We start from the raw sequence: 57,348 nt of genomic DNA, 5'->3' as shown, positions 1-57,348 counted from the left end.
CCAGAAGTCCCCCCGCTGCACGTGGGACGGCACCGGTCACCCCATAGGCCCGATCGGGGCCAAGACCGGCTCTGCTACTCTGTGGGATCGGATGATGACCTGACAAAGTTAGCGTTCCGTTTCCAAATTGCCCAGGATTTGCGCCAATTGGCGGTAGCCGTCCGCGAGTGATGCATTTTCGTCCTTGCGCTGGCGCAGGAAGGCCTCGAGCGGCTCGTGCAGGCGGATCGCCTCGTCGACCTCGGGGCTGGAGCCGGCCCGGTAGGCGCCGAGACGGATCAATTCCTCCATGTCGGCATAGGTCGCCATCACCTGGCGCGCCCGCTGGATGACGGGCCAGAACTGCGGATCGGCCGATTTCGGCATCGTGCGCGAGACGGATTTGAGGATGTTGATCGCGGGGTAGCGGCCACGCTCGGCGATCGAGCGCTGCATCACGATGTGACCGTCGAGGATGCCGCGGACGGCATCGGCGATCGGTTCATTATGGTCGTCGCCGTCGACCAGCACCGTGAAGATCGCGGTGATGGCGCCCTCCCCCAAACCCGGCCCGGCACGCTCCAAGAGCTTCGGCAGCTCCGTGAAAACGGTCGGCGTGTAGCCCTTGGCGGTGGGCGGCTCGCCGGCGGACAGGCCGATCTCGCGCTGGGCCATGGCAAAGCGCGTCACCGAGTCCATCAGGCAGAGCACGTCCTTGTCCTCGTCGCGAAAATACTCGGCGACCGCGAGCGTGAGATACGCCGCCTGGCGGCGCATCAGCGCGGGCTCGTCGGAGGTCGCGACCACCACGACCGAACGCGCCAGGCCCTCCTCGCCGAGGTCGTCCTGCAGGAATTCCTGCACCTCGCGGCCGCGTTCGCCGATCAGCCCGATGACGCTGACGGCGGCATCGACGTTGCGCGCCAGCATCGACAGCAGCACCGATTTGCCGACGCCGGAGCCTGCGAAGATGCCCATGCGCTGGCCCCGGCAGCAGGTGAGGAAGGTGTTCATCGCGCGCACGCCGAGATCGAGCGGCGCGCCGACGCGCTTGCGCGAATGCGCGGGCGGCGGCGTATTGCGGAACGGCATCGGCGAAGAGCCCTGCGGCAGCGGGCCCTTGCCGTCGATCGGCTCGCCCAGCGCGTTGACGACGCGGCCGAGCCAGGCTGCAGACGGCCGCACCTGATTGGCGGCATTGGCAATGACCGCCTTGCAGCCGCGGCGCACGCCGTCGAGGCCGGCGAACGGCATCACGACGGCATTGTTGCCGGAGAAGCCGATCACCTCACAGGGAATGGTGCGGTTGGCGCCGGTCTCGATCACGAGCCGCGCCCCGACCGACATCGCGTGAATCGGACCGGCCACCTCGACCATCAGGCCGCGCACGCCGACCACGCGGCCATAAATGTTGATGCCGTCGATGTCGCCGATCTGTTCGGCAAGAGCCTTCATCGGTGAGCCTTCATAAAGCGGCGCGCCTAGGTCATCCCCAGGGTCGCCCTTTGCGATCCCCGGGACTTCACGGTGAAACTCTTAAGTTTCGCCATATTTCTGAACGGCGCTTAACTTCGTGTTTACCCGCATCATTAATCATTGCGTCACTGTCTTTGTGACTGAGCGTGACTCCCCTTCAGAAGAAGGCTGAGTCGCGGGAGTCGGTTAGGCCCGTCTCTTAAAGTGGAGCTTGAACGGAATCGGGTAACGAAAGCTGCTTCGCGCGCAAGACCTTAGGGCGATTCGACAAAAATTGCACCGGGGGGACTTGCGTTCCAGAATCAGAGTTTGTTAACCATCTGTTGTCAGGATCCGAATCAGTTGTTCAAAGGCGTTTTGTTGAGTGCCGCGAATGCGGCCGACCTGACGCCCAGGAGCGGCGACTATGGGGAACTGGCATGCGCGTTTTGCTGATTGAAGATGACAGCGCCGTCGCGCAGTCGATCGAGCTGATGCTGAAGTCGGAGAGCTTCAACGTCTACACGACCGATTTGGGGGAAGAAGGCGTCGATCTCGGTAAACTATACGATTACGACATTATTCTCCTCGACCTCAACCTGCCCGACATGTCCGGCTACGACGTGCTCAAGCAGCTCCGGGTCTCCAAGATCAAGACACCTATCCTGATCCTCTCCGGCCTCGCCGGTATCGAGGACAAGGTCAAGGGTCTCGGCGTCGGCGCCGACGACTACATGACCAAGCCCTTCCACAAGGATGAGCTGGTTGCCCGCATCCACGCGATCGTGCGCCGCTCCAAGGGCCATGCCCAGTCGGTCATCCAGACCGGCGACCTCGTCGTCAACCTCGACACCAAGACGGTGGAAGTCGGCGGCCAGCGCGTGCATCTGACCGGCAAGGAATATCAGATGCTGGAGCTGCTCAGCTTGCGCAAGGGCACGACCCTCACCAAGGAAATGTTCCTCAACCATCTCTATGGCGGCATGGACGAGCCGGAGCTGAAGATCATCGACGTCTTCATCTGCAAGCTCCGCAAGAAGCTCGCCAACGCTTCCGAGGGCCGCAACTTCATCGAGACCGTGTGGGGCCGCGGCTACGTGCTGCGCGAGCCGCACGAGGCCGACGAGCGCATCCCCGCCTGACCCCTGGGTTTACGTCGCGAGCCTAATCAGGCTCGCTCCTCCCAGCCTGGACCCCGCCGCAAATGGCGGGGTTTTCGTTTTTGAGGGGACGCTTCATCCGAAGCTTAACCTTTGAACCACTACCCTTCCCCTGCCGACGAATGGTCGCTGCACGATGGGGGAATGATGATCCTGCAATCACTCGCCGGCCTGCCCGCCTTCCTGGTCTATTTCTGCACCGGACTGATCGCGATCGTGGCCTATCTGTTCGTCTACACTCGCATCACGGCCCATAACGAATTCCAACTCATCCGGGATAACGAGCCGGCCGCGGCAATCGCGCTCGGGCTCAGCCTGCTCGGCTTCGTGGCGCCGCTGGTCAGCGCCATCGCACATTCGGCCAATGTACTGGACTGCCTGATCTGGGCGACGATCGCACTGGTCGTGCAGGTCATCGTGTTCTTCCTCGTCAAGGTCCCGGTCCCCAATCTGTCAGAGCGGATCTCCTCCGGCGAGCTTGCGCCGGCGATCTGGCTCGGCCTGTCCTCGCTCGCGGCGGGGCTGCTCAACGCCGCCAGCATGATCTACTGACATGGCTGACAAGCCCTCCAAAAAGGAGTTCGGCAAGCGCCGGCCGGTGGCCGAGCCGCTGGCGCGTCCGCCGGTGAAGCGCTCCGGCCACGTCGCGCTGCTGGTGATGGGCACGATCGCAGTCGGCACCACCGCCTATACCTTGATGCCGCGGCAGACCTGCGAGCCCACTCCCGGAGCCGTGCCGGGGCAGACGACCACGACCTGTACCAGCAGCAGCAGTTCGTCAGGCGGCAGCAGCTCGCGCTGGTCGTCGCGATCGAGCTTCTTCAGCAGCGATTCCTCGAGCCATTCCTCGTCGGGCACGTCGTCCGATTCCGGCCACAGCAGCGTGAGCCGTGGCGGCTTCGGCTCGTTCGGCCACGGCTTCTCGGGCGGTGGCTGATCCATGCAGCGCATTACCTGTCTCGAGCGCGACGATTGGCGAGAGACCGCAGCGCAATGCGGCTTCGTCTTCCACACCATCGACGGCGAGCGCTATTGGGACGAGCGCGCCTATTACGGCTTCACGCTGGACGAGATCGAGCGCGGCATCGAGACGCCGACCGGCGAGATCGACGCGATGTGCCTGGAGCTTGCCGGTCGCGTCATCGGCGACGAGCACTCCTTGCGGCGCTTGAAGATTCCGGAAGCGTTCTGGGGCCTGATCGCCGAGAGCTGGGAGCGCGACGACCACAGCCTCTATGGCCGGCTCGATTTGAAGTTCGACGGCAAAGGTCCGGCAAAGTTGCTCGAATACAATGCGGACACGCCGACCTCGATCTTCGAGGCCGCGGTGTTTCAATGGACCTGGCTCGAACAGGCGATCGAACGCCGCATGATCCCGTCGCGTGCCGATCAGTTCAACTCGATCCATGAGCGGCTGATCGCGGCGTGGAGGGAGATCGGTGCCGGCCGCCACGTCCATCTCACCGGCATTACTGCCAACGAGGAAGATGCCGGCACGCTCGCTTATCTCGAAGATACCGCACGCCAGGCCGGACTCTCGACCAGGCTGCTCGATATCGAGGAGATCGGCTGGCTCGACGAGCCTGGCGGCTTCGTCGATCTCGACGATGCCGACATCACGCTCGCCTTCAAGCTCTATCCCTGGGAGTGGATGTTCCACGACGCTTTCGGCGCAAAGCTCAAGGACGCACCGACGCGCTGGATCGAGCCGCCATGGAAGGCGGTGCTGTCGAACAAGGGCATTCTGCCACTGCTCTGGGAGATGTTTCCGAACCATCCCAACCTGCTGCCCGCCTTCTTCGAGGACGATCCGCGCGCTGCCGAGCTCGGCAGCTCCTATGTACGCAAACCACTGCTGTCGCGCGAAGGCGCCAATGTCACGCTGGTGTCGGGCGGAATGCCGCTCGACGAGCAGGCGGGTCCCTATGGCGCCGAAGGTTTCGTGCGCCAGGCCTTATCATCCCTGCCGAACTTTTCGGGCTTCTATCCGGTCATCGGAAGCTGGCTGGTGAACCACGAACCCTGCGGCCTGTCGATCCGCGAGGACGAGAGCCCGATCACCGGCAATCGCTCGCGGTTTCTGCCGCATGCAATTTTGTGAGGGCTTCTCCCTCTCCCGTTCTTGCGGGGAGAGAGTTGGGGTGAGGGGCTGCTTCCGCAAAAATGCTGACAGATTGACTCGCGGAGAGCACCCTCACCCGGATTGCATCTTCGATGCAATCCGACCTCTCCGCAAGCGGGGCGACGTAAAGAGATCACCTCGCAGCTGCGATCTTCAACGACGGCGGCATCAGTCCGCCCATCGCCCGGCCGGAGCGCGCGGGGTTGAGCTGATAGAGACCGCGGCGCTCCGTGATGGGGCGGAACGCGTCGGTAATGCCGACGACGGATTCGGCGGCCCCTAACAGCAGCGTGCCGTCGGCTTCCATCGCTTTCGCCAGGCGCTCGAAGATCACGGCCTTGGTATCCTGATCGAAATAGATCAGCACGTTGCGGCAGAAGATCACGTCGAACGTGCCGAGATGCGAGAAATCCTGCAACAGATTGAGCTGGCGGAACTGCACCATGGCACGAATGTCGGCGTTGAGCTGCCAGAGCTCGCCGACTTGCGTGAAGTATTTCACCAGGTGCTGGATCGGCAGGCCGCGCTGCACCTCGAACTGGCTGTAGACACCGGCCTTGGATTTCTCCAGCACCTCCTGCGACAGATCGGTGGCGACGATCTCGATGCGCCAGCCGGCCAGGACTGCGCTCATCTCCTTCACGCACATCGCGATCGAATAGGGCTCCTGCCCCGTCGAGGAGGCGGCCGACCAGATGCGAATCGACTTGCGCGCGGCGCGTGCCTGGATCAGGCCAGGCAAAATCGTCTCGCGCAGATGGTCGAATGGAATCTTGTCGCGGTAGAAGAAGGTCTCATTGGTGGTCATGGCTTCGACCACGTCGGTCGCAAGCCGGCCGTCGCCGTTCCTGATCCTGAGAACGAGATCGGGGATGCCGGGCAGGCTTGCCTTGCGCGCCAGCGGCACCAGCCGGCTCTCGACCAGATACTGCTTGTCGGGCGATCGAGGCCCGAACGCTCTTTCAGGAACTTGCGCAGATAATCGTAGTCCGTCGGGGTCACGAGCGGTCTCCCGCGAACAAGCGGTTGACCTTGGTGCCGATCTGGTTGAGCGGCAGGATCGCCGCGCAGATGCCGGCATTGGCCGCGGCTCCCGGCATGCCCCAGACCACGCTGGAGGCTTCGTCCTGCGCGATCACGCTACCACCGGCGGCAACGATGTCCTTGCCGCCGCGCATCCCGTCCGAGCCCATGCCCGTCAGGATCACCGACAGGATGGCTCCGCGCCAGACGTCGATGGCGGAAGTGAAGAGCGGATCGACCGCAGGCTTGCAGAAATTGACGGCGGGGCCGTCGTCGAGCGCGATCACGACGTCCGCGCCGCTGCGCGCCACACGCATGTGCTTGCCGCCGGGCGCAAGATAGATCCGTCCCGGCTTCACCGGCTCGCCGTCGACCGCCTCGGCTGCCGGCCGGCGGCTCGAACGCGCCAGATGCTCGGCCAGGATCGTGGTGAAGGTCGGTGGCATGTGCTGGGTGATCAGCACCGGGAAGCGGTCGATCACGGGCCCAAGCTCGGTGACGAGCGACATCAGCGCCTGGGGACCACCGGTCGAGGAGCCGATCAGCAGCACCTTCGGCGCCTGGGTTGAGAACGGACGCGTCGACAGCGATCCTGACGAGGGAGCATGCACGGCCGGAGCGGGCGCAGGCGCGGCAGGCCGCGCAACAGGACCGCGCGCGGGCGGAGCCGGGCTCGCGGGCGCCAGCGGTGGGCTCGCAACCGCGGGCTTGCGACGCAACCGCGCACCGAGATGGCGGATCTTCTGGATCAGGTCGTGATGAAAAATGTCCGCAGCCGCCGCCTCGCGCGTCGACTCCGGCTTGGGGATGTAATCGGCCGCGCCCAGCGACAGCGCCTTGAAGCTGACCTCCGCGTTGCGGCGGGTCAGTGTCGAGGCCATGATGATGACGAGATCGCGCTTCTTCGCCAGCAATTTCGGCAGTGCCGAGAGGCCATCGAGCTCAGGCATCTCGATGTCGAGCACGGCGACATCGGGGTTGATGCGTTCCAGCTGGTTGACCGCCTCGAGCCCGGTGCGCAGCGAGGCCGCGACCTCCATGTCGTGCTCGGCGCCGATCCAGCGCGAGATCAGACCGCGAATGACGACGGAGTCGTCGACGATCATCACCCGCAGCGGTCCGGCTTCGCGCGACGTGCTCGTAGTCGAATTACCTGCGAACGCAACACTCATTACTCACCAACTCAGACTGAAACGGTTCAGTTGAAAACAAGCGCCGAAGGATCCGTTCAGCCTCCGGGCGATCGTTCAGATCAGGCCGACTTCCTGGAACTTCGCCGTCACAATGTCCTTATCGAACGGCTTCATGATGTACTCGTTAGCGCCGGCGTGCAGCGCGCGCGCAATATGCGCGACGTCGTTCTCGGTGGTGCAGAACACCACCTTGGGCTGGTCGCCGCCAGGCATGCGGCGGAGATGGCCAAGAAACTCGTAGCCATCCATGACCGGCATGTTCCAATCGAGCAGCACCGCATCGGGCAGACCGCGCTTGCAGGCCTCCAGCGCCTTCTCACCGTCCTCGGCTTCGAGGATCTGGAAGTCGAGGCCCTCCAGGATCCGGCGCGCAACCTTGCGGATGACGCTGGAATCATCAACGACGAGACAAGTTCGCATGTGAACCTCTGCTTCCTCCCCTTTGCGGGGACACTTCCAATTGCGGATCCGCTCTGGCAGCGCCGCCGTATCAGGCCGCCATCATTTCGGGCGCGAGCTCGAGGACGCGATCGACGTCGAGGACGACCATGAGCTGGCCGTCGAGGCGGTGGACACCGCCGGCGAGCTTGGCCATGCGCGGGTCGAGGTTGACGGGGTTCTCCTCCTTGCCATCCTCGGGCAGGCGCAGCACCTCGCCGATCTGGTCGATCAGGAGGCCATAGGATTCGCCGCGCAGGTCGACGCCGACCGCCATCGCCGTCTTGCCGTCCTCAGGTCTCGGCAGGCCGAGACGGGCGCGCATGTCGACCACGGTGACGATGCGGCCGCGCAGGTTCAATACGCCCGCGATCTCGCGCGAGGACAAGGGCACGCGGGTGACGCGCTCGGGCATGAACACGTCCTGGACGCGGGAGATCGGCAGGCCGAACAGCTGGCCGCCGATCATCGCGGTGACGTATTCGACCATGGCGCCTTCGCTGGATTGGGTCTTGCTGCTCATAAGCGTGTCTCCTGATCCCGTTGGTTACGCCGCCGCCCGGCTCAGCTCGGAGGCGCCGGCGGCGCCCGCGGTCTGCTCCTTCAGCGCCGCGATCAGACCGGGACGGTCGAACTTGGCGACATAATCGTGGAAACCGGCCTGCCGGCCGCGCTCGATCGCCGCCGGCGACACCAGCGCCGAGAGGCCGATGATTGGGGTTGCGGCCAGGTTGTTGTCGGCGCGGATCACTTCCGCGAACTCGAACCCGTTCATGTCGGGCATCTCGATGTCGGTCAGGATCACGTCAAAGCTTTGCGCGCGCAGCGCGGCGAGGCCCTCCTGCGCGCCTCCCGCGGTGCGGACGCGGTAGCCGGCCGCTTTCAGCACCGGCGCCAGCATGTTGCGGAAGAAGGCGCTATCGTCGACCAGGAGCACCGACTGCGAGTGCAGCGACGGCTTCATCTCCTTGCGGGTGAACCAGTCGGCAAACGCCATCGGCAGGAAGTGGCCGACGTCGATCACCTCGGTGGCCTGGCCCTTGATCACCGCCGAGCCGAGAATGCCCGACCCGGAGCCGCCGACCTCGATGTTGAGGCGTTCCTCGACGATGTCGATGATCTCGTCGACGACGAGGCCCATGGAGCGGCCGTCGTCGGCGAACACCAGGATCGGCTGGGCGCCTTGGCTGGCAATGCTGACGCCGTCCATGGCGACCAGCGGCATCAGCTGCTCGCGGTACTGCACCATGTAGCGGCCGTTCGAGAACTCGATCTTGTCGGCCGGCAGCTCCTCCAGGCGGGTGACCAGCCCGAGCGGGACCGCCTTGGGCTGCGACGAGCCGGCGCGGAACACGAGCAGCGAGGTGGTCTGCTCGCCCGAGCCGATGTGATGGCCGGCGGCGTCATCGGCCATGTCATGGGCCGAGGAGCCGGCGGCGCCGAGCGCCTTGGCAATGCCGTTGGGATCGATGATCATGATCACCGCGCCATCGCCCAAGATGGTGTTGCCGGAGAACATGTCGATGTGACGCAGCTTGGTCGACATCGGCTTGACCACGATCTCCTCGGTGTGGAACACGCCATCGACGACGATGCCGAAGGTCTGGCTGCCGACCTGCGTCACCACGATGAAGCCGTTCTCGGGATCGCTTGCGGCGCCGTCGTCGATCTTGAGGAGCTTCTTCAGGTGGATCAGCGGCAGCAGCTTGTTGCGCAGGCGCAGCACTGCCGTGTCCTTGATGCGCTCGATGCGGTGCTCGCTGTTGGCACGGGCGCGGACCAGCTCGACCACCGAGAGCTGGGGAATGGCAAAGCGATCGCCGCCGGCCTCGACGATCAGCGCCGAGACGATGGCGAGCGTCAGCGGGATCTTGATGGTGACCGAGCTTCCCTCGCCGGCCACGCTCTTGATGTCGATGGTGCCGCCGATCTGGTCGATGTTGGTGCGCACCACGTCCATGCCGACGCCGCGGCCGGACACCGAGGTGATCGCGGCCGCGGTGGAGAAGCCCGGCGCGAAGATGAACTTGTGGACTTGCGCTTCGCTCATCTTCTCCAGCTCAGCCTCGGTGACGAGACCGGACGAGAGCGCCTTGGCCTTGATCTTCTCGGTGTTGAGGCCTCTTCCGTTGTCGGCGATGCAGATGATGATGTGGCCGCCCTCGTGATAGGCGGAGAGGCGGATGGTGCCCTGCTCGCCCTTGCCGCTCGCCAGGCGCTCGGCGGGGGTCTCGAGGCCATGATCGGCGGAGTTGCGCACCATGTGGGTGAGCGGGTCCTTGATCAGATCGAGCACCTGGCGGTCGAGCTCGGTGTCGGCGCCGTGCATCTCCAGTTCGATCTGCTTGCCGAGTTCGCTCGAGAGGTCGCGGACGATGCGCGGCAGCTTCTGCCAGGCATTGCCGATCGGCTGCATGCGCGTCTTCATGACGCCCTCCTGCAGCTCGGCGGTGACGTTGGAGAGGCGCTGCAAGGGCACCTTGAACTCGGTGTCCTCGTTGCGCCGCGAGATCTCCAGCAGCTGGTTGCGGGTCAAGACCAGCTCGGAGACCATGGTCATCAGATGCTCCAGCGTATCCACGTTGACGCGGATCGACTGGTTGGCGACGCGGTCGCCCTCGCTCGCGGTCTCGTCGGCCATCGACTTCTTCGGCGCGGGCTTGGCGGGTTTTGCGGCTTCCTTCGCGACAGGGGCGTCAGCCGCCGCTGCGGGCGCGGCCTTGACGTCAGCCTTGGCAACGGGCGCCGGGACCGGCGCTTCGCTCGCGGTCTCGCGGAAGGCGCGCTCGAGCTCGTCGAGCGAGACTTCGCCCGGACGCAACGGGCGCTCCAGGGTCTGCGCGACCAGCGAGCCCGTGGTCATCGCCTTGGCCGGTGCGGCTGGGGCTTCCGGCGCCAGCGGCGGCGCGTCGGCAACCGGAGCGGAGCCGCTCGGCAGCGGCTGCGCCGAGCCGGACGCGATCGGCGAAGCCGACGCTGCCATCGCCGCCATGCCCTGCTCGACCATCGCTTCCAGCTTGTCGATGAGGTCGCGGTCGTTGCCCTCCGGCTCGGCCTCGGTCGCCTCGAGGCCCGCCAGAATCTCCTTGATGCGGTCGATCGAGGACAGGATCACCGTCACCGCCTGCCCGGTCACCGGCATGCCGTCACGGAATTTGCCCATCAAGGTCTCGCCGGCATGCGCCAGCGCTTCCAATCGCGGCAGGCCGAGGAAGCCGCAGGTGCCCTTGATGGTGTGGACCAGGCGGAAGATGTTATCCAGGATCTTGGCGTTGTTCGGCTCCTGCTCGAACTTCACCAGCTGATTGTCAACGGTGTCCAGGCTCTCGCTGGTCTCCGTCAAGAACTCCCGCAACAGATCATCCATGAAAACAGGCCTTCATACAGGAAGGGCGCGCACGAGGCGTGATGCGCCATTTCGGAATGGGGCCAGCTTCACCGCAAAGCGTTTAATATTGGTTGAGTATGTGCAAAAGAACGGAACCAACAAAGAGATAAGGCGCTACGGACAAGCTGAAGCGCCTCGTAAAGATTCGATTAAGCAGCCGAGCGCGACGCCTAGTTTACGAAGCGCTAACGATGATGGCTTCGCCTTCGGGTGCGAGCGTCACCGTGAGCCCGCAGGACTGCGCGAGCAGCCGCGTGTAGTAGGGCTGGATTGCATGCGCATCTGCAGCCGGACCGCGCTCGCCGCTCAGGAGCTCGGAAATGTTTTGCGGCAGGCGCGCATTATGCCCGGTCGCAGTGATGCGAAAACTCATCGTCTCGCCGTCGCCGATCGGATCGACCGTCAGCATACCGCCGCGCGGGATCGTATGCTGGGCGACGACCAGCATGTTGAGCAGCAGCTTGACGCGATTTTTCGGCAGCAGGAGTCGCGGCAGATTCCAGGTGATCGAGCACTTGCCGTCCTCGATGTGGCCGCGCGCCATGGTCTGGGCATCGCCGAGATCGATTTGCGCGCCGGAGGAGCCGGCGGCACCGAAGGCAAGGCGGCAGAACTGGAGCCGGGCCGAGGCGGTCTTGGCGCTCTTGCGAATCAGGTCGAGCGCGAACTCGCGGTCCTCGGGCTTGGGATCGTCATCGAGCACTTCGAGCCCGTTGACGATGGCGCCGACGGGACTGATGAGATCGTGGCAGACCCGCGAGCACAGGAGCGCGGCGAGTTCGAGCATATCGGGAGCAGTCGCGGGCGACGAGGCGTCAGACATATATTGGGGTCCTGGAGGGTTCCTGGAATTGCACGGCGCTAGACGCCGCGAATCACGCATGCTTGACGGATGCTGCGGGTTCTAACATTCGCCAGCCGGTGGCAGCTAGCTTGCGATAGGTTCGAAGCGGCCATAAGAGCTGCGGGCGAATCAATTGAGAGGGCAGACTTGCCGATGAATGAGGCATGCAGGTGAGGATCATCGATGCCGAGGCCGCATCCGGATTAATTGAGCCGCTCACCGCACTGGTGGTGAGGGCGGGCGAAGCGATCCTTGCCGTCAACCGCGCCGCCATGCGGATCGAGGGCAAGCAGGACGGCTCGCCGGTGACCGAGGCCGACCTCGCCGCCGATCGCATCATCGCCGACGGCCTCGCGCAGCTCGCGGGCAACGTTCCGACGCTGTCGGAAGAGCGGACCCAGCTCGCCGCCCCGCCGTTTCAGGGCAGCTTCTTCCTGATCGATCCGCTCGACGGCACCAAGGAGTTCGTCGCCGGCCGTGACGAATTCACCGTCAACCTCGCCCTAGTAACGGAGGGCGTGCCGCTGCTCGGCATCGTCAGCGCACCCGCGCTCGGACTGCTCTGGCGCGGCATCATCGGCCGTGGCGCCGAGCGGGTGAAGTTCAACGGGGTAACCATCGGCGCGGCCGAGCCGATCCACACCCGAACGCTGCCGGCACCGGGCGAGCCCTGGATCGCGGCGGTGAGCCGCTCTCATGGCGACCCCAAGAGCGAGGCGTTCATCGACAACAGGCCCAATGCCGTCAGGAAGACCTGCGGCTCGGCCGTGAAATTCGGCCGGATCGCGGAAGGCAGCGCCGACATCTATCCCCGTTTCGGGCCGACCTCGGAATGGGACGTCGGGGCCGGCTGCGCGGTCGTGACCGCGGCCGGCGGCAAGGTGACCGACGGCAAGGGCGGCGAACTCCGATTCGGCCAGCGCAGCGACACGGGCTTCATCATCCCGGAATTCATCGCCTGGGGCGACCCGCAGGCGGCAGGCTGCTACTGACCGAGCTGTTCCTGAAGAGTCGGCCAGCGCTTGCCCACCTCATAGAGGAAGCGCTCGGGATCAGCGACGAAGGCGTCGCGATTGGCTTCCCGGCTGAATAGATAGAGCCGCTGCGCCACGATCGCGAAGAAATGCGGATTGCCGGCGATGGTGACACCGCGAGCGATATCGGCGGGATCATAGCCGCCGAATTGCGGACCATAGATCTCGGGATGAGCCAGAAAGGAGGCCCGGTTGCCCTCGTTCCGGAAGCGCCAGACCGCACCCCAGAGATTCGTCTCGAACTCCGCCGTCCCCTGCACGGCCCTGCCAACAACGAAATAAGCGACGGGGTCGAAGCCCTCCATGGCGATGCCGGTGAAGCGGTTGACGACGATTCGTTCAGTGGTGGTGGCCGCTGCCGGCGACCCCGGGCAGATGATCCAAATGCCCGCCAACAGGCAGACGAGGCGGCCGATCAAGGCAATTCCGGGGCGCAAAGGGCTATCTTCCTGCCGTTGTGCCGTCATAGTTGCTGCGGATAACATCCGAGTCGAGGGGACATTCGGCGCAACCTAGAGCCGTGCCTGTTGGCGTCAGGTTAAGGAAGCGATCGGATTCGGTACCAGGGGTTCTTTTATGACTTTCGCATCACGCCTTGCTGCGCTCGCGCTTGCCGCGATGATCGGCTGGATCGTGCCGGCCTCCGCCCAGCAGGCGCCGCCGCCCAATTTGCCGCCGCCGCAGCGAGCCCCGTCACCCAGCACCTATGGGCCGGACGAGCTCGTCACGGCCGGCCACCGCTTCTTCGGCAACGTCTCGCGCGGACTCGCCTCGATCATCGAGAAGGCGGTCAGCCAATGGGGCCTGCCGAACGGCTACATCCTGGGTGAGGAAGGCTCCGGCGCCTTCGTCGCCGGCCTGCGCTACGGCGAAGGCACGCTCTACACCAAGAATGCCGGCGACTTGCGCGTCTACTGGCAGGGCCCCTCGCTCGGCTTCGACTGGGGCGGCGACGGTGCCCGCACCATGACGCTGGTCTACAACCTGCCCGCCACCAACGCGATCTACCAGCGCTTCGCCGGCATCGACGGCTCGGCCTACATCATCGGCGGATTCGGCATGACGGCGCTCACCGCCAACAACATCGTGCTGGTGCCGATCCGCTCCGGGCTCGGCCTGCGGCTGGGCGCCAATATCGGCTATCTCAAATACACCCCGCGGGCGACCTGGAACCCCTTCTAGGTCCTCGCCCTTCCGTCCGCCAACGGATCAAGGTTAACGATAGAGCGGGGCTGGCTTTTTGCCGGCCCGCCATGGCATTGTCGTTGGTAAATTTTTCCTTAGCTCTGGGGAGTTCTGGCCCATGGTCGAACCGATCATGTACCTGGCGATCGGTTTCCTGCTCTCGATGCTGTGCGGGCTCGCAATCGTGCCGCTGGTGCATAACCGCGCGGTGCGCCTGACCACGCGCCGGCTGGAGGCCGCAACCCCGCTGTCGATGGCCGAGATCCAGGCCGACAAGGACCAGCTCCGCGCCGAATTCGCCATGTCGGCGCGGCGGCTCGAGATGAGCGTCGAGCAGCTCAAGAACAAGACCACGAGCCAGCTCGCCGAGCTCGGCAAGAAGAGCGACGCCATCAACCGCATGAAGATCGAGCTTGGCGAGAAGAACGCCACGATCTTCGCGCTCGAAGCGCGCGAGAAGGCAATGAAGGAGCAGCTCCGCGCCACCGAAGAAGAATTCGCCGCCAAGACCGAAGCTTTGCGCGCTGCTGAGAATGCGCTGACCGACAAGCAGCACGAGCTCGCCAAGATCAACTCCGAACTGTCCGACCGCTCGATGATGGCGGAGAGCCGCCAGGTCGAGCTGCTCGCGGTGCGCGCGCAGATCGAGGAATTGAAGAACCGCGTCGGCGATGCCGAGAAGGAATTTGCCGCGACGCAAGCGCGCCTCGCGCAGGAGCGCACCGACTCCGAGACCGCCTCGCGCCAGCTCAGCGAGGCCCGCGGCCGGGTCGAGAATCTGAGCCAGCGCGTCACCGAGCTCGATCGCCAGCTCATCGTGCAGGTCAAGGAGGCCGAGATGCTGTCGGGCCGCGTCGCCGACCTCGAAGGGCGCCTTGCCACGCAGGGCAAGCTGCTCGCCGAGCGCGACTATGAGAACAACCAGCTGCGCCAGGCCAACGAGGCCAATGAGCGCACCATTAAGGAGCTGCGTGTCGAGATCGCCGCCCTGAGCGGCGGCAGGTCGTCGGCTGCCATGGAATCGCTGCGCGCGGAAAAGACCGCGCTGGAGGAGCAGCTCCGCACCGCACGTGACGAGCGTGCCAAGCTCCAGCGCGACATCAACGCGATCCAGCAGCAGGCGGAAAGCTCCTGGGCGACCGAGCGGATGGAGAACGCGCTGCTGCGCGAACGCATCAACGACATCGCCGCGGAAGTGGCAAAACTCGCGATGCAGCTCGAAGGCCCGAACTCGCCGATCGAGGCGCTGCTGGCGGCCGAGGCCGGCCAGCCGCCGAAGCCGGCGCCACGCCCGGCCAACGATGCCGCGATCAATGGCGCGGCCGCTACCACCCTGCCCGAAGGCGGCGGAACGCTCGCCGAACGCATCCGCGCCCTCCAGGCCCACGCCTCCCGCGCCCGCCAGCAGGGCGCGTAACCGGGCCAAAATCCGGCCTCCCTTGCAGATTGCGCGACCTGCCGAAGGTTTTCCGCCCCCGCGCCGCCTGGAAACTTGACACCTTCGGCCGGCACTTCTAAATCGCGGGCTCCGATATGCTGGCCGGCCGAAAGGTCCGGCCGCCTGCATGATGGTCCCGGGCGCATAGCTCAGCGGGAGAGCGTTCCCTTCACACGGGAGAGGTCCAAGGTTCGATCCCTTGTGCGCCCACCATTTCAATGACTTGCCCCGCAAATTCCCCGATGTGCCCTAGAAATTCGGTCCTACGGAGAGCAGCTGGTTAGACCGGCGGGCAAAATCGTAGTGAGGGAAATCATCCACACGGAGCGCTGTTTCTCGCGAAGGGTGAACATGCAAACACGGAGTAGTCGCATGCGACGGATGCTGATCGAGCTCCAAGCCCGTTTCCCATGCGCCCACCGTCGACAGCCCGGAGCCGACGCCGGAATGAAGCTCAATTTTGAAGTGGCAAACGCTTAAATTTGCCCGCGCCAGCGCGGCCCGGTTCGACGTGCTGATTGTGGTCGCAGCTTTCAATGACCGAAAAGGATGAAGCTGCGATCAGCACTTGGGCGATCTTTTAAATCGCGGCCGCAACCGAGGAATTGGAGCCGCTTCCGCTGACGCAATGCCGCGGGCCTGCACTCATTAGAATTCAGCAGGCCATCGCCCGGCACTTTGACCAGACCGACGTCACGTCCGCATAGAAAATAGTGGGAAGGCGCATGCGTTCGCTACATCGCTTTACCAACTATATCTCGGAAGCTCTGTTTGCTATCGAAGAGCGATTTTGCTTCCCAAATGCCGTCGCTTGCGCCCGATCCCCGTGACGCAAAGGTCCATATCGACCGTTTGCGCCTGCTGGGCTCTATGGGGTTTGCGGCGTTTCGTGGCCGACCACGGCACAGTAAGGTTAGGCCTCTCGATGAGACCTTGCCGCTCCAAGGCCCGGCATTACCGGACTGTCGAGATCGCGTCCAGAAACAATCTGAAACAAGATTCTTCGCCATTTGGCCCGAATCTTGGACAAATAAATCGCATGGCCAATCCCAATATTCTTGTCGTCGAGGACGACCGCGAAACCCGGACGTTGATTGCGAAATACCTGCGCAACAATGCCTGCAACGTCACGGCCGTGGGCGACGGCCGCGAGATGTCGCGCGCCATGGCCGACCACCGGGTCGATCTCATCATCCTCGATGTCATGCTGCCCGGCGAAGACGGTCTCAGCCTCTGCCGCAAGGTCCGTTCGGAAGCGCAGACGCCGATCATCATGCTGACCGCGCGCGGCGAGGACGTCGACCGCATCGTCGGTCTTGAGATGGGCGCGGACGACTATCTGCCCAAACCCTTCAACCCGCGCGAGCTGCTCGCTCGCATCAACGCAGTGCTTCGCCGCCAGGCCGCCGCTCAAGCGGCGAGCGCCGTCCAAGGCGCGAGCACGCTTGCCTTCGAAGGCTGGCGCATCGATCTGCGCCTGCGCGAATTACGCAATCCGGATGGCGCGCGTGTCGCGGTAACCAGCGCCGAGTTCGATCTCTTGCGCACGTTCTGCGAGCGGCCTGGCCGCGTGCTGTCGCGCGACAGCCTGCTCGACCTCACGCAAGGGCGCGATGCCGGCTCATTCGAACGCTCAATCGACGTGCTGGTCAGCCGCATCCGGCGCAAGATCGAGCCCAATCCGCAGGATCCGACCATCATCAAGACGGTGCGCTCCGGCGGCTATCTGTTCACGCCCAGAACCGAAGCGGTGGGCACACAGGCGGCCGCGGCGGTCTCGAGCGGCTGACATGCGGCTTTTGGGATTTTTTCATCTCAGGAGCATCAGCGGTCAGATCGCCGCGCTCGTAGTGGTTTCGATCCTCGCGCTGCATCTCATCATCACCGCAGGATTTCTGATCACGCGGCCGGACCGCGCGACGGCGCCGCCGGACAGCGAGCATGAGTTCGTCACTGCTGCGCGCCTCTTGTCCGCGGCAAGTACCAGCGAACGGCCGCGACTTCTCGCGGACATCGCACGCGCCTTTCCGGAGCTACGGGTCGAGCACATCGCGCCCGGCTCCGCCGCAGCCGTCGGCGGCATCGAAGCTCCGCACCTGCACGGCGTGCACCGCCTTGTCGGTGAGGGTTACAAGGTCGTCGCACTGGCCCTGGACGGCGGCTCGTCGCGGATCGGCATCCAGCTGCCCGACGGTGCGATCATCGCAGGCCACGTCGAACGAGGACGGCCGCCCAGGTTGTGGGGCAATCCCTGGATATCGACCCTGCTGTCTGCCGTGATCAGCGTGACGCTGCTCGGCGTTTGGGCTGCGCATGCGCTGGCGGCGCCGCTATCGTCGTTTGCCAAGGCCGCCGAGGATTTCAGTCTCGATCGGGCGGCCGAGCCGCTGCCCGGGCGTGGACCCGAGGAGATTCGCTCGGTCGCGCGCGCGCTCAACCGCATGCAGGAACGGATCGCGCGGCTGATGTCGGATCGCACGCGGATGCTCGCCGCGATCAGCCACGATCTGCGTACGCCAATCACGCGGCTGCGCCTACGCGCCGAGTTCATCGAGGACGAGGGCAACCGCAAGCGCATGCTGATCGACCTCGACCAGATGCGCTCAATGCTCGAATCCGTGCTGTCGCTCTTGCGCGACGACCGCAAGATCGAGGCCGTGACGCTAGTCGACATCGCGAGCACGCTCCAGCTCGTTGCCGACCAGTTCGGCGACATGGGCCATGTTGTGCACTATGACGGGCCAGCTTCCGCGAGCGTCGTAGTACGGGCCGACGATTTGCATCGCGGCGTCACCAACCTCGTTGAGAACGCGGTGCGATTCGGCGCAGAGGTGAAGATCCGTCTCAAGATATCGGGCACAAGACTCGTCATCGACGTCGAGGACGACGGTCCCGGCATTTCGGATGCACGCAAGCAGGAGATGCTGGAGCCGTTCGTGCGCGGCGACGATGCGCGCACCATGGACGACTCCACCGGCTTCGGGCTCGGCCTGTCGATCGCACGTGCGATCGCGATCGCCCATGGCGGCGAGCTATCACTGCATGATCGCGAGCCAAAAGGATTGATCGTTCGGATACAAATGCCGGTGAAGGAGCGAACGTCCGGGGTAGCGTCAGTGTGCGATCGACCAGTTCTCGATCGAGAGAGCCTTCTTTCTTGATCGACCTCCAGCCCGAGCGGGACCGCTTCCACTTTTCGTTTAGATTCATATTTGCTCATTGAGCATTGGATCTAGCTCCCTGGAAGGGCTCTGCACATCCGGTCGAGCCCCGGCGCCGCCCTTTATTACCGAACGACCCGGGGGATTGGACCGAAATCGAGTTCGGAATTGACACGGCGCTCCGGGAGGCGCGAAGCTTCCACAATGCCCTATTTCACTTCAGATAACTCGCAAGATTGAGGCTCAAGATCTTCCCGAGAGCAGAATAGGACGCCGTGAGCTGGGTCTGGTAGGTCGACAGCTGCGCAGTGATGGCGGCGACGTCGATGCTGGTCAGGTTGTTCGACAAGGTCTCCGCGTAACTCTTGTAGTCGGTCTGGCGAGTGCTCGCGGTCTCAATCGAGGACGCCGACCTCGACAGCTTTGCCTGCACGGCGGCGGTGTCGTCGAGCGCCGTGCTGGCGAGGTCGAGCGCTCTGGTGATGTCCGACGAGGACAGCGTGGTGCTGTTGGCGACGAACTTCAGGACCCGCATCACTTCCTCGAACGCCGAATTGTCGGCGGTGACGCCGTAGGACACGGTCTCGTCGGCCGCAACCCGCACCGAGGCAATCTCGTCATTGCCCTTGTAATAGCTGGTATCAGCCGTGGTGGTGGAACCCGTGCCCGACGAGAAGCTGGCGAGATCGACCGGCGCCGTGTCCGTCTTGCCGCCGGCAAAGACATATTGACCGTCATATTGCGTGTTCATCAGCGACCCCATCTGCTCCAGCATCTGCTTCGCAGACGAGATCACCGAATTCGTTTCGGTCGAGCTTCCGGTCGAAGCCGCGCTGAGCTGGGAGCGGAGCTGGGTGATGATGTCGGTCACCGAGCCGACGGCCGAATACATCACCTGGACCTTGCTGTCGGCCAGCGTCGCCGCATCGATATAGGACTGCGCGCGTGTCACCGAGACCTGGAGATTGACGACATGCTGCGCGTTCGAGCCGTAGCCGCCGAAATCGGTCGAGACCACGCCCGAGGACTCCTGGACCTGCTCATTCGCCATGACCGTCTCCACGCGCATCGCGTCGGCGATCATCGTGTTCGACTGGGCGAAGGTGGCCACCCGCATCGCGACCATAGCCGGACCCTCTTACGTCGACTGCACGGCGGTGAGCAGCGCCGAGTACATGGAGTTGATGGCCTGGATCAGCGCCGACGCCGCTGAATATTTGTTCTGAAGCGTGCTTAGATTGGCCGATTCTTCGTCGAGGTTAACCCCCGACTGCGACGACAGCGAGCTCGCATAGGTCGACTGCGCGGTCTCCTTGGCGGTGTAGTTGGTCGACGCCTGTGAGGACTTGCTCGCGACATCGGCCACGATAGCCGAAGCATAGTCGGCAAACGATCCGGTGGTGGCGGCGAGCCCCCCGGTAGAGGAAAACGTCCGCGACGCCGTCAATGCGCTGGAGAACGCATTGACCACGCTCGCCGATCCCGACGTCAGCACACTGCTGCCGACCGTGAGGCTCGACGAGGAATCCAGCGTGGCGAGCTGCAGCTCGCTGGTTCCGGACAAGATGCTGCTGTTGACCGCGATATCGGACGCATTTGTTCCGGTCACGAGCTCGTTGAGACCGAAGTAGTTCGAAAACCCCTCGTTCGAACTTCCCACCGAGCTCGTCATCTCATTGATGGCGACGCCGTTGCCCGAGCCGGTCGCCGTGATCGAGAGATGGCCGTTCGCATCGATCGAAGCCGACATCCCGGAGATGCCATTGATGGCCGTCACGAGGTCGCCGACCGTCGAATAGGACGACAGGTCGAGATCGCCGTATGAGAGCAGATTTCCGCTCTGGTCAGTGACGGCAAGGCGCACCGTGCCGGTGGCTGATAGGGCCGTGCCACTGGTGACGCTGCTCGAACCGGTCAGGGTGGTCGGCGCCGGCACCGAGGAGGCGCTGTTCGAGACGGCGTTGACCGCGGAAGCCAGCTGCGTTGCGAGCTGGTCGAGCTGGGACTGCGCCGCCGGCAGGGTCTTGTCGCGGAGCGTGATCAGCGCGCCGATGTCGCCGCCTGATATCTGCGAGGTGATGTCGACGCTGTTTACCGTGATCGCGCTGAATCCGCTCGACGAGGAGCCGGCCGTGTAGGTCGTCGACGACGACACATTGGCTGCGGCCGTGTAGCTGATCTTGTGCGCCGAGCTGTCGACCAGCGCCTGTCCGGTCGTGGTGTAGACCTGGAGATCGCCGTTCGACGCAGTGTAGTAGCTCACGTTCATCTTGGAGGCGACGTCCTGGAGCGCAGTGTTGCGCTGATCCTCCAGGTCGGCCGTTGACTGGCCCGCCGCGGCCGTCTGCTTGATCTCTGCGTTCAGGTCCGCGATGTTCTGCAAGTCCGTGTTAACGTCGTCGATCGAGGACGAGATGTCCTGGTCGGCGTTGGAGCGCAGCTTCTGGATGCCGCTGGAGGTCTCCCGTAATTGGCTCGTGACGTCGTCGAGCGCGCTGACGACGTTGGACTGCAATGAGGCGCTACTCGGTGTGCTCGCAAGCGATGACAGCGCGGATTCCAGCGAAGCGATACTATTGGCGAGCGAGGTCCCGGTCGATGAACTGCTGGTGCTGCTGGTTGAACCATAGAGCTTTTCCAGCGAGGTCAGATAGGTGTTGGTCGTGTCGGCCGAGCCAAGATCGGAGTCCGCACTGACCAGCGACTTCAGCAGCAGCTTGTCGACCGTCGAGCTGATGCCCGTCACCGTGACGCCGGTGCCGACGCCGTTGGTGACGCTGCTCGACTGGTTCGCGGTCTTCCTGGTATAGCCCGTCGTGTCGGCGTTCGAAATGTTCGACGACGTCACGCTGATCTGCACCGACGTGGACGACAGGCCGCTGAAGGCGATCGATCGTGCGATATCGAGCGACACGGCGGGCTCCCAGAATCGTCAGGCGCTGCGGCTTGTGCCGCTGGAAACGGCGCGGGCGGCAGCAACGCGGCCGGAGGCGCCATAGGGCGATACCGCGGCGATCTGCTCGCGGATCGCCTGCATGACGGCCTCGATCCGACGGTTGCTGGCCTCGATCGCCGCGCGCAGGCGCACCAGATTTTCGTCCATCGCAGCGCGCAGTTTCAGGATCCGCTCCAGTAGCTGTTCGCGCAGGATCGGGTCACGCACGTGCAGGCTGGTCGTTCCGGCCGCGCATTCGGCCACCGTTCGCTCGAACAATTCTGCCAGCCGGTTCTTTTCGTCGACCTGCTTCAGGCGCGAAGCCGGGAGGCCCTTGGAAAGCTCGGCATTTTCCTCCGCGACCAGTGCGGTCAGGACGTCGATCAGCGCGATCAGCGACTTGATCCGCGGGTCGCCGTTTGCGGCATTGGCTTTCTTGGGTTGAGTAACACTCATGGTCGTCGCCTTCTTCTAATTATGCCGCTTGCCGCGGTGGACCTGCGAGTTGCGCAAATACGCACCGATCGCGGTCGTCCTGGCGGTCGCTTGCCTCATCTCGCTTTCGACCTCGCCGCATTTCTTCAGCAGGCCGCTACGGGTCGTCTCGATATCGTCGAGTAGCGCGAGCAGCTGCTTGTAGTCACTTTCCTTGATCGTTGCGGCCCGAGCGACCAGCCGTCGCAGTCGACGTAGCAGTGCTTCTCCGGCTGCGCTCGCCTTCTCACCGGGCATCGCTCACCTCATCGCCGAGATCAGGGTGTCGTACATCTTGTTGACGGTGGAGATGACCTGGGACGCGGCGGAATAGGCCTGCTGTGCCGAGATCATGTTGGAGAACTGGCTGGAGGTATCAGTAGTCGAGGATTCAAGCTCGCTGCCGTAGATCGTGCCCGCGCCGTTCTCGCCGGAGGCCTGCAATGCGGCGTTCCCCGACGTCACAGTCGCTGAGTAAAGGCCGTCGCTGGCAGCGGAGAGCCCGGTCGGATCGGCAAAGGTTGCCACCGCGATCTTGTAGATCGCGATGGTCTGGCCGTTCGAATATGTGGCGTCGACCACGCCGTTCTTCCCGATCGAAACGCTGGACAGCTTGCCGTAGGAGAGGCCGTCTGAGTTGATGCTGGTGACGTTGACAGTCGGCGTCGTCTCGCCGGAAGCATATTGCGTTAGACCGTCGGTCTTGCCGGCGGTGCCGAGATTCATCGTGATTGTGCTGTCCGTTGCGCCATCGGTCCAGCCTGTGACCTTGACGGTTGCGGGGCTCGGGCTGGTGCTGGCCAGCGAGCCGTCACTGTTGAAGGTTATTGCGATCGAGCCCGCGGCCGTGCCGGTCGCTGTTGTGGTATCCGATGTCGAGGTTGGATTGGCAAAATTTGCATTCCAGGTGTTAGTCCCCGTCTTGGTCCAGGTAACCTGCATCGAATTCGCGGCACCGAGTGAATCGTAAACGGTCATCGAGCTGGTGTAGGTGTCGCCGGTCGCGGCATCCGACGGCAGATTGGCGGCGATCGTGGTTTTGGTGGTGGCGCTGCCGCTGGTCGAGGCGATTTGGGTGTTGATGGCTTGGAGATTGCTCGCCGACTCATTGCCGACGACGTTGCCGTTTGCGTCGGTGCGCCAACCCTCCAGGTAGCTGCCATTGTTCTCGAGATAACCAGCATTATCGGTCGAGAAGGCACCGTTGCGGGTGTACGAGGTGGTGCCGCCCGTCGTGGCGCTGGTCACGACGAAGAAGCCCGAGCCCTGGATCGCGACATCGGTGGCGTTGGAGGTTGCGGCGAGCAGGCCTTGCTGCGTGATGTTGGCGCGGCCCGAAACGGTGACACCGCCGGAGGCATAGGACGTCGTGTTGCTCGATGCGGTGACGAGGTCGTCGAACATCGCCGACGTCGTCTTGTAGCCCGTCGTACTGGAATTGGCGATGTTATCGCTGATCATCGACAGGGACTGACTCTGCGCGCTGAGCGCCGAGATCGCCGAGGACAGTGCACCGGTGAGACTCATGATGAAACTCCAGAGAAATCGTGACGAAAGATCACGACGTGACGCCAATGATGTTGGCAGCGCTGACGGAGACGCCGTTCACGGTCAGCGACGGCGTTGAGGTCGACGTGTCGATACCCGTGACCGTGCCGGTGACGGTCGTGTAGTTGAGCACCGAGTTGCCGGCCGAATCCGTCGCCGTCACCGAAATGGTGTACTGGCCGCCGTCGGTGAGCTGGGTGCCGCTGGAATTCTTGCCGTCCCAGGTAAAGCTGTTGGAGCCGGCATTGCCGGTCCCTGTGCCGGTATAGACGGTGTTACCCGAGGAGTCCTTGACTGTGATCGAAACGTCGGAGGCGGCCGACGACAATGAGTAGCCGAACGTCGCCGAGCCGTTACTCAGCGTCGACGTGTCCGTCTTCGCCTCGACGGTGTGGCCAATATAGTTGACCGAGTTGAGCGTCACGAGGCTCGAGAACGAGCTCGAAAGCGAGCTTAGACTGGAGTTGATCGACTGCTGGGAGCTGAAATTGGCGTAGGAGGTGAGCTGATTGACGAGGTCGGTCGTCGAGGTCGCATTCAGCGGATCCTGGTTCTGGAGCTCGCTGACGAGCAGGTTCAGGAAGTCGCTGGACGTCAGTGTCGACGAGGACGACTTGCTCGACGAGGACGTCGTCGTGGTTGCAGTCGTCGCGGAACTCGTGGCGGAAACTGTCATCAGAAACTCCGGTTTCCTGCGCTGCCACCGACGGGATGCCGATCGGCTGCACTTGAAATCTGTGTGCTGATGAAACGCGTGGACGCGCGGATTCAGGCGAGGATTCGCGCGTTCGAATATGGCTTTCGACACGGCAGAATCTGCCGTGTGTGAGAGCTAGAACAGCGATGAGTTTTCAGCCGGATTGTTGCAGCAACTGCGCTGCGCCCCCTCTCCCCGCTTGCGGGGCGATGGTTGGGGTGAGGGAGAGTCTCCGCGCAGAAGGTGAGATTTGGATTCCCGGAGAGTCCGGCCTCACCCGGAATCCAAGCTACGCCAGAATTCCGGCCTCTCCCAGCAAGCGGGGAGAGGCGAAAAAGTGACGCGTTCCGTTATGGCATAGAGGAAGAGCCGTTCAGCTCTCGGCCGTCTCGCCTTCGGTGCGCGGCTCGGCGGGGTCGCTCTTCATCTTTGCAGCGGCGGCGACGATGCGGTCGGCGAGGCCCTGGGGGGCGCGGACCGGAGGCGCGGTGAGCGCCTGCCGCAAGGCGCGCGCTTCATCCAGCAAGGCCTGCGCGGCGGCAGACTGCGCCAGCAGCTCTTGCGCAGGCAAGCGCCTGTCGTCGGGCCAGAGGGAGAGATCCTCGCCCAGCCGGTCGATCAGTTCCTCAAACTCGGTGACGTCCATCGCCTGCCGATCCCGCCTCGGTCAGGCCCGTCATAAAGCATTGCAGGTGCGGCGGAAACCGGATTTCAGCGGCTTTGCGCGCCAAAACCGCCCCGGCCACTACGGAACCAGGCCCAAACAGCAGGACAAGTGATCGCCGGCAGGTTTCGTAGGGCCCAACGCCCCCGCGGTTCAGCCCGTGCGGGCCGAATCGGCCGGGGCGGTTTTGCCAGCCCGCACTGTTGTATCGACGTACTCCCAAGCCTCCCGCAGCTCAGTCACGGCGGCGATGATCCGCCGAAAACTTTCGCGGGCGCGCGGCCGGCCGAACGCCCTGTGGCTCGCCACGATCAGGCTGTTGTAGGTCTGGAATAGCCGCTCGGCCACCACCCCGCCCTTGGTGAAATCGAGATTATGGCTAAGCCCGCGGAGGATCGCGGTCGCCTTCAGCAGATATTCGTGCCCCTCCTCGAAGCGCCGCGCTTCCTGAGCCGCCAGCGATTTCTGGAGGAAGGTGACCGAGCCGCCAAGCAGCATCGAGACCGCCTTCAGCGGCGGCACGGTGGTCGCTGTGCCGCGATAGGCCTGGTTGGCCAAGTATGCCATCGGATTATGCATCATCAATTACTCGAACTGGAGTTGAGCAGGGCCTTGAGATAAGTGAGCGTGTTATTTGCGCTCGAAATCGCGGACTGATATTTCGCGTACTGCGTTTGCAACTGCGACTTATAGGCGGACGCGGCACTATCGATGTCGTCAACCTTCTGCTGAAGCTGCGTGTCACGATCGGTCAGGTTCGTGATCAGCGTCTGCAGCGAGCCGGAGCTCGACGAATAGGATTTGGACAGCTGGTAGAGCTGCGTGGCGATGCCCTGCGTCGAGGTCACCGTGATCGACTGCGAAGTCGAGCCCGAATAGGTGAACGCCATGCCGGCATAGGCGGTTCCGGCCGCACCGATGATCGTCGTGCCGCTCACGGTGAACAGCGACGAATCGCCCCCGACCGAGGCGGAAGTGAGATTCCCGGACGAATCCACCGTAAGGTCGAGCGCGAACGATTGCGGCGAGGTACCTGTGTTGACGACGCTGAGCTGGCTCGACGAGGTTTTAGTCTGCGCGGAGAGCAGCGTGGTGACGCCGCTCAGATTGGTGCTGAGCACGTTGGACAGCGTCGAGGTGTCGAGCTCGAGCTCGTTCTTCTCGTTGAAGGACAGGCCAAGGTCGGCCATGGTCAAGCCGCCCACCGTGCTGTTAAGCGCGTTCTGAAGCGAATCCATGATGTCGCGCATGGTGCCGTCGCCGAACAGCACCGCGCTCGAATCCGCCGTGCCGTCCGAGGCCGTCGCCTGCTGAGCGATCACCGCATCGCGAAAGGTGTTGTAGTTGGTGACAAGATTCTGGACCGCCGTTTCGATCTGGCTGGTATCTGTCCCGACACTGATGTTCAGAGTAGATCCGCTCGGCGTCGCCTGCAGCAGATTGAAGGTCACGCCGGTCAGCACGTCAGTGATATCGTTGGTATCCCGCGTCATCGAGATGCCATCGAGTGCGAATTTTGCCGCCTGGGACGTCTGCAGCACGTCGGCAAACGCGCCGGTGCTGTCGGTCACGCCCAGCTTGTTCAGGATGTCATCGCCGGACGTGGTGGAATAGCTGATGTCGGCGGCATCCTGGGTGCCCGACAGCACCATCTCGTACGACCCGCTCGACACCTGGACGATAGAGGCCTGCACGTTCGTGGTCGAGGTCTGCGCGTTGATGGCGTCGACGACGTCCTGAAGCGACATCGTGCTGGTGACCGTGATATCTGCGGTGCTACCGCTGCCGAGACCAAGCGAGAACGTGCCGGAATAGCCGAGCGCGCTCGTCTGGCTGGATTGCGAGGTTCCGACCACCTTCTGCGCCGTCGCGACCTGGCTGATCGTCAGCGTGTGGTCGCCGGTCGCCGCGCCATTGCTCACGGACATCGAAAGCGCGGAGGATGCGCTGACGTCGCCGGTCGAGCTGACAGTCGCCGAACGCGTAGCGAAGGAGTTTGTCGCGAGCGAATTGACGACCGATGTCGCGAGCGAGGACAACCCGCTCGACAGCGTGGAGAGATCGGTCTGCAGCTTCTGGTAGGCAGAGACCTTGGCCTCGTTGTTGGTGATCGTGGTCGAGATCGTGGTCGCTTGGGTGAGCTTGGCATTTACCGCAGACGTGATCAGCGCATTCCAGTCGATACTGGTCGAGGTCGTGGTGCCGGTCGTGGTCACCGAAGTGCTGCTCGATGAGGTCGAGCTGGCCGTTGACGTGCTACTGGTGCTCGAACTGACGCTGGTCACGTTGGTATCCACTCCACCCCAGAGAGGCCGGGCCGATATCATGTCGGCCCGGGATGACGGTGTTCAGGTCAGCCTTAGCTGAGGAGCTTGAGCAGGTACTGCGGCATCTGGTTCGCCGCGGACTCCGCCGATACCGCGGCCTGGGTCTTCACTTCGGCCGACGACAGCTTGGCCTGTTCGGACGCGATGTCCACGTCCTTGATCGCCGAATTCGCGGACTGCAGGTTCTGGGTCTGGGTCGAGATCGAGTCTGACGAGAAGTTGAACCGCGATTCCTGCGCGCCGATGTTGGCGCGGGCGCCCGACACGCTGTCGATCGCACTATCCAGGGTCGTCAGCGCCGAGGTCGCGCCTGATTGCGTGCTGACGTCGAGTGAGCCGACCCCGAGCGAAGATGACGTCAGGCTCGACAGTTGGATGGTGATGGTGTCGGAGCCGGAGGAGCCGACCAACACGGAGACGCCCGAGGAAAATACGCTCGTACCATCCAGAAGGCTCTGGCCAGAGTAGCGCGTGCCAGTCGCGATTGAATCGATTTCGCTCTTGAGCTGGGAGAATTCGGATTGGATGTAGCTGCGGCTGGAATTGGTCGTGGTGCCCGAGGACGATTCTGAAGCCAGCGACTTCATGCGCGCGAGGATGTCGGAGATGTTCGAGGCGCCGCCGTCGGCGGTCTGGAGGATCGCGGTCGCCTGCGAAGCATTGGTCGCGGCCTGCTGGAGCGTGGTAACGTCCGAGGAGATGCGGGTGGAGATCGCAAGACCCGCTGCGTCGTCGGAGGCCGAAGTAATGCGCGAGCCGCTCGACAGCTTCGAAAGCGAGCTGCTTTCCTGCGCGGAATTGATGTTGAGGTAGCGGACCGCGGAGTTAGCGGCGGTGTTGGTGTTGATTGCAGGCATTGGAAGCTCCTGTGCTGATGGGCAAGCGTGCCGCATCGTTGAAGAAAATTGACGACGCAGACCGCAGCCCCGTCCGTTGGCTCAAACGGGGGAGCGCAGAGAGATCAGGCGCGAAAATTTTCGCAGGCCGATTTTATGGTTAGCGATCGGTAAACGCGGTGCGGATGTCGCGTTCGTGCTTACGCAGCAGCCGTCGAAGCTGCTGGCGTCCGCGCTTGAGCAGCGACTCGACCGCCGCCACTGTCGTGTCCATCACCTGGGCGATCTCACCGTTGCTCATGTTCTCATGGTACGAAAAGATCACCGCGATGCGCTGCTGCTCGGGCAGGCGCTGCATCGCGAGCTCCAGCATGTCGTTCAGCTCGTTGCGCTCGATGATCTCGACGGCGCCGGGCTGGGCGTCGGCGACTTCCGGCACCGTCTCGACATTCTCGTTGCGCGGCTTGCGCCTGAGGTCGATGCAGCGGTTGGAGATGACGCGGTAGAGCCAGGTCGAGAATTTGGCACGGCCGTGTTGCCAGCGTCCGCGATGGCTCCAGATCTTGAGCATGGTGTCCTGCACCACGTCTTCGGCATCCGCCGCATTTCCCACGATCCGCAGCGCGATCGCGTAGGCCCGATCGATGTGACGCTCGACCAGCAGGCGGAACGCGACTTCATCGCCGGTCGCGAGCCTGTCCAGGAGCTCGCTGTCCTCGTCGTATACGACATCGGCGGTATCAGGTGCACTGTCCGGCACAAGCGGTATCGACGGCGTCACCCCCACTATCGCGTCGACCGGTGCCGTCGTCGTGATCTCGGCCTCGGCGGGAGCCCAGACATCAGCAGCGTAATTCATCCCGCAACCTCCAACCGCAGCGCCGGGGGCGCACATGCCACGCGGCTTCCAGGCGTTGAACGCGGCGACAAAACATTCCAGGCGGAGAATTTTTGTTGTTTTTCAAGATGTTAGCCGGTCACTTTTGCCGAGCATCGGGCAATAATTGCCGACTGCGCACGACATTCGCGCATCAAGCCTGCAATCATCACATCGTCTCGCGCCATGGCGGGTCATTCATTCTGAGCAGATGTAGCAGTGAGAAAACGCTGACATTACGCGGCACTAGGTGATCGAACGCGACGCGCGCATGAGCGCATCGAGAAGGGATTGTTTCCGAGTGTGAATGAACGCGAGACGACTTTCTCACTCGGCAATTTTTTCCGAATCACCTTTTTCGAACCTAGCGATTTTTTTGAATCTGTCAGTCGCGACGAACGCGTTTTTGAATCGCGCGTTAGTTTTTTTCGCGCGTGTGGCGCCTGACTCGGTGAAGATGCGCGTTAATTGATCTGATTGGCGGGAAATCTGCACATGACGATAGCAACGGCCGACGCGCAGCGGCGCGCGCAAATTGTTTCTGCCTGGTCGTTCGATGTTTTCGATACATTTCTACTGCGCGCCTGCACGACGCCGGATGGCGTATTTGAAAGGACTTACGAGCTTTGCGGCATTTCACGGACTTGTCCGAATATTTCTGCGAGTTTCGTTCAGCATCGTATCCAGGCCGAAGCACGCGCGCGAAAAACCGCGAAGGAGAAGCGCGGCACAAGCGAAATTCGCATCGACGAAATCTATTTCTATTTTCCGTTCAGGCTTTTCGGCCTTTCGCGTCACCATCTGAACGACCTCGTCGAATCAGAGTTCGCAGCGGAACTCGAGCTCTGTCGTGCCAACCCGGACATGCTTCGGCAATATCTGGACAAGAAGCGTGCCGGTCACCGCGTCGGATTCATCTCCGACACCTACTGGGATTCCGACCGGCTCGCGCGACTGCTGCGCGCATGCCGCCCGGGGCTGGATTGGGACTTCCTCTACGCTTCGTGCGAACACGGCAGCGGCAAGAGCGAGGCCCTATTCGCAAAGTACCTGTTCGAGCAGGGTATCGACGCCGGCGCGTCCTTTCACGTCGGCGACAACGAGACGGCTGACATCAAGGGCGCGAAGCGCCACGGCATCCGACCGCGCTATTATCCGCAGGCGACGGCCCAGCTCGCCTCCAGATTCCAGCGCGAGACGACGTTGTTCGAGCTGTTCTGCACGGGCGCGCCATCGCGGCTCGATCACGGTGCGCGAACGCTGCGGCGCATGGTCGCCGCTCGCGGCGCCGAGAAATCTCTGCCCTTCCACCTCGGTCTGACCGTGCTCGGTCCGGTGATGACCGCCTACGATGCGTTCGTGGCGCGGCGCTGCGAGGACGTTTCCGGCCCCGGCCGGCAGGTCGCCCTCGGCTTTCTCGGCCGCGATGGTTTTCTGTCGCATCGCGTCTGGCAAGATCTGCACGGCAAGACCTCGGCCTATCTCGAGATCAACCGCCGCGTCAGCCTGATCGCATCCGCCGGCACGATGCAGCCGATCGTCGACCTTCTCAGCAAGATCTTCAAGATCGACGGGCCGACCTTCGGTGACATCATAAAGATCATGCCGCCGAAGGTCGCAGCCTTCTTTGCTGGCTGTCCCGGCGGCATCGCCACCGGCGAGGAGCTCGCCGAGGCGCTTCCCGGACTGATGGATCCGCCGGAGATCGTCGCGCTCGCCGCCGGCTTGCGCGCACGGCTGCTTGCCTATCTCCGGAATGCCATTCCCGGCTTCGACGAATGTACCGACCTTATGCTCGCCGATCTCGGCTATTCCGGTAGCGTTCAGAAGGCGCTCCGTCGTGTGTTCGACATCGAGGGCATCAATATCCGGCTCCACGGCGCCTACCTGATATCGCTCGACGACGCCTTCGATGACATCGCCGATCAGGATAGCGCCGAGGGATTCATCTCGGACCTCGTGGTCACGCCCCACGTCAAGCGCATACTGATCCGCAACGTCGCGCTGCTCGAGCAAATCTGCTGCTCGGCTGACGAGTCGGTATGCGACTATCATGGCGGCGGAGTCCTGCGTGAGATCAATCCACGGCCACCGGAGCAGATCGCGCTCGCCGCCGAGATCCAGGCCGGGGTCCTCGCCTTTGCCGAGAGCGCCAAAGACGTCGCGCTGGACTTCCGCCTTGATCCCTATGCCGATCCGGCGGTCGCCGCGCGCTGGTGCGCGGCCACACTGGCCCGCCTTTTGCTCCTGCCGGATCACGATGAGCTAACATTGCTCGGCGGATTGAAGCACGACGTCAATCTCGGCACGCATGCGCTGGCACCGATGATCGACGGCGGTTTTATCCGTAGCCAGATCACCGCGCGCGGCCTCTCCGCCGCCTGCACGGCGCTTGCGCCACCGATGTGGCTGGCGGGCAGCTTTGCTCAGCTATCGCCATCCCACGCCTATTTGTATACGCTGTTCGGCGCCAACCGCCTGCCGGCCGACGTCTTCGAGGAGAGGCCCTGCGGTCAAGTCCAGGTCGGACTGTTTCGCGGGAATGGCGAAGCGACGCTGGAGACGGTGACGGTTCACCACAACGGGCTCGGCGAGCTGCGCCTGCGCATTCCCCTGTCGCGGAGCATGGCGGTGACGATGATCGCACTGCCGCTGGCGACATTCGCGCCCGATGGCCTTCTTCACGGCGTGACGGTGCAGCAGGACGACGACGTTCGCGACGCAGCCGAGAGCCAGGACGTCACCGACCTTGCGTTGGAGAGCCTGATCTTCGCCGGTCTGCAGCGGACCGGCAGCCATTATCGCACCGAGAGCGAGGACAGCTGCCTCCTGATTCCGGTCGCCCCGATGACGCAGGACATTGCGGTCTACTCCGTGGCGATTACGCCGCTCCGATCCGGCACCAAATAGCGCGCCTGATCGCGCCGTCCGGACCGTTGAAGTCCAAGGGGCGGCACGAGGGGCACGGAATTGACGGACGAGACCTACGCGAATCTTGATCGGCTACTGCGATCCGGCGGCATCCGGCTCGGCGAGGCCCAGCGCGGCCGTCTGGCTTGGCTGGTCAGCCAGTACGGTGCACCGACGCTCGATGGCGTCGGCGAGGGTCGGCGCAACGGCGTCATCATTCTCAGGGAGCCGCCAAGCGGCGCGGCGGCCGAGCTGTTCTACCGCTCGCTAACGCCCGGCTGCGCCGTCGTCATTCCCAGAAGCGAGAACCCCGGCTTCGACTTCTTGAAGTCCAAGCTGACCGAGTTCGGCACGGTCGGCCCCTGCGGCGTGCACGGCCCGCACGAAATGTGGTGGGGCGGCATCGGCTGGTCGAAATTCCTCGCCGCCGCCGATTCATCCACCGTCCGCCCGCGTATCGTCTCCTGCTACCCGCGCGGCGGCGACGCGACCGCTGCCTTCGCGCTCCGGCATTCGCTCGCGCGATTTGACCTCGCCTGCCACATCGAGCCGATCGACACCCAGCTCAGCGACCGCATCCTCTGCTTCGAGAAGGCCGAGTTCATGATGCGAATGTGGAACAAGTATCGCGAGCCGCTGCTGTTCGTCGAAGCCAGCGCGGTGCTGCGCGAGGCGCCGCTGCTGCCGTCCTTCCTCTGCTGCGACGTAGCATTGCACAAGTGGAATGGCTGGGAGATGTCGGCGCGTACGCTCTATTTCGGCCGCACCAAGGCGGCGGAGATGATGCTGCGCGCGTGGCAGCAACTCGCCGCGTCCTATCCTGCGATTTGGGAGGGCTATCTGCTCGACCAGGCCTGGAGCCTGACGTCATCACAGGTGCCTCTCGACACCATATGGCTGCCGCGCTACTACCACGCGCTGAAGGGTGACCTCGGCGCGATGCGTGCCACGATCCTGCACGACCAGCAGACGACGACGCTGGAGCTCGGTCCCGATCCCGGCTTTGCCGGCATCGCGCGCGCAGCCCGCCGCGCCGGACGTACCGGCTCCCGCGACGCCTTCATGGTGATGACGTCGAAAGCCGAAACCGGCAATGGCATCGCCGTGATCCTGCGCAACGTCTCGGCCAGCGATGCCGGCGCGGTGGCTGCGACCGTGGAAGCCGTGACGGGCGCCTATGCCGCCAATTGCGGCGGCTACGGCCGACTCGAACTGTCCCTCTGCGCCTGGCAGGACGACGTCGGCGCCGCCCGCGAAGCCGCCGCCCAGGCGCGCTACCGCATCCTGGAGATCGCGCCGGGACAGTGCATAGCCAACGACTTCTTTGCGACCCACGGCTCCGACGAAGCGCTCAAGACCACTCGCCACCTCTTCCTCTAACGGACACCTCGCGATGCTCAAGACCATCATCCTGCTCACCGACACCGTGCAACAGCAGCAGCCGCTGGCCACTCTGCTTCGCGAACACAATCGCGGACTCACCTTCTGCTCGGCGCTGCGCGCGTCCGACCTTGGCGCGATCGAAGCCGACGTGCTGGGCGACGCTCGGCTGGTGTCGTTTGCCGCCGACGTCGCCGTCCCGGAAAAATTCCTGCTCCGGCTCGGCTATGGTGCCTACAAATTCTACGTCGCGCCGACGCAATATCCGGGCTTGCCGCCGGCGCCCGACGAGCGCGACGAGGATCCGCGCTGTTATTCCGTGATCGCGCAGTCGATGATGATCTGGCCTGACTTCAAGAAGGTGGTCGGCCTTGAGACCGTGACGATCCCGGACGGCACCGTTGCTGCCGAGCGCGAGCGGATCGTGTTCTCTCGCCTTGCGTACCTGTTCTGGCAAATGTCGGGCATGATCGCCGGCGAGGCCGCCGACCTCCCCGGCATCATCGAGTCCAGCGAAGGCCGGCGTCCGGCGCTCGCGATGATGAACTAAGGGCCGCCGACGCGGTACGAGGCAGCGCGGAGCGCCAAGCAGTGCTCCGGCGCCGCGAGCGCGATCGTCCGGCCCGCGCACGGCAAGGCCGCAGTCGCGCAGCTCCGCGTGCCCATTCTCGGACACTGGCATCGACATCGATGCTGGCGCCCGCCTGCTCATGTGAGCGTGGCGTTCGACAGGGGCGATCGGCAAGACCCTCCGCATCACCTGGCCTCCAGACTCTCCACGATGACTATCGATAAAGGCGGTCATGCTCGGACCGCCGTCGAGTTCTGCCACGTCCAAATGAGCGTTTCGGTTTCGCCGGATCTCGTTGGCCTGCCAATGCTCGCGGCTCTCTCCTAGATTGACGCGATCCTCTCCCGACAGGCAGCGGCGGGCCTCCAACTAGAACGAAGTGCCACCCCCAAACCTGAACTCCTGAACCGTGTCGTATTTGCCCTTCGTCAGCGGCACGGCGTAATCGAAGCGCAGCGGCCCGAACGGTGAGGCCCAGATCAGGCCGACGCCGACGGACGATCGCACCGTACTGCTGTCGTCATATTGCAGTCCGCATGTTGGGCACGCCTTGGTGTTGACTTCGCCGGTGGCCGACCATGAGGTCGGGCCCTGGTAGCCCCAGAGCGATCCGGCATCGGCGTAGACTGCGCCCTTCAAACCGACTTCCTTGGGCAGGAACCAGAACGGCATCTGCAACTCCATCGACGCGCCCCAGTATTTCGTGCCGCCGAGCGCATCACCACTGGCGCCGTAATTGTAGTAGGTGATGTCGCGCGGACCGATGCCGTTGGAAGCGAAGCCGCGCACGAGATTCGGGCCCATCTGGAAATGATCGAGCATGCGCAAATCGTTGTTGCCGATCTTGCTGAGGATACCGCCCTGGAGGTGGATCACGTTGACGATCTCCGACACCAGTGGGGTGTAGTACTTGGTGTCCAGTGCGGTCTTGAGATAGGTGACGTCGCCGCCGACACCGGCGAAATCCTGACGGAAGTCGATCAGCAACCCATCCGTGGGGTTCTTGGTGTTGTCGAGCGTGTTGTAGTTCAGCGTGTAGCCGAGCGCCGACGTCCAGGTCGCGCCGTTCGCCAGCTCTTTCCGGACCGGCAGGCTCGACTCGCCGTCACCGTAGCAGCCATACCCATAGACGCTGGAATCTGAGGCATTGGTCGGGTCGACGCCGCCAAGAACGTTCTTGATGTAGGCCGGCGTCGGGTTGAAGGCCAGCGAGGAGTTTGACGCGTTGTTGTTGCAGTTGTTGTAGGCGCTAGCGAGCGTGATGCTCTGCTGATACAGCGAATAACGCAGTTGGAGCGAGAGGTCCTCGCGCAGCGCGAAGCCAAGGCGCGGCGAGAAGCCCAGCGTCGTCACGCCGTAGCTCGTATAGCTATTTGATTTCTGCTGCTTCCAATAGGTGTCGAACCCGAGCGCCAGCCGGTAGTCGAGCAGATAGGGCTCGACGAAGGACAGCGAGACGCCACGCGAATACTGGCCGTAGCTCACCGACGCTTTGGCGTAGAGTCCCTTGCCGAGCAAATTGCGCTCGGAGACCGAGACCTCTGCCAGCGCGCCGTCGGACGTGGAATAGCCGCCAGAGATGGAGAAGTCGCCGGTCGATTTCTCTTCCATGTCGACGATCAGGATCACGCGGTCGCTGGAGGACCCCGGCTCGGTGACGATCTTGACGCTCTTGAAATAGTCGAGGTTCTTCAGCCGCCGCTCGGCGCGATCGACCAGCGCGCGGTTGTAGGCATCTCCTTCCGAGATGTCGAACTCGCGGCGGATGACGTAGTCCCGCGTGCGGGTGTTGCCGCGGAGATTAATGCGCTCGATATAGGTGCGCGGGCCCTCGTCGATATTGAACACGACAGACACGGTATGCGCCTCGAAATTACGGTCGCCGCTCGGCCGCACCACGGCGAAGGCGTAGCCACGGCGCGAGGCCTCGATCTGCATCTCCTCGGTCGACTTCTCGACCGATTCGACGTTGTAGAGCGAGCCGACACCGAGGCGCGAATAGGAGCGCATCGAGCTCGCGTCGAAATTGGCGATGCTGGAGCGGAAATCGACCGAACCGACGCGATATTGCTGGCCCTCCTCGATCTTGAAGGTGACGTTGAAGCCCTTCTTCTCCGGATCGTATTCGGTGAGCGCGGCCACGACCTGGGCGTCAGCGAAGCCGTTCTTGAGATAGAAGCGGCGTATCAGGTCGCGGTCGGCCTCGATGCGGTCGGGGTCGTAGATGTCGTTGTTGCCGAGGAAGCTGAGCAGATTGCCTTCGTGCGTCTTGATCACGTCACGCAGCCGCGCCGCCGAATAGGCGTTGTTGCCGATGAACTCGACCGACTTCACGCCGGTCTTAACGCCCTCCTCGATCGTGAAAATGAGGTCGACGCGGTTGCTCGGCTGCTCGATGATCTCGGGCGTGACGTGGACGTCGTAGCGGCCCGAGCGCCGGTAGATCTCGGCGATGCGCAGCGTATCGGACTGCACCATGGCGCGGGAGAAAGTCCCGCGTGCCTTGGACTGGATTTCCGCCGAAAGCTGCTCGTCCTTGATCTTCTTGTTGCCCTCGAAGGCGATGCGGCCGATCACGGCGTTTTCGACCACCGACACGGTGATGCGGCCGCCGGACTGATTGATCTTCACGTCCTGAAACAAACCGGTCGCGATCAACGCCTTGAGCCCGTCATCAATAGCGGATTGATCGAGGCGCGTGCCGGGGCTGGCTCTGAAATAGGAGCGGACCGTCTCGGCCTCCACCCGGCGGTTGCCTTCGACTACGATCGTCTCTGTCGCCTGCGCGGCCGCCGGCTGCGGCAGCAGTGCAGGCGGAAGTGAACTTGCAATCGATACAGCACTCATCGCCACGGCGATCAGCCGGGCCCGCAAAAACGACATTCCACACCTCAGCAGCACTTCACGTGCTCTGAAAACGGGAGCGCTGTGGCCGCGGTGTGGCTTTGAGGTTACCGCATGTTTCTGCGCGTTGAATTTCGTGCGGTCAATCGATCGCGCACGTCGCACACGCGCATGGAGTGCGGCGGTCTGCTGGCTCCGCGCGGCGGCGAATGGCCGCCATTGCAGCGTCTACACACCAGGCGCGCCCGCTCGGATATTCGACAACATTCAGTAACGCGTGAATGCTTTACAAGGTTCGGGACCGATGCGAGAGGCGGCGCCATCAACTCGCACGGGGTATTCGCCGATGAGCTCGCTTGTCATGACCAGAACGATGCTGGCCGCCTTTTTCCTCTCGACTCTGACCGCGCATGCCGCGACCACCGGCAAACGCGATCGGCAACCGGCGACGCAAAACGCCATCTATGAATACGGCCCGCGTGGCCCCAACCAGTCCTATCAATCCGGCCCGCATACACGCATCTATGTGAGCAAGCGGTCGTGGCTGGACGGCGGCACCGAGGTGCTTCCCGGCGATCGCAAGTTCACCGACTATGCCTTTCCGCCCGGTGCTTCGTTCGCACGCAGCAACAACAACCGGCCGCTCGACCGGCAGCCGCTGAGCCCGGATTCGGACATGGGCGGATTTGCGCAGAGGATACCGATTTCGTGGTGAGCGTACGTTTTCTGTCCCGGACGCGCTGCAGCACCAAGCGCTGCTTCGCAGAGCCGGGATCCAGAGGCTTGCACGGTACAATGCCGCGAGAGGGGACCCCGGCTCTGCAGCGCACTGCTAGAGCGCTGCGCGACGTCCGGGGCACGGGAGCGGAGTGTGGCGCCCACCCTCTCTTCACGGCGTCTTTGCGACGCTCTCAGATTACTCTTTCGCTCCATCGGGGGCTACCGTGCCCCTTTCGGCGGCGCCGAGATGTCCCGCAATATCTGTTTACATTCAGCAACATTCCGGCTGCCGAAAGGCCACGATCGGCCGGCTAGTGGCGGCTTGTCTCGCCTGCGCCCGGAGGGCCATGAGCTCCCTCCGGATCGAGGCCCATGGATTTCAGCCGATTTGATGCCGCCATACCCGTTCGTCGCAATTCCCCTGCCATCTGCCGAGGAGGCCCATCGTCCAACGCCCGCGCCGTTGCGCCGGCTCATGCTGCGCGCCGGCTCAGCCTGCGTTGCGCTGATGCTGGGCAGCCCCCTGGCTGGGTGCGCGGTCGGCCCGGATTATGGCGGCCCGCCTGGGCTGGCCTTGCCCGCGCACTGGAGCAGCAACGCCGCTCCGCATCGGGACGCCGGCACGCTCGATCGCTGGTGGCTGCGCTTGCGCGATCCCCTGCTCAACCAGCTGATCGAGGAAGCCGTTGCGGCCAACCCTGACGTCGTGAAGGCAAAAGCGGCCGTGCGTGAGGCGCGCGCCACGCTGCAACAGACGACGGCAGGCCTGTTTCCGTCCGTGAGCGGCACGGCCTCGGTGACGAGCAACAAGACCAGCGCCGGCACCTCCTCCATCCTCGTCGATAGCGCGCCCTACTCGCTTCAGCAGGCGAACTTCGACTCGAGCTGGGAACTCGACCTGTTCGGTGGCACGCAGCGGGGCATCGAGGCCTCGGTGCGCGGTGCGCAATCCGCCGAGGAGGATCTGCGCGACAGCCTCGTCACGCTAATCGGGGACGTCGCCGCTTATTACGTGGACGCGCGCGGCTATCAGGCGCGGATCGCGCTGGCGCAGCGGACTTCGGTCTCGCAGCGCGACACCGAGAAACTCACGCGCAGCAAGTACGAGGCCGGCAGCGGCAACGCCGTCGATCTTGCCAAGGCCACCGCGCAAGCCGCCAGCACCGAGGCCAACGTTCCGACCTATCAGGCCGCGCTCGCGGCCGACATTCACCGCCTCGGCATCCTGCTCGGCCGTCCACCCGACGGCGTCGTTTCGCTGATGGCGCGGTCCGCGCCCGTGCCGGCACCGCGCATGCCCTTGCCCACGGGACTACCCGCCGATCTCCTGACGAACCGTCCCGACGTCGCCAGTGCCGAACGCAAGCTGGCGCAGGCCACCGCCAAGATCGGCGCGGCCGAGGCCGACCGCTATCCGGCGGTATCGTTGACCGGCTCGGTCGGCACATCCGCGCTGCGGGTTGGCGATCTCGCCAAGTATTCCAGCGTGAGCTGGTCGGTCGGGCCTTCCGTCACCGTGCCGGTGTTCGATGCCGGTAAACGCCTTGCCACCGTCAGGATCGCTGAAGCGCAACGCGACAAGGCCTTTGCCACGTTTCATTCAGCCCTGCTGACCGCGCTTGAAGATGTCGAGAATGCCCTGGTGTCGTTGTCGCAGGAACGCGTCCGCGCCGCCAAGCTGACGGAGGCGGCCAAGAACTATCGCGAAGCGGCGAAATTGTCGCGCTCGCTGTTCGAGACCGGAAGCGCCAGCTTCATCGACGTGCTGGACGCCGAACGCTCGCTCTATTCGGCCGAGGATTCACTGATCCAGAGCAAGGTGTCGGCGGCCAAGGACTACATTTCCCTGGCGAAGGCGCTCGGCGGCGGCTGGACCGATCCGGTCGACGTGTCGACGCCGATCATCGTGGATTCCAACACCGGACCGCACTTCCGGGAGGAACAGAAGTGACCGAGATCATCACCGTCAGGCGCGTCAAGATCGCGGCTGTGGTCACTGCGGTCGTTGTCACCGGTGTGGTCGCGGCCTCGCGCTTCCCGGGGACGTCGAGCAAGGCGCGATCCTACATCACGGCACCCGTGACTATCAGCGACCTGCGCGAGGAGGTACTCGCCAGCGGCACGCTCAAGCCGGCGCGGCTGACCGCCGTCGGCGCGCAGGTGTCGGGCCGGATTACCACGCTCAACGTCCGCGTCGGCGACACCGTCAAAGCCGGCGACGTCATCGCCCAGATCGACCCTGTCACCAGGCAGAACGATCTGCGCAGCTCGGAAGCCTCGCTGAAGAACTATCGCGCGCAGAAGGACGAGAAGGAGGCAGCGCTGGTGCTGGCCGAAGCGAACCTCGCGCGTCAGCGGGCGACCCTGGCCCAGCGCGCGACATCGCGCAGCGATTTCGATAGCGCCGATTCGACCGTGCGCCAGACCCGCGCCCAGATCGCCGCGCTGGAGGCGTTGATCGTCGGCGCCGAAGCCAGCGTCGCAACAGCCAGGGTCAACCTTGAATATACCCGCATCACCGCGCCGATCGACGGCACGGTGCTGGCCACCGTGGTCCAGGAGGGACAGACCGTCAACGCGGTGCAATCCGCGCCGACCATCGTCGTGCTCGGCCAGCTCGAGACGATGACGGTGCGGGCGGAAATCTCCGAGGCCGACATCATCAAAGTCAGGCCCGGGCAATCGCTCTACTTCACTATTCTCGGCGACCAGGACCATCGCTACGAGGCCCGGCTGGAGCAGATCGAGCCGGCGCCGGAGTCGATCAAGAACGACGCCAGCTTCTCCTCGACCACGACGTCGTCGTCCAGCTCAAGCTCGAGCTCCTCGAGCTCGACCAGCACGGCGATCTACTACATCGGCGTCTTCAACGTCCCAAACAAGGACCTTGCGCTGCGGACCTACATGACCGCCGAGGTGCACATCGTAACCGGCGAGGCCAAACGGGTGAAGGTGATCCCGGCGCTGGCGGTGATGCGGCAGTCCGACGGGCGCAGCACGGTGCGTACGCTCGCCGCATCGGGTGACGTCCGCGAACGCGAGGTCAAGACCGGCCTGAACGACCGCACCACCGTCGAGATCAGGTCCGGTCTCGACGAGGGCGAGCGGGTCGTCACCGGAGAGGCGAGCGAGCAGACCGCATCGAGCGGCATGCCGGGCGGCGCGCCCGGAGGTCCCTGACATGACCGATCCGATCATCGCGCTGGAGAAAGTTCGGCGGGAGTTCGCGGCCGGCGAGGCCAGCGTGGTTGCGCTCGACGACGTCTCGCTGAGCATCCAGCGCGGCGAGATGGTGGCGATCATCGGCTCGTCCGGATCGGGCAAATCGACGCTGCTCAACATCCTCGGCTGTCTCGACCGCCCGACATCCGGCACCTATCGCGTCGCCGGCCAGGACGTCTCCGAGCTCGACGCCGACGCACTGGCGGCACTGCGCCGCGAGCATTTCGGCTTCATCTTCCAGCGCTATCATCTGCTCGGCGACATCTCGGCCGGCGAGAATGTCGAGATCCCCGCCATCTATGCCGGGATGAAGGCCCGCGAGCGCCGCGCGCGCGCCGAGCAACTTCTCGCAAGGCTCGGCGTCAACGACCGGCGCGGCCATCGCCCGAACCAGCTATCGGGCGGCCAGCAGCAACGTGTCTCGATTGCACGGGCGCTGATCAACGGCGCCGAGGTCATCCTGGCGGACGAGCCCACCGGCGCGCTCGACCGGCGCAGCGGCGAGGAGGTCCTCAAGATCCTGAAGGAGCTGCGTCGCGAGGGACGGACGATCATCATCGTCACGCACGATGCCGATGTCGCCGCGCGAGCCGAGCGGGTCATCGAGCTGCGGGACGGCAAAATCCTCTCGGATCGCCGCACCGAGCCGACGGACACTCCGGAGCGGCCGATCGCCATGTCCCGCACGTCGTGGGACGACGTTCCCGGCTGGTCCGGCGACTTCCGGCGCGTGCGCGAGGCCTCACGGATGGCTCTGGTGGCCATGGCTGCGCACCGGCTGCGCGCCTTCCTCACCATGCTCGGCATCATCATCGGCATCGCCGCCGTGTCGTCCGTGGTCGCGCTCGGCAACGCGTCCCAGCGTAAGGTGCTCTCCGACATTTCGAGCCTCGGCACCAATACGATCGAGGTATTTCCAGGCAAGGATTTCGGCGACGCGCGGGCCAGCAAGATCAAGACGCTAGTGCTGGACGACGCCCGTGCACTCGACCGGCAAGACTTTATTGCAGGGGTGACCCCGACGGTTTCGACCAGCACGACTGTGCGATATCGCGGCAACGAGTCCAACGTGCTGGTGAACGGCGTCGGCGAGAGTTACTTCCAGGTCAAAGGCGCCAAGCTCGCGAAGGGACGCCTGTTCGATTCCGACGCGGTCCGCAACATCGACCGGCAGGCCGTCATCGACGACAACACCCGCAAGACCTTCTTCGCCGATGACCTGACCTCGGGAATCGGCCGCGTGATCTGGCTCGGCAAGGTGCCGTGCCGCATCGTCGGAGTGATCGCCCAGCAGCAGGGCGGGTTCGGCTCGAACCAGAATCTGTCGGTCTACCTGCCCTACACCACCGTGCAGGCCCAGTTCACGGGCGATCGTTCACTACGCAGCATCCTGCTGCGGATCAGCGACGAGATCTCGACCACGCTGGCGCAGGACGCGGTCACCACGCTACTGAGGCAGCGGCACAACACCAAGGATTTCGTCATCCTCAATACCGACGATATCCGCCGCACCATCACCAGCACGACGCAAACCCTCGCCTTCCTCGTGGCGGCGATCGCGGTGATTTCGCTGGTCGTCGGCGGCATCGGCGTGATGAACATCATGCTGGTGTCTGTCTCGGAGCGAATCAGCGAGATCGGCGTGCGCATGGCGGTCGGCGCCCGGCGCAGCGACATCCTCCAGCAATTCCTGGTCGAGGCGACCCTGATCTCGTCGATCGGCGGCATCGCCGGCATTCTCATCGCAGTCCTGCTCGGCGTCGCCATCAACATCGCGGCGCCGGGATTCCAGGTCAGCTATTCGATGTTCTCGATCGGTGCGGCGTTCCTGACCTCGACCGGGATCGGGGTCGCCTTCGGCTTCTTCCCCGCCCGCCGCGCCGCCTTCCTCGACCCCGTAGTGGCGCTGAGCCGCGACTGACTCTAGGATTGCCCATGACCGTAGTGCTTCGAACGGGACATTCGTCCGCAAACCGGCCAACGACCGGCGGCCCCCATGCGATTTCAACCATGACCAAAGGCAGCCCGAACATCCTGATCGTCGAGGACGACAAGCAGACCCGCGACCTGATCTCGCGTTATCTGCGCGATCACCAGTTCTCGGTCGATGCAGTCGCGAACGGTAGGGAGATGGACCGCTATCTCTCGAAGGACCGGGTCGACCTGATCGTGCTCGACCTGATGCTGCCGGGCGAGGACGGCCTCAGCCTCTGCCGCCGTCTGCGGATCGACTCCACGACGCCGATCATCATCCTCACCGCTAAGGGCGAGGATCTCGACCGGATCCTCGGCCTCGAAATGGGCGCCGACGATTATCTACCCAAGCCGTTCAACCCGCGCGAACTTCTCGCGAGGATCAATGCCGTGCTGCGACGGCGATCGAACGGCCTCACCGCCGGCTTCCCCCCCGAACGCCTCAAATTCCACGAGTGGACCATCGATCTCCGCTTGCGCGAGTTGCGCGACCCGCAAGGCGCGCAGGTGCCGCTGACCAGTGCCGAGTTCGATCTGCTGCAGGCCTTCTGCGAGCGCGCAGGACGCATTCTCACCCGCGACAATTTGCTGAGCATGACGCGCGGTCGTCCCGGCGGAAACTTCGGCCGCAGCATCGACGTGCTGGTCAGCCGACTCACGCAAGCTCGACCGGACGGAAGGCGCGTCCATGATCAAGACCGTCCGCATCGGCGGTTACGTCTTCACGCCGGTGGTGGAGGAAGCATGAACCGTACCGCCGACATTCTGTCACTCTTCAGCTTCAGGCGGATCAGCGGCCAGATCGCCGCCTTGATCCTGGGATCGCTGGTTCTGATCCACGTCCTGATCGCTGGCTATTTTCTCCTCGACCAGCCAAAGCTGCTGGCGGACACGCCGCTGGAGCAGATCGAGCTGATCGTGCGGATCATCGCCAACACGCCAAAAGCCGAGCGTGCGCTCGTCCTCGATAGCGTTAGCCGAACCTTTCCACCGCTCAGACTCCAATTGCGAGACGGCGCCTCGGCCTCCGCGGCGCCACAGTCGATGCGGACACCCCTGACCATCCTGTCCGGGCTTAGGGTCAGAGCCGAACTCATTCGCGGCAGCGGCGCGGACGACGAGCGCGTCTGGTTCCACCTCCCGGGCGAGGACGTGCTCGAAGCCAGGATCGGATCGCCCAAGATGCCGGGCTTCGTCAGCGGCCTCTGGACCTCGACGCTGCTGTTTCTCGTGGCGAGCTTAACGCTGCTGGGCGTCTGGGCCGGCCGCGCGCTCTCCTCGCCGCTATCGGCCTTCGCGCGCGCAGCGGAGGAGTTCAGCCTGAGCCGGTCCTCCGCGCCCCTGACCGAAAACGGGCCGGAGGAGATCAGATCCGCGGCAAGAGCACTCAACCGGATGCGCGATCGCATCAGCGCGCTAATGAACGACAGGACGCGCATGCTGGCGGCCATCAGCCATGACCTGCGCACGCCGATCACGCGCCTGCGGCTGCGCTCGGAATATATCGAGGATCCGGCGCAACGCGCGCAGACCGTGCGCGACCTGGACCAGATGCAGTCGATGCTGGAATCGGTGCTGTCGCTCCTGCGCAGCGAAAGTCCGATCAAGCCGACACTGGTGGACGTCGCGGCGCTGCTTCAAATGGTTTGCGAGCAGTTTTCGGATTTCGGATTTGCCGTGACCTATTCCGGTCCGGACCGGGCCGCCTTCATGCTACGGCCCGGCGAAATCATCCGCGCGGTCACCAACCTCGTCGAGAATGCAACGCGCTTCGGCGCCAACATCGACGTCGCGCTACTGGCGGAGGGGGACCGGCTCGTCATCGACGTTTCCGACGACGGGCCCGGCATTCCCGACGAAAGGAAGGCCGCGATGCTGGAGCCCTTTATGCGCGGAGAGGAAGCCCGCACCATGGACGAGACGACGGGTTTTGGCCTCGGTCTCTCGATCGCGCAAGCGATCGTGGCCGCGCATGGCGGAACGTTGCTGCTGCTCGACAATGAACCGAGGGGCCTTCGCGTCCGCCTGCTGCTCTCGAATGCGGATAGTAGCCACGACTGAAGCTACCGATCCGGGCATCACCGATTCTCCAACATGCGTTCGAGATCGCAGGCAAGCCTCCATGTTCTCGCAGCACCTTTCGCCCGAACTTTGTCTGATCGCTGCAGCCTCCGTTGGTATTGGTGCGGAGGCGGATTCGTCAAGCAAAGCAACGCTGGCATTACAAGCCATCGGTTCGATGCCTGCCGCCGGGGAATATTGGCGTTCTTTTTCCTCGTATGCCGCTGATTTCAATTTTGTTTCAGCTGCTTTAGAGGCGCCTGAACGCATGACCTGCAGCGTTCAATTCCCGTTGGTCGTCACGTGCTCCTGCGAGGAACCCGTGATGCCCTCCAAGGATGAGATGTAAAGGATAATCGCTATGCAGGGCGACGTCAGACCATGGGTGCGTGCTTACAGGCACTGGCTTCCAGTTCTCGTCGTTCTGGCGGTTGTTCCCTTTGGACCATCGTCGGGAGCGGACGCGGCGGACCGCAGATCCGCGAGACAAGGAGACGCGATCGGCCAGTTCGATGCGCGGTTTGTGTCTGATGTCAGCTGATCAAGTCTTAACGCGTTATCATTTGTCTCAGCTTGTTTCGCTTGACGGGGCTGTTTTGGGGCGGAGGACAGGCGAACTCCACAAGATAAGCGGATGCACTTGATATCAAGTCGCTCCCTTTTAGTGACTCTGTAGTCGACGCTCGCGAGAGACGTGCTGGATAACCGCTTCGTAGACGGATGAAGCGCTCTTGCGAAATACTTGGTTACAGAAATCGATGGATTTGGATTGGGCGAGGATCGGATGAGCGTTGAAGGTTAGCCGCGTCCGCGCGCCAAAGTGGTTCGGCGCAGATTGCACGCGAGCAGTGCCTGTGTTCTCTGACGGCACTTGAGGTCGCGAAAAGTCTATGTTGTCAAGAAAACCTTTCGAGAATTGGCCTGGAAGTAGGCTCTACGCTTAGCAGCTTCGACGTTTGCCTCTAGCGAGTGGAAGTTGACTATCTTAATCAGGGGCTGCTGTCCGGCGTTTTTTTCGGGTGCCCTCTCGCGGATCTCCCGCGCCAGCGATCGTGTAACCGCCTGGTTTGGAATTCAAGCTCAATCCATGCCGCACGGGATCATCTGGGCCCGGGCCGCGGCTGTGCCGCTCAGCCGATGCTGCCGGCGCTGCCTCGCGGCGTGATCTTCCTGATCACGCTAGCCAGCACGTTCGTGGCGGCCCTTCTTGCCCGCTGACTGGAGACATCTTCAATGACAACAGCTCACGATTCGGCACGCCGGCTGTCGGTACTTCACATCTTCGAAGTCTACTATCCCGACCTGTTCGGCGGCACGAAGCGAGCAGAAGATGATTCTCGCAGCCTTCAGGTCCCTGAACTCGGGCTAGATGAACTGCCTGTAAGTGCCCTCGCGAGACCTTGCGCGTTGTAGGCCTTCGCGGCCTGACTGTCGCTCGCGCTGCTGAGGCTCGGGCTGCTCTTGCCAGAGCGCTTCCGGACGAGCTTTCCTTGGTGGAGCTGCCCGATGTCTCGGTCTCAGCGGTTCCGTCGGAATACGTAATGGTCGTCGTAGTGACGCCGTCGATGGTGAAAGAGACCTCGCTGACGACAGTCTTAGATGACGAGCCACCGCCACCGGACGCACTACTGGAGGCCCCAGTGGAGGACGACGACTCTGATGACGACGGCGACGTCGAATTGGTAGAGCTAGTGGATTGCGTGGACGCGGTAGGTTGCGGCAATCCGGCCGAGGAAGAGGAAGAGTTAACGTAGCTGATCGACATGGAGCACCTGGTTCGAGGAGGATGTATTGCGGGGCTACGCCGAGATAAGGCCGGCCTGGTCATTCAACGTTCATGCGCGGCAAACCGCCCAGAATGTTGTTTCCCATGATTTCCGAGTGTCAGACGCCCCGCAGCCGGCCCTGCCCTCGCCACTCGCCAGGAAACTGCAATTCTCGGTGATCAGTATCATTCAGAGATCGGCGCGATTGTTCGCCTGCCCGATGATTTACGGAGTGTCGCGTCGTCATAGCCGAGCGCCGATGACTCTCGGCAATTCGCCGCGTACCGGATGCCGTCGCACGATCGCCACCTACATCATCGTGCAATCGAGAAACGCTTGAACGCGGATGCCCTCTCCGCGAGTGATTCGCGCCAACCCCTTGGAAGTCGTGCCTTTCTCCCCGACGAAATCGATCACCGCTTCCGCGCCGTTTCCGGAAGTCAGCGCCAAAACGGTCGCCACTTCGTTGCCGTCAGCCTTGACCAAGTGGTCAGCGCCTGACTTTTCTGCCAGTTTCAGCGATGCCTCGGACTTGTCGACGACGATAACATCGGCTGCGCACATTGCCTTGAGGCACTGGATCCCGATGTGGCCTAAGCCACCCGCACCGATTACGACGCAGAATTCGCCCGGCAAGAGGTGACGCGTGGCCTTCTTGACTGCGCGATAGGCCGTGAGGCCCGCATCCGCGTATGGCGCGACATCCTTTGGCGCGAGAGTCCGCGGCAGTGGTACGATATTGCGCTCCGAGGTGCAAAGGAATTCTGCATAGCCGCCGTTGCAATCAAGCCCCGGAAACGTGCCAGGACCGTGCATGTCGAAGCCTCGGCGACAGGCGAGACATGTGCCGCCCGTGATTTTTGGATGGACGATGACCGGATCGCCCTTCTTCAGTCCCTCGACTTCGTTGCCAACCTCTTCGATCCAGCCTGCATTTTCGTGTCCCATGATGATGGGTAGCAGTTTGTCACCGGTCGGATCCATGTGGGGCTTCCAGACGCCTTCGATGATATGAAGGTCGGTCCTACACACGCCCGCACCACCGATGCGGACGATGACGTCTGTTGATTTCGTCAGCTTCGGATCAGGCACTTTCTCTTCGCTGACCCACCGGTCGCTGGAAAGTTTCTCGTCATACACTCTCAATACTTGGGCTCTCATCATCTCCTCCGTCTCCCCGGCGAACTTCGGTTCCGCCATCGGCGATCGAGCCTCAGCATTTTTCATGCCAGTGGATTTGCTTCGAGCAGCCAACAGCCACTCTTCGATCGAAGCAACAGCTGCTGCAGTGCAGTGCTAAGGACGTCATTCACCTCAGATGAAATAACCCGTTACTACCAAACCTGAATCGGCGTCATCTAGAGTCCTCGATCGTCAGGGAGGATCGATGGCCAAGCAGCGCTCGATAAAAGGAATGGCAGCCGGCCTTTGCAGCGCGTTGCTTGCCGCGCACAGGGCCAGCGCCCAGATGCCGTTGCCCGCCGCCAGGCCTCCTGACGGCCCACCACTGTTCAAGCAGCAATGTGCCACCTGCCATACCACGAACCTGTCTGATCCGGTCCGACAGGGACCATCGCTTTACAGATCGTCGGGCGGCCCGCTGGCAAAGCGGACGGATTTCGCTACTCGGACGGGTTCGCCAAAGCAGACTTCGTCTGGGATGGCACCAGGCTCGATGCCTGGCTGACCAATCCGCAGGCGATGATTCCGGGTGCGGTGATGGCCTATCGACAGTCCAAACCGGAAATCCGCGCGGCGATCATCGCCTATCTCAAGGAGTTCAACTGAATGGAAAAACCGGTTCACTCCGTGATCCGCGTGCTCGATGAAGAAAAATCGCTGGACTTCTACAAGCGGGCTTTTGGGCTCGAGGTCGCCGATCACCTGAAGTTCTCCGACTTCGCCCTGATCTACCTGCGCCATCCGTCTTCGCCGTTCGAGGTCGAGCTGACCGTCAATTTCGATCGCAAGGAGCCTTACACGCTGGGCGACGGATACGGACACCTCGCCGTCGTGGTTGAGGATCTCGACACGGAACATGCCCGATTCGAGCGCGAGAAGCTCGCACCGGGGCCGCTGCGCGACTTCAAGCACGATGGCAGCACGCTGGCGCGCTTCTTCTTCGTCTTAGACCCCGACGGCTACAAGATCGAGGTGATCCAGCGGGGCGGGCGTTTCGGCTAGCCAAAACAAAACAGACACATGGAGGAGCTACGAGGGAAGTTGATCGCCGCAGCAAGTTCGACCGCCGGGTCTTTCTCAAGGGTGCGGCAAGCACGGTGCCAGTGGTCGCGGCCGCGACCACCACAGGGCCAGACCCACGACATCAAGAACTTGTTTATCTCTGACGGCAGTCAGTTCACCTCTGGCGCGGCCTGCAATCCGACCCTGACGATCGTGTCGCTGGCGATCCGGCAGGCGGACTACATGGCCACTGCGATGCAAAAGAAAGAGATCGGCCCAACGGACGACAAATCATGGATGCACTGGCGAGCAAGCCGGCCGTGGAAACATGGCCGATTGAGCGTTTACGGCCCTATGAGCGCAATTCGCGCCGGCATTCGGCCGAGCAGATCGACCAAATCGCCGCGTCAATCCGGCAATGGGGCTGGACCATGCCGATCCTCGCGGCCGATGACGGCATGGTTCTCGCTGGTCATGGGCCACTCGCCGCCGGCAAACTACTCGGATTTACGCAAGTCCCGGTCATCGTGGCGCGCGGATGGACCGATCAGCAAAAGCGCGCTTATGTCATAGCTGATAATCGGCTGACCGATGCGAGCGATTGGGATGACGAGATGCTGCGGCTCGAATTGGCCGACCTCATGGAGGGCGGTTTCGAGATCGCGCTGACCGGCATAACCGAGGACGAGCTATCGCGGCTGTCCGTCGGCGTCGGCGAGCTTGAGCAGATGCCGGAATTGCCGGACGGTGATCGGTCGCCATTCCGCGACATGACGTTCATTCTGTACGGCGATCAATTCGGGATCGTCGAGCGCGCGATAGCCAGGGCGACCAAACCACGTGAGCCGAACAATCCCAATCGATCGCCGCAAGGCAATGCGCTCGCCGCGATCTGTGCCGAATATCTAGAGCGCGTCTCATAAATCGAGTGTGATTGGTGCGTGTTAATCGATTGCCTCCGGTACGTCCGGCATACCCCGCAGCCGCCCGGTCAGCGCCTTAAAGGGCCGCTCGGCCGGACCATCTTGACAGTCGGACCGCGCAAGCTAATTCTTTAGCTGGGCACGGCCCTTTAACCACTTAGGGATATTGCAACGACCGTCAGAGGGTGACGACGATGATGGACGAAAGATTGGCTCGCTTACGTACGCATCGAAACAACATCCAACGCTATCGCGGATTGCTCAAAACTCAACTTACGGACCTTGAGCGCCAGTACCTGAAGCGGCGCCTCTCTGAAGAGCAAAACGCGATGGAGATGCTGTCAGCATCTACCTTTCCGCTTGACCTAAGATTTCGAATGCCCAGCGACGATTTTGGCCCGCACGCGGCATAATTAGAACGCGCCGATTGCCATGTTGGAAGTTATCCTCATCAACCGCCGGAGGCGGGGCTGGGAGTGGCAGATTCACGATCAAACTGGCGCTGTGCTTATGAGCGGCAGGGAAACGACGCGGCAGGCGGCGAAGTATCAAGGTCACCGCGCCTTGTTTCAACTGCTAGCCACTGGCCGGAAACTGAGCGACCTTCAGTCATAGACACCGCGCGCAAATGTGGTCTGAGGGGCGAGGACCTCGGCTAATTTTATCCTCGCCCCTTGTGTCAAGAGGCGCCCCGAGCGACAAAAGACGGGGACCGCAATCACCCCAAATTGGGCGAGGCTCACAGCAAGGAGCGATTGCGCGCCATGGGACAGGCTAAGAATATCCGCGTCGCGCCGATTGCGAAGAAGGACGCCGACGCGCTGATCACCCGGCTGCACTACAGCCACAAGACCGTCAACAACGCTTTCCTCGCGCTCGGCGTCTTCTTCGGCGGCCGGCTCGAAGGCGCGATGACGTTCGGCCCGTCGATGGACAAGAGCAACATTCTCGGGCTGGTGCGCGATACCGCATGGAACGGCTTTCTCGAATTGAACCGGCTGGCGTTCTCGGAGGCGCTGCCGCGCAACAGCGAAAGCCGCGCGCTCTCGATCGCGCTGCGGATGATCCGGAAGCATTATCCGCACATCGAATGGGTGATCTCGTTCGCGGATGGATGCCAGTGCGGCGACGGAACGATCTATCGCGCGGCCGGCTTCGTCCTGACCGGGATCAAGTTGAACAAAAGCTTGCTGCGACTGCCCGACGGCTCGGTCACGCACAGATGACGCAAGTAACCGGAAAGAACCGCGCGGCGCATTTCGCCAAGACCGGCGGTTCATGGTCGGGCCACGGCGTGCCGCTCAACGGCTACCAGATGCGATATATCTATTTTCTCAATCAGGCCGCGCGGTCGCGGCTCGCCTGCAACGAAATCCCATATGCGGAGATCGAGCGGCGCGGCGCCGGCATATCGCGGTATTGCGCGTGGCAAGCAGGCGATGGCCGACGACCAATCGGCACAGCGGCGCGGCAGCGGCGACCGCCACGCTCCAGCTTGAGCCGACATGTCGGGTCTTGGAAGCGAAGCAGAAATTGTGCTTGTTCCGAGCCTTACCGGTTGTTACCGGTTGTGACCGCAATGTATGGTCCGGCCGCGCGTTGCAAGCGGTTTCGTCAACCTGGCAGATGCGGTCTTGCATCAATGTATCCGGCCTCTGATTGGAGCGTGTTGGGCTCCGGGCCATCATGGATATCAGCGCGCATTCGAGCTGATTAGCGGACAGGCCTCGAGCGGGCCATTCGGGTCACCAGTGTTCGCATGCGCCGGGAAGACCGTCCTCCATGGTCGTCTCATCCTCTCGCAGACCTCGGCGGGTAAGGGCTGTTGGTTACGTCATCGATGGGCTCCTCACTTCGCGCTGTTCCTTTGTTCGTGCCTGGCGGTCCGTTCCTTCGTCCCGGCCTGCGCGCGCAGACGCGCCGCGCGCAAGGGCCGTCAAGGCCGGCCGTCGTGCTGTCCTGACGCCTTGCTCCACCACTGCCAGGCTGCGCCTTGACGGCCCCGAGCACGGCGCGAGGATCAGGCAGGTCGGGACGCCGTCTCCTCCGGCTTGACGCATTCGAAGACGCGGCCCTTGTTGAGGACCGCCCAGGCGATCCGGGCGAGCTTGTTGGCGAGCGCAATCGCCAGCACGTTGTGGTGCAATCGCTTCTTGGCGGCTTCGATCCAAGACTTGAGGCCATAGCGCTCCCAACTGACCTTGACCAGCACAACCCACGCGGCTTGCACGAACAGTGCGCGCAGGTAGCGATTGCCGCGCCTTGATATCTTACCGAGGATCGTGCGGTCGCCGGTCGAGATCTGCTTCGGCACCAGCCCAAGCCAGGCGCCGAAGTCGCGGCCCTTCGAGAACACATCTCCAGTGCCGATCGCGGCCACCATGGCGCTTGAGATGAGCGGGCCAATGCCGGGCACCGTCATCAATCGCTCGCAGGCCTTATCTTGATGGGCCAACGTTTCGATCTCGCTCGATACCCCCTCGATACGTGCATCCAGCCGGCGCCAGTCTCCTGCCAGATCCTCGATGATGCGCAACATGCGAGGCAAGAGCACATCGGTGCGCGTCGCGAGGTGCCCGGCAACTCGGACCGCAGGACATGCAGGCCCTGGCGTACGGCGATGCCCCGCTCCAGCAGGAACGCACGGATCTGATTGATGACCCCGGTACGCTGACCGACCAATCGATCGCGGACGCGGTGCAGCGCCTGAAGGTCGAGCTGATCGGCCGTCTTGGTTGCGACGAACTTCATGGTCGGGCGTTGAACAGCCTCGGCGATGGCTTCCGCATCTCGGAAGTCATTCTTCTGCCCCTTCGAATAGGGGCGCACGTATTTCGCCGGCATCAGGCGGGCGTCGTGGCCAAGCATTTGGAGCTTGCGGCTGAGATGATGCGCACCGACGCAAGCCTCCATACCGATCAAGCACGGCGGCAGGTTGGCGAGCCGCGTTTCCACCTGGCCGCGTGACCACTTCTGCCGGAGCACGATGGCACCGCGGTGATCATGACCCACGAGGTGGAACGAGTTCTTGCCGATATCGATGCCGATCACGGCGATCGCTGCATTGAGTTTCCGAGACATGGTGTGCTCCTTGTCTTGAGCGCCCCTTGCCAGCTTCTCGCACTGGCAGGGCCGGAGCACGGCCGGACCATTCCATTATCGGAAATCAGCATCTCCGCCACGACGCCTCTGGTCGTGCCCAATTCCGACCGTCTACCGCTGCCAGTTATCGACATTCATTCACCGGATAGGATGCCTCGCGGATCGCAACCTCGGTGCGAGGCGACGTAGTCGATTTCGCTGCGCGTAATACCGATATCCATAAGCTCCCTGTCACTTAAGTCGCACAAGTTGGCCAGTAATCTCCGGCGTTTGCGTTGCTCCTGAAATGCATTCCAATATGCTTCGAGAGGACTGTAGACTTGCCGCCCTGCGGTTACCTGTCCCTGCTCGGTGGTCCCGTGGATCGTGCTCATTGAGGTGTGTCCTGTCTGGACTGTTCACTAGGCGGAAGTTGCCGCAAGATGTGCCGGCGCGCATAACTGGTGACTTACATTTCCCTTACTGGCGGCTTATTCTTCGTGCGCTAGGGGTGCGACGGAGGCGTTCCCGAGAAGGAATGGCAGCTTGCGCTATCTTTTCGAGGACTACACATTCGATACCGAACGGCGCGAGCTGCATCGGGGGACCGATGCGGTGTCGATCACACCGCAGGTTTTTGATCTGCTCGATTACCTGATCCGCAACAGGGAGCGAGTTGTCAGCAAGGACGACCTCATCAAAGCCATTTGGAAAGGGCGCAGCGTATCTGACGCGGCGCTAACAACCCGCCTGAATGCCGCCCGGGGTGCAATCGGCGATTCCGGCGAGGAACAGCGGTTCATCAAAACACTACCGCGCAAGGGCTTCCGCTTCGTCGGGCAGGTGCAGGAGGCGCGAGAAGTTGCGAGCCCAAATCCGGGCGATGCGCCCGAGAGCGCTCCTGCAGTTCCCGACAAGCCCTCCATCGCCGTGCTGCCGTTCACGAACATGTCTGGCGATCCGGAGCAGGAGTATTTTGCGGACGGGATGGTTGAGGAGATCACAAACGCGCTTTCGCGGTTCAAATGGTTGTTCGTGATCGCTCGCAATTCGAGTTTCACCTTCAAGGGCAAGGCCGTCGACATCAAGGAAGTCGGGCGCAGGCTGGGCGTGCGCTATGTCCTTGAGGGGGCGGTGCGCAAGGCTTCGGGGAAAGTTCGCATCACGGGCCAATTGATTGAAGCGGCTACGGGCGCACACATCTGGGCGGACAGGTTCGAGCGCGACATGACAGATATTTTCGCGCTGCAGGACGACGTCACGCTCGCCGTTGTCTCGGCTATTCAGCCAAAGCTGTTTCGAGCCGAAATTGAACTGGCGTCGCGGCGGCGACCGGAAGACCTCACCGCATATGATCTTTATCTTCGGGCTATACAGCAAGCCGGCCGATCGACCAGCGAAAGTTTGGCCGAGGCACTCCGACTGGTCCAGCGCGCTTTGGAGCTTGATCCTTGGTTTGCTGGTGCCGCCGCTCTGGCAGGTGCCTGTCACCTGGAAAACGTGCTTAGGAACTACGCCATCGATCCTCAATTCGACCGCAAGGAAGCAGTTCGGCTTATGCGCTTGGCATTGAGCCTCGACGATGGTGATCCAGGCACGTTAGCCTCTGCTGCCTTAATCTCGGCACTTATGGTCGGCGATCGTGAGACTGAGATCGAGATGTCCGACCGGGCGGTTGCGCTCAACCCGAATTCATATCACACATGGAACTGCAGAGGCTGGGTCTACAAAGTTGCGGGGCAGCCAGAAGAAGCGATCCGGAGCATTGAACGTGCCATGCGCATGAGCCCGGCAGACCCGCAACAATTCACAGCGTTAACCGGGATGGGATTTGCTCTTATTGAACTTCGTCGCTTTGACGAGGCCATCATTGCAGCGAAGAAAGCCCTGCGTCAGAACCCTTCCTATCCAGGACCATACCGCTGCCTCGCGTCCGCTTTCGCCCATCTCGGACGGGACGCTGAGGCCCGTGGAGCGGCAGCTGGTTTGCTTGAACTCGACCCCGCTTTCACAATATCGGCGTGGATCGCTCGGAGCCGGCTATCAATAAATGCGAAGCTGATGATTGCGGGGTTTCGCAAAGCGGGGTTGCCCGAGTAGCTCTTCAATGTCCACGAGGTGATCGAAGCGCACTCTGCTGCGGCGCATGAGTCCGGAGTTGGCCCGAAGGCGAAGACCGCGATGGCGCCCGGCACGTCAGCAGCCCAGGCCACCCGGACGTGGTGGGCGACGCGGCCAAATCGACGCGAATGACCGATGCTGTCGAAAAAGGGCTTGAGGAGCCGAGCGAACAATGATTCCTGCTGAGGAGGCGGCAGGAGAGTCGGCGATGATGGGGCGGCAGGACCGGGATCAGCGGCAGCTCTTTTATGAGTTTTGCCTCGACGAGATGATCCCGAGGGACTACCTGTTGCAACGGATCAATGTGTTTGCGACCGCCGTTCTGACCGATTTGCACCAACAGCTAAAGGCGTTTTACAGCGACATCGGCCGGCCCTCGGTTGATCCCGAGCTGATGAACCGAATGCTCCTGGTCGGTTACTGCTATGGCATTCGTCATGAGCGCCGGCTGTGCCAGGAAGTCGCGCTGCACCTTGCTTTCCGCTGGTTCTGCAAGCTCGATCTCGACGACAAGGTTCCGCACCATTCGACGTTCTCGGTGAACCGGCTCGGCCGCTTCCGTGAGAGCGAGATCCTGCGTCATATCTTCGAGCGCGTGGTTGCGGCGTGCATGGTGGCGGGCCTTGTCAAGGGCGAGGGGTTCGCCGTGGATGCGAGCGTAATGGAGGCCAATGCTAGTCGCTATCACGGCAAAGCGCCGGACGAGCTGGACTGGACCGATGCGCAACGCCAGAAGCGTGCCGTGGCCGAGTATCTAGCTGGACTTGAGGCGGAGGCCCAGGACCAGGAAGGCAAGGATAACCGTAGTGGCGGTTCTGACGCGACGCCGACCGCAAAACCCGATCGCAAGCCGCCGAAGGTGATCTCGCCTTCCGATCCGTCCTCGGCCTGGACGGCCAAGGCTAACAAGCGCGTGCAGTTCGGGTATGGGCTCAACTATCTTATTGACGTCGAGCACGCAGTCATTGTCGACGTCGAACCAACGCCCGCGCGCACCTATGACGAGGTCGAGTCCACAAAGACAATGCTCGATCGAACCGAGCGTCGCTTTAGTTTGAAGCCGAAGCGCCTTGCTGCAGACACTGCTTATGGAACGGGCCGCTTTCTCGGCTGGCTGGTAGGCCCGAAGGACCCCGTCTTCAATCCAATATTTCGTAAGAATTTCGATCAGGCGCTCAGGGATTTGGGCTGGATTGACGCTTCGAATATCCGAGTCGAGTATTATGATGCCGGGGGAGACTTTGAGCGGCTCCGGAAACTGGCAAAGGAGTCAGTAGAGCTTCATCCAGACTTGATAGTTGCCGTTAATACACCGTTGGTCGCTGCTGTAATCGCCGAAACCCGCACGGTCCCAGTTGTCTTCGGCCTTGTTTCGGACCCTGTCGGCAGCGGCTTCGTCCAAAGCTACGCGCGCCCTGGCGGCAATGCCACGGGTTTTGCTTATGCAGGCAGGGACCTCGTGAGCAAATGGCTCGAACTCCTCAAGGAAGTGTCGCCCGCAATCACTCGGGTCGCCCTCCTGTTCAATCCTGATGCAGCCCCAGGCCGTGGAAGCTACTATGTGCGTCCGTTCGAAGCCGCCGCTGTGTCGCTTGCGATTACACCCATTGTTGCACCTGTCCGCAATGCCGAGGAAATTGAGCGCCTCATTTCGAGACTCGAAGGCCAGCCGCCTGGCGGTCTCGTTGTGACGCCAGACTACTTTATCGCTAGTCAACGTGAACTCATCATTGCTGTTGCTGCCCGCCGCAAGGTGCCTGCGATGTATTTCTTGCCTCAATTTGTAATCACCGGCGGGCTGATGTCGTACAGCATCGATGATCCGTAAGCGTAGCTCTGCAGCCCTTCTGAATGACGCTTGACGCCTATTTTGTTCGCGTGGCGCGTCGCCGCGGTATCCATGTGTCGGACAACGCCTTGACGGCGGCTTCGAGCGCCTTCCGGTCGACGACGTTGGGATCGAACCGCTCCGGGCCCCAGAGGCGCATGTGTTCGTGCTCGGGATGGCCGGGGTCGCTGATGGCGGCGAGGTATTCGGCATAGCCTGGCGCACCGCCGACGTCTTCCGGAGGACAACGGCCGGCGGCCTCGAGCAGGAAGGGAAGCCCCTCCGTCGTGGTGTTCTGGAACCATTTTTCGAGCTTGATCACATGGTCCCAGCTGTCGCCGAAGTCATAGAGATAGTGGATCGTCTTGGCGCCGGTCTCGCGAACGATATCGCAAAGCCGCGCTTTGCGGGCATCCATGGGCTGGTGGCCGTAATCGTTGTGGGGATCAGAATCCCCCAACGGACCTCACCAGCGAAGAACTCGAAGAGGTGACTGTTCGTCCAGCCGAATGCCTCCTGAAGCGTCAGATGCAACCGATCAAGGCGCAGGGTGACGGGTACGACAAGGCGACGCATCACCTCCGGCTTCACATCCTTGAGGGTCACCTTGATCCGGACCGCGGTCGTGTTCAGGCTCATGCCGCCAGCCTCGGATCGTGTGTATGCATCGTATAGGTCGATGCCCAGGGAAGCAGTTCGTCCAGTCGCGCCGCAGGCCAACCATTGACGAGCTTGGCGAGAACGTCAGCGAGCCAGTGCTCGGCACTGACGCCATTGAGCTTACAGGTCTCAATGAGCGAAGCCAGCAATGCCCAATTCTCGGCACCTTCGTCGCAACCGGCAAAAAGGGAGTTCTTGGCGTTGAGCTTGATCGGCCGCATCGCACGCTCGACCGCATTCGTGTCCATCTCGATGCGCCCGTCATCAAGGTAGAGCGTCAGGCCGTCCCAATGGCGTAGCGCATAACGCAAAGCCTTCGCCGTGT

The 57,348-nt window shown here is 63.0% G+C and carries 49 protein-coding genes, 1 tRNA gene and 6 pseudogenes (1 of these 56 running past the window's edge); 30 read left to right on the top strand and 26 right to left on the bottom strand.

The window, feature by feature from the left end; genetic code table 11:
• Nucleotides 1-108: 108 nt before the first annotated feature.
• Nucleotides 109-1,434, bottom strand: a complete 1,326-nt coding sequence (gene fliI / locus P6U29_RS08040) for a flagellar protein export ATPase FliI (protein ID WP_407117088.1) — start codon at nt 1,432-1,434, stop codon at nt 109-111.
• Between the two features lie 440 nt (nt 1,435-1,874).
• On the opposite strand from fliI, the gene ctrA reads away from it, so the two are divergent.
• The 4 genes from ctrA to P6U29_RS08020 all read left to right on the top strand — a co-directional run bounded on the left by ctrA (nt 1,875) and on the right by P6U29_RS08020 (nt 4,695).
• A complete protein-coding gene (gene ctrA, locus P6U29_RS08035; protein WP_016848562.1) occupies nt 1,875-2,576 on the top strand; it encodes a response regulator transcription factor CtrA in 702 nt (233 codons plus the stop codon).
• Between the two features lie 165 nt (nt 2,577-2,741).
• Nucleotides 2,742-3,146, top strand: coding sequence for a DUF350 domain-containing protein (locus tag P6U29_RS08030; RefSeq protein WP_407119273.1), 405 nt, complete (start codon nt 2,742-2,744; stop codon nt 3,144-3,146).
• 1 nt (nt 3,147) lies between these two features.
• The gene (locus P6U29_RS08025; protein WP_407117087.1) at nt 3,148-3,531 is read left to right on the top strand and encodes a hypothetical protein; all 384 of its coding nucleotides are present in this window, start codon (nt 3,148-3,150) and stop codon (nt 3,529-3,531) included.
• Between the two features lie 3 nt (nt 3,532-3,534).
• Nucleotides 3,535-4,695, top strand: coding sequence for a glutathionylspermidine synthase family protein (locus P6U29_RS08020; protein ID WP_407117086.1), 1,161 nt, complete (start codon nt 3,535-3,537; stop codon nt 4,693-4,695).
• A gap of 154 nt (nt 4,696-4,849) precedes the next feature.
• On the opposite strand, the pseudogene P6U29_RS08015 reads toward P6U29_RS08020, so the two are convergent.
• The 6 genes and pseudogenes from P6U29_RS08015 to chpT form a co-directional block, all read right to left on the bottom strand.
• A pseudogene (locus P6U29_RS08015) lies at nt 4,850-5,718 on the bottom strand (CheR family methyltransferase).
• A complete protein-coding gene (locus P6U29_RS08010) occupies nt 5,715-6,911 on the bottom strand; it encodes a chemotaxis response regulator protein-glutamate methylesterase (protein WP_407117085.1) in 1,197 nt (398 codons plus the stop codon). The pseudogene P6U29_RS08015 and the gene P6U29_RS08010 overlap by 4 nt, the downstream one beginning before the upstream one ends.
• A gap of 75 nt (nt 6,912-6,986) precedes the next feature.
• Nucleotides 6,987-7,352 carry a PleD family two-component system response regulator gene (locus P6U29_RS08005; protein ID WP_007600538.1) on the bottom strand — a complete coding sequence of 122 codons (366 nt, stop codon included), beginning with the start codon at nt 7,350-7,352 and terminating at the stop codon, nt 6,987-6,989.
• Between the two features lie 70 nt (nt 7,353-7,422).
• Nucleotides 7,423-7,893 carry a chemotaxis protein CheW gene (locus tag P6U29_RS08000; RefSeq protein WP_407117084.1) on the bottom strand — a complete coding sequence of 157 codons (471 nt, stop codon included), beginning with the start codon at nt 7,891-7,893 and terminating at the stop codon, nt 7,423-7,425.
• Nucleotides 7,894-7,917: 24 nt separating this feature from the next.
• Nucleotides 7,918-10,737 carry a chemotaxis protein CheW gene (locus tag P6U29_RS07995; RefSeq protein WP_407117083.1) on the bottom strand — a complete coding sequence of 940 codons (2,820 nt, stop codon included), beginning with the start codon at nt 10,735-10,737 and terminating at the stop codon, nt 7,918-7,920.
• A 196-nt stretch (nt 10,738-10,933) separates the two neighbouring features.
• A complete protein-coding gene (gene chpT / locus P6U29_RS07990) occupies nt 10,934-11,581 on the bottom strand; it encodes a histidine phosphotransferase ChpT (RefSeq protein ID WP_407117082.1) in 648 nt (215 codons plus the stop codon).
• 185 nt (nt 11,582-11,766) lie between these two features.
• On the opposite strand from chpT, the gene P6U29_RS07985 reads away from it, so the two are divergent.
• On the top strand, nt 11,767-12,594 hold the full coding sequence (locus P6U29_RS07985; RefSeq protein WP_407117081.1) for a 3'(2'),5'-bisphosphate nucleotidase CysQ: 828 nt from the start codon (nt 11,767-11,769) through the stop codon (nt 12,592-12,594).
• On the opposite strand, the gene P6U29_RS07980 is transcribed toward P6U29_RS07985, so the two are convergent.
• Nucleotides 12,588-13,073, bottom strand: coding sequence for a YHS domain-containing (seleno)protein (locus P6U29_RS07980; protein WP_407117080.1), 486 nt, complete (start codon nt 13,071-13,073; stop codon nt 12,588-12,590). The two genes, P6U29_RS07985 and P6U29_RS07980, sit on opposite strands and share 7 nt — an antisense overlap.
• A 139-nt stretch (nt 13,074-13,212) precedes the next feature.
• Between P6U29_RS07980 and P6U29_RS07975 the strand changes: the two genes are divergently transcribed.
• The 5 genes from P6U29_RS07975 to P6U29_RS07955 all read left to right on the top strand — a co-directional run bounded on the left by P6U29_RS07975 (nt 13,213) and on the right by P6U29_RS07955 (nt 18,420).
• A complete protein-coding gene (locus P6U29_RS07975) occupies nt 13,213-13,818 on the top strand; it encodes a DUF1134 domain-containing protein (RefSeq protein WP_407117079.1) in 606 nt (201 codons plus the stop codon).
• 121 nt (nt 13,819-13,939) lie between these two features.
• Nucleotides 13,940-15,238, top strand: a complete 1,299-nt coding sequence (locus P6U29_RS07970; protein WP_407117078.1) for a hypothetical protein — start codon at nt 13,940-13,942, stop codon at nt 15,236-15,238.
• Between the two features lie 159 nt (nt 15,239-15,397).
• Nucleotides 15,398-15,472, top strand: a tRNA-Val gene (locus P6U29_RS07965).
• Between the two features lie 826 nt (nt 15,473-16,298).
• Entirely contained in the window at nt 16,299-17,048 is a 750-nt protein-coding gene (locus P6U29_RS07960) for a response regulator (protein WP_407117077.1), read from the top strand.
• A 1-nt stretch (nt 17,049) separates the two neighbouring features.
• On the top strand, nt 17,050-18,420 hold the full coding sequence (locus tag P6U29_RS07955) for an ATP-binding protein (RefSeq protein ID WP_407117076.1): 1,371 nt from the start codon (nt 17,050-17,052) through the stop codon (nt 18,418-18,420).
• A 214-nt stretch (nt 18,421-18,634) separates the two neighbouring features.
• Here the strand turns inward: P6U29_RS07955 and P6U29_RS07950 are convergent, their stop codons facing one another.
• The 9 genes from P6U29_RS07950 to fliD form a co-directional block, all read right to left on the bottom strand.
• A complete protein-coding gene (locus P6U29_RS07950; protein ID WP_407117075.1) occupies nt 18,635-19,546 on the bottom strand; it encodes a flagellin in 912 nt (303 codons plus the stop codon).
• 12 nt (nt 19,547-19,558) lie between these two features.
• Entirely contained in the window at nt 19,559-21,334 is a 1,776-nt protein-coding gene (gene flgK, locus P6U29_RS07945; protein ID WP_407117074.1) for a flagellar hook-associated protein FlgK, read from the bottom strand.
• Between the two features lie 18 nt (nt 21,335-21,352).
• Nucleotides 21,353-21,811, bottom strand: coding sequence for a flagellar protein FlgN (locus P6U29_RS07940; RefSeq protein WP_407117073.1), 459 nt, complete (start codon nt 21,809-21,811; stop codon nt 21,353-21,355).
• A gap of 15 nt (nt 21,812-21,826) precedes the next feature.
• A complete protein-coding gene (locus tag P6U29_RS07935; protein WP_407117072.1) occupies nt 21,827-22,087 on the bottom strand; it encodes a hypothetical protein in 261 nt (86 codons plus the stop codon).
• Between the two features lie 3 nt (nt 22,088-22,090).
• Entirely contained in the window at nt 22,091-23,356 is a 1,266-nt protein-coding gene (gene flgE, locus P6U29_RS07930) for a flagellar hook protein FlgE (protein ID WP_407117071.1), read from the bottom strand.
• 31 nt (nt 23,357-23,387) lie between these two features.
• The gene (locus P6U29_RS07925) at nt 23,388-24,053 is read right to left on the bottom strand and encodes a flagellar hook assembly protein FlgD (RefSeq protein ID WP_407117070.1); all 666 of its coding nucleotides are present in this window, start codon (nt 24,051-24,053) and stop codon (nt 23,388-23,390) included.
• A gap of 394 nt (nt 24,054-24,447) precedes the next feature.
• On the bottom strand, nt 24,448-24,720 hold the full coding sequence (locus P6U29_RS07920; RefSeq protein ID WP_407117069.1) for a hypothetical protein: 273 nt from the start codon (nt 24,718-24,720) through the stop codon (nt 24,448-24,450).
• Nucleotides 24,721-24,891: 171 nt separating this feature from the next.
• Nucleotides 24,892-25,320, bottom strand: coding sequence for a flagellar export chaperone FliS (gene fliS / locus P6U29_RS07915; RefSeq protein ID WP_407117068.1), 429 nt, complete (start codon nt 25,318-25,320; stop codon nt 24,892-24,894).
• A complete protein-coding gene (fliD, locus tag P6U29_RS07910) occupies nt 25,320-27,023 on the bottom strand; it encodes a flagellar filament capping protein FliD (protein WP_407117067.1) in 1,704 nt (567 codons plus the stop codon). Before fliD ends, fliS begins: the two co-directional genes overlap by 1 nt.
• Between fliD and P6U29_RS07905 the strand changes: the two genes are divergently transcribed.
• Entirely contained in the window at nt 26,947-27,105 is a 159-nt protein-coding gene (locus tag P6U29_RS07905; protein WP_407119626.1) for a hypothetical protein, read from the top strand. The genes fliD and P6U29_RS07905 overlap by 77 nt on opposite strands.
• Here the strand turns inward: P6U29_RS07905 and P6U29_RS07900 are convergent.
• Together P6U29_RS07900 and P6U29_RS07895 are read right to left on the bottom strand one after the other, a co-directional pair.
• Entirely contained in the window at nt 27,098-27,922 is an 825-nt protein-coding gene (locus P6U29_RS07900; protein ID WP_407117066.1) for a flagellin, read from the bottom strand. The genes P6U29_RS07905 and P6U29_RS07900 overlap by 8 nt on opposite strands.
• Nucleotides 27,923-28,061: 139 nt before the next feature.
• Nucleotides 28,062-28,760 (bottom strand): RNA polymerase sigma factor, encoded by a 699-nt coding sequence (locus P6U29_RS07895; protein WP_407117065.1) that lies wholly within the window; start codon nt 28,758-28,760, stop codon nt 28,062-28,064.
• 513 nt (nt 28,761-29,273) lie between these two features.
• Between P6U29_RS07895 and P6U29_RS07890 the strand changes: the two genes are divergently transcribed.
• Genes P6U29_RS07890 through P6U29_RS07880 form a run of 3 tightly spaced genes read left to right on the top strand, consistent with a single transcriptional unit; the run spans nt 29,274 to nt 33,618 of the window.
• Nucleotides 29,274-31,688, top strand: a complete 2,415-nt coding sequence (locus P6U29_RS07890) for a hypothetical protein (RefSeq protein ID WP_407117064.1) — start codon at nt 29,274-29,276, stop codon at nt 31,686-31,688.
• A 60-nt stretch (nt 31,689-31,748) separates the two neighbouring features.
• Nucleotides 31,749-33,068, top strand: coding sequence for a hypothetical protein (locus P6U29_RS07885; RefSeq protein ID WP_407117063.1), 1,320 nt, complete (start codon nt 31,749-31,751; stop codon nt 33,066-33,068).
• Between the two features lie 13 nt (nt 33,069-33,081).
• The gene (locus tag P6U29_RS07880; RefSeq protein WP_407117062.1) at nt 33,082-33,618 is read left to right on the top strand and encodes a hypothetical protein; all 537 of its coding nucleotides are present in this window, start codon (nt 33,082-33,084) and stop codon (nt 33,616-33,618) included.
• 390 nt (nt 33,619-34,008) lie between these two features.
• Here P6U29_RS07880 and bamA read toward each other — a convergent pair whose 3' ends face one another.
• Nucleotides 34,009-36,522: an outer membrane protein assembly factor BamA gene (gene bamA / locus P6U29_RS07875; RefSeq protein WP_407117061.1), complete on the bottom strand. Its 2,514-nt coding sequence runs from the start codon at nt 36,520-36,522 to the stop codon at nt 34,009-34,011.
• A gap of 307 nt (nt 36,523-36,829) precedes the next feature.
• On the opposite strand from bamA, the gene P6U29_RS07870 reads away from it, so the two are divergent.
• The 8 genes and pseudogenes from P6U29_RS07870 (at nt 36,830) to P6U29_RS07835 (ending at nt 46,214) form a co-directional block, all read left to right on the top strand.
• Complete coding sequence (locus P6U29_RS07870; RefSeq protein WP_407119272.1) at nt 36,830-37,198, top strand: hypothetical protein; 369 nt, start codon at nt 36,830-36,832, stop codon at nt 37,196-37,198.
• 480 nt (nt 37,199-37,678) lie between these two features.
• The gene (locus P6U29_RS07865) at nt 37,679-39,154 is read left to right on the top strand and encodes an efflux transporter outer membrane subunit (RefSeq protein ID WP_407119271.1); all 1,476 of its coding nucleotides are present in this window, start codon (nt 37,679-37,681) and stop codon (nt 39,152-39,154) included.
• Entirely contained in the window at nt 39,151-40,383 is a 1,233-nt protein-coding gene (locus tag P6U29_RS07860) for an efflux RND transporter periplasmic adaptor subunit (RefSeq protein WP_407117060.1), read from the top strand. The genes P6U29_RS07865 and P6U29_RS07860 overlap by 4 nt, the downstream gene beginning before the upstream one ends.
• Nucleotide 40,384: 1 nt before the next feature.
• Entirely contained in the window at nt 40,385-42,346 is a 1,962-nt protein-coding gene (locus P6U29_RS07855) for a MacB family efflux pump subunit (RefSeq protein WP_407117059.1), read from the top strand.
• Between the two features lie 14 nt (nt 42,347-42,360).
• A pseudogene (locus P6U29_RS07850) lies at nt 42,361-42,996 on the top strand (response regulator); the annotation flags it as partial.
• A 147-nt stretch (nt 42,997-43,143) separates the two neighbouring features.
• Complete coding sequence (locus P6U29_RS07845) at nt 43,144-44,460, top strand: ATP-binding protein (RefSeq protein WP_407119270.1); 1,317 nt, start codon at nt 43,144-43,146, stop codon at nt 44,458-44,460.
• Between the two features lie 61 nt (nt 44,461-44,521).
• Nucleotides 44,522-44,809, top strand: a complete 288-nt coding sequence (locus tag P6U29_RS07840) for a hypothetical protein (protein ID WP_407117058.1) — start codon at nt 44,522-44,524, stop codon at nt 44,807-44,809.
• Nucleotides 44,810-45,950: 1,141 nt separating this feature from the next.
• The gene (locus P6U29_RS07835; RefSeq protein ID WP_407117057.1) at nt 45,951-46,214 is read left to right on the top strand and encodes a hypothetical protein; all 264 of its coding nucleotides are present in this window, start codon (nt 45,951-45,953) and stop codon (nt 46,212-46,214) included.
• A gap of 321 nt (nt 46,215-46,535) precedes the next feature.
• Here P6U29_RS07835 and P6U29_RS07830 read toward each other — a convergent pair whose 3' ends face one another.
• The gene (locus P6U29_RS07830) at nt 46,536-47,453 is read right to left on the bottom strand and encodes an NAD(P)-dependent alcohol dehydrogenase (protein ID WP_407117056.1); all 918 of its coding nucleotides are present in this window, start codon (nt 47,451-47,453) and stop codon (nt 46,536-46,538) included.
• Nucleotides 47,454-47,694: 241 nt separating this feature from the next.
• On the opposite strand from P6U29_RS07830, the pseudogene P6U29_RS07825 reads away from it, so the two are divergent.
• The 6 genes and pseudogenes from P6U29_RS07825 to P6U29_RS07800 all read left to right on the top strand — a co-directional run bounded on the left by P6U29_RS07825 (nt 47,695) and on the right by P6U29_RS07800 (nt 50,559).
• A pseudogene (locus P6U29_RS07825) lies at nt 47,695-48,014 on the top strand (c-type cytochrome).
• The gene (locus P6U29_RS07820; protein ID WP_407117055.1) at nt 48,015-48,410 is read left to right on the top strand and encodes a VOC family protein; all 396 of its coding nucleotides are present in this window, start codon (nt 48,015-48,017) and stop codon (nt 48,408-48,410) included.
• A gap of 32 nt (nt 48,411-48,442) precedes the next feature.
• A pseudogene (locus tag P6U29_RS07815) lies at nt 48,443-48,538 on the top strand (gluconate 2-dehydrogenase subunit 3 family protein); the annotation flags it as partial.
• Nucleotides 48,537-48,683, top strand: a pseudogene (locus tag P6U29_RS07810) (GMC oxidoreductase); the annotation flags it as partial. The pseudogenes P6U29_RS07815 and P6U29_RS07810, both read left to right, overlap by 2 nt.
• A gap of 20 nt (nt 48,684-48,703) precedes the next feature.
• On the top strand, nt 48,704-49,333 hold the full coding sequence (locus tag P6U29_RS07805; RefSeq protein WP_407117054.1) for a ParB/Srx family N-terminal domain-containing protein: 630 nt from the start codon (nt 48,704-48,706) through the stop codon (nt 49,331-49,333).
• Between the two features lie 764 nt (nt 49,334-50,097).
• Entirely contained in the window at nt 50,098-50,559 is a 462-nt protein-coding gene (locus tag P6U29_RS07800) for a hypothetical protein (protein WP_407117053.1), read from the top strand.
• Between the two features lie 794 nt (nt 50,560-51,353).
• Here the strand turns inward: P6U29_RS07800 and P6U29_RS07795 are convergent.
• Together P6U29_RS07795 and P6U29_RS07790 are read right to left on the bottom strand one after the other, a co-directional pair.
• A pseudogene (locus P6U29_RS07795) lies at nt 51,354-52,414 on the bottom strand (IS110 family transposase).
• 155 nt (nt 52,415-52,569) lie between these two features.
• Nucleotides 52,570-52,809, bottom strand: coding sequence for a DUF1127 domain-containing protein (locus P6U29_RS07790; protein WP_407117052.1), 240 nt, complete (start codon nt 52,807-52,809; stop codon nt 52,570-52,572).
• Nucleotides 52,810-52,960: 151 nt separating this feature from the next.
• Here P6U29_RS07790 and P6U29_RS07785 point away from each other — a divergent pair, with 151 nt between their 5' ends.
• Together P6U29_RS07785 and P6U29_RS07780 are read left to right on the top strand one after the other, a co-directional pair.
• Nucleotides 52,961-54,514: a winged helix-turn-helix domain-containing tetratricopeptide repeat protein gene (locus tag P6U29_RS07785; protein WP_407117051.1), complete on the top strand. Its 1,554-nt coding sequence runs from the start codon at nt 52,961-52,963 to the stop codon at nt 54,512-54,514.
• Between the two features lie 193 nt (nt 54,515-54,707).
• Nucleotides 54,708-56,363 carry an ABC transporter substrate binding protein gene (locus P6U29_RS07780; RefSeq protein WP_407117050.1) on the top strand — a complete coding sequence of 552 codons (1,656 nt, stop codon included), beginning with the start codon at nt 54,708-54,710 and terminating at the stop codon, nt 56,361-56,363.
• A 37-nt stretch (nt 56,364-56,400) separates the two neighbouring features.
• Here the strand turns inward: P6U29_RS07780 and P6U29_RS07775 are convergent, their stop codons facing one another.
• The 3 genes in view from P6U29_RS07775 to tnpC are tightly spaced (at most 59 nt apart) and all read right to left on the bottom strand, a layout consistent with a single transcriptional unit that may run on beyond the window.
• Nucleotides 56,401-56,781, bottom strand: coding sequence for a plasmid pRiA4b ORF-3 family protein (locus tag P6U29_RS07775; RefSeq protein ID WP_407117049.1), 381 nt, complete (start codon nt 56,779-56,781; stop codon nt 56,401-56,403).
• Nucleotides 56,682-56,939 carry an IS1096 element passenger TnpR family protein gene (locus P6U29_RS07770; RefSeq protein WP_407119269.1) on the bottom strand — a complete coding sequence of 86 codons (258 nt, stop codon included), beginning with the start codon at nt 56,937-56,939 and terminating at the stop codon, nt 56,682-56,684. The genes P6U29_RS07775 and P6U29_RS07770 overlap by 100 nt, the downstream gene beginning before the upstream one ends.
• A 59-nt stretch (nt 56,940-56,998) precedes the next feature.
• Nucleotides 56,999-57,348 carry the end of an IS66 family transposase gene (tnpC, locus tag P6U29_RS07765; protein ID WP_407117048.1) on the bottom strand. Its footprint extends 1,216 nt past the window's final position, so 350 of the gene's 1,566 nt are visible here — the last part of the coding sequence; its start codon lies beyond the right edge, outside the window; the stop codon is at nt 56,999-57,001.

This window comes from Bradyrhizobium sp. LMG 9283, assembly GCF_045571415.1.
GTDB lineage: Bacteria > Pseudomonadota > Alphaproteobacteria > Rhizobiales > Xanthobacteraceae > Bradyrhizobium.
The sequence above is the reverse complement of the archived record's forward strand: the minus strand, read 5'-3'. Positions and strand labels throughout refer to the sequence as shown.

Coding starts and splice junctions, on each gene's coding strand:
- P6U29_RS07900 (WP_407117066.1), bottom strand. CDS start 27,922: ATGCCTGCAATCAACACCAACACCGCCGCTAACTCCGCGGTCCGCTAC.
- P6U29_RS08010 (WP_407117085.1), bottom strand. CDS start 6,911: ATGAGTGTTGCGTTCGCAGGTAATTCGACTACGAGCACGTCGCGCGAA.
- P6U29_RS07820 (WP_407117055.1), top strand. CDS start 48,015: ATGGAAAAACCGGTTCACTCCGTGATCCGCGTGCTCGATGAAGAAAAA.
- ctrA (WP_016848562.1), top strand. CDS start 1,875: ATGCGCGTTTTGCTGATTGAAGATGACAGCGCCGTCGCGCAGTCGATC.
- fliI (WP_407117088.1), bottom strand. CDS start 1,434: ATGAAGGCTCTTGCCGAACAGATCGGCGACATCGACGGCATCAACATT.
- P6U29_RS07960 (WP_407117077.1), top strand. CDS start 16,299: ATGGCCAATCCCAATATTCTTGTCGTCGAGGACGACCGCGAAACCCGG.
- P6U29_RS07895 (WP_407117065.1), bottom strand. CDS start 28,760: ATGAATTACGCTGCTGATGTCTGGGCTCCCGCCGAGGCCGAGATCACG.
- P6U29_RS08025 (WP_407117087.1), top strand. CDS start 3,148: ATGGCTGACAAGCCCTCCAAAAAGGAGTTCGGCAAGCGCCGGCCGGTG.
- P6U29_RS07920 (WP_407117069.1), bottom strand. CDS start 24,720: ATGGACGTCACCGAGTTTGAGGAACTGATCGACCGGCTGGGCGAGGAT.
- P6U29_RS08005 (WP_007600538.1), bottom strand. CDS start 7,352: ATGCGAACTTGTCTCGTCGTTGATGATTCCAGCGTCATCCGCAAGGTT.
- P6U29_RS07805 (WP_407117054.1), top strand. CDS start 48,704: ATGGATGCACTGGCGAGCAAGCCGGCCGTGGAAACATGGCCGATTGAG.
- P6U29_RS07940 (WP_407117073.1), bottom strand. CDS start 21,811: ATGAGTGTTACTCAACCCAAGAAAGCCAATGCCGCAAACGGCGACCCG.
- P6U29_RS07995 (WP_407117083.1), bottom strand. CDS start 10,737: ATGGATGATCTGTTGCGGGAGTTCTTGACGGAGACCAGCGAGAGCCTG.
- P6U29_RS07830 (WP_407117056.1), bottom strand. CDS start 47,453: ATGAAAAATGCTGAGGCTCGATCGCCGATGGCGGAACCGAAGTTCGCC.
- P6U29_RS07890 (WP_407117064.1), top strand. CDS start 29,274: ATGACGATAGCAACGGCCGACGCGCAGCGGCGCGCGCAAATTGTTTCT.
- P6U29_RS07770 (WP_407119269.1), bottom strand. CDS start 56,939: ATGCGTCGCCTTGTCGTACCCGTCACCCTGCGCCTTGATCGGTTGCAT.
- P6U29_RS07985 (WP_407117081.1), top strand. CDS start 11,767: ATGCAGGTGAGGATCATCGATGCCGAGGCCGCATCCGGATTAATTGAG.
- P6U29_RS07855 (WP_407117059.1), top strand. CDS start 40,385: ATGACCGATCCGATCATCGCGCTGGAGAAAGTTCGGCGGGAGTTCGCG.
- fliS (WP_407117068.1), bottom strand. CDS start 25,320: ATGATGCATAATCCGATGGCATACTTGGCCAACCAGGCCTATCGCGGC.
- P6U29_RS07955 (WP_407117076.1), top strand. CDS start 17,050: ATGCGGCTTTTGGGATTTTTTCATCTCAGGAGCATCAGCGGTCAGATC.
- P6U29_RS07970 (WP_407117078.1), top strand. CDS start 13,940: ATGGTCGAACCGATCATGTACCTGGCGATCGGTTTCCTGCTCTCGATG.
- P6U29_RS07780 (WP_407117050.1), top strand. CDS start 54,708: ATGATTCCTGCTGAGGAGGCGGCAGGAGAGTCGGCGATGATGGGGCGG.
- P6U29_RS08030 (WP_407119273.1), top strand. CDS start 2,742: ATGATCCTGCAATCACTCGCCGGCCTGCCCGCCTTCCTGGTCTATTTC.
- P6U29_RS07880 (WP_407117062.1), top strand. CDS start 33,082: ATGCTCAAGACCATCATCCTGCTCACCGACACCGTGCAACAGCAGCAG.
- P6U29_RS07925 (WP_407117070.1), bottom strand. CDS start 24,053: ATGACAGTTTCCGCCACGAGTTCCGCGACGACTGCAACCACGACGACG.
- P6U29_RS08000 (WP_407117084.1), bottom strand. CDS start 7,893: ATGAGCAGCAAGACCCAATCCAGCGAAGGCGCCATGGTCGAATACGTC.
- bamA (WP_407117061.1), bottom strand. CDS start 36,522: ATGTCGTTTTTGCGGGCCCGGCTGATCGCCGTGGCGATGAGTGCTGTA.
- P6U29_RS07950 (WP_407117075.1), bottom strand. CDS start 19,546: ATGGTCGCGATGCGGGTGGCCACCTTCGCCCAGTCGAACACGATGATC.
- P6U29_RS07975 (WP_407117079.1), top strand. CDS start 13,213: ATGACTTTCGCATCACGCCTTGCTGCGCTCGCGCTTGCCGCGATGATC.
- P6U29_RS08020 (WP_407117086.1), top strand. CDS start 3,535: ATGCAGCGCATTACCTGTCTCGAGCGCGACGATTGGCGAGAGACCGCA.
- P6U29_RS07845 (WP_407119270.1), top strand. CDS start 43,144: ATGAACCGTACCGCCGACATTCTGTCACTCTTCAGCTTCAGGCGGATC.
- flgE (WP_407117071.1), bottom strand. CDS start 23,356: ATGAGTCTCACCGGTGCACTGTCCTCGGCGATCTCGGCGCTCAGCGCG.
- P6U29_RS07865 (WP_407119271.1), top strand. CDS start 37,679: ATGCTGCGCGCCGGCTCAGCCTGCGTTGCGCTGATGCTGGGCAGCCCC.
- P6U29_RS07775 (WP_407117049.1), bottom strand. CDS start 56,781: ATGGATGCCCGCAAAGCGCGGCTTTGCGATATCGTTCGCGAGACCGGC.
- P6U29_RS07870 (WP_407119272.1), top strand. CDS start 36,830: ATGAGCTCGCTTGTCATGACCAGAACGATGCTGGCCGCCTTTTTCCTC.
- P6U29_RS07840 (WP_407117058.1), top strand. CDS start 44,522: ATGTTCTCGCAGCACCTTTCGCCCGAACTTTGTCTGATCGCTGCAGCC.
- chpT (WP_407117082.1), bottom strand. CDS start 11,581: ATGTCTGACGCCTCGTCGCCCGCGACTGCTCCCGATATGCTCGAACTC.
- P6U29_RS07935 (WP_407117072.1), bottom strand. CDS start 22,087: ATGCCCGGTGAGAAGGCGAGCGCAGCCGGAGAAGCACTGCTACGTCGA.
- P6U29_RS07790 (WP_407117052.1), bottom strand. CDS start 52,809: ATGAGCACGATCCACGGGACCACCGAGCAGGGACAGGTAACCGCAGGG.
- P6U29_RS07800 (WP_407117053.1), top strand. CDS start 50,098: ATGGGACAGGCTAAGAATATCCGCGTCGCGCCGATTGCGAAGAAGGAC.